This window comes from Mycobacterium arosiense ATCC BAA-1401 = DSM 45069, assembly GCF_002086125.1.
GTDB lineage: Bacteria > Actinomycetota > Actinomycetes > Mycobacteriales > Mycobacteriaceae > Mycobacterium > Mycobacterium arosiense.
Window position 1 is genome coordinate 57,672 of record NZ_MVHG01000014.1, and the last position, 42,865, is coordinate 100,536.

At 68.0% G+C, this 42,865-nt stretch carries 41 protein-coding genes, 3 pseudogenes and 1 riboswitch (1 of these 45 running past the window's edge); of the genes and pseudogenes, 20 read left to right on the top strand and 24 right to left on the bottom strand.

Features of this window, described 5'->3' with window-relative positions; all coding sequences use genetic code 11:
- On the bottom strand, nucleotides 1-373 hold the 5' portion of the coding sequence (locus BST14_RS08840; protein ID WP_083064139.1) for a glycoside hydrolase family 183 protein. The gene continues 1,154 nt to the left of window position 1, outside the view; only the first 373 of its 1,527 coding nucleotides appear in the window; its start codon is at nucleotides 371-373; its stop codon lies beyond the left edge, outside the window.
- Nucleotides 374-1,120: 747 nt separating this feature from the next.
- Here BST14_RS08840 and BST14_RS08845 point away from each other — a divergent pair.
- Together BST14_RS08845 and BST14_RS08850 are read left to right on the top strand one after the other, a co-directional pair.
- Nucleotides 1,121-2,634 (top strand): annotated as a pseudogene (locus BST14_RS08845) (carotenoid oxygenase family protein).
- A gap of 2 nt (nucleotides 2,635-2,636) precedes the next feature.
- On the top strand, nucleotides 2,637-3,113 hold the full coding sequence (locus tag BST14_RS08850) for a VOC family protein (protein ID WP_083064176.1): 477 nt from the start codon (nucleotides 2,637-2,639) through the stop codon (nucleotides 3,111-3,113).
- A gap of 4 nt (nucleotides 3,114-3,117) precedes the next feature.
- Here BST14_RS08850 and BST14_RS08855 read toward each other — a convergent pair whose 3' ends face one another.
- From BST14_RS08855 to BST14_RS08885, 7 genes are all read right to left on the bottom strand, one after another.
- Nucleotides 3,118-3,546, bottom strand: a complete 429-nt coding sequence (locus BST14_RS08855) for a hypothetical protein (protein WP_083064140.1) — start codon at nucleotides 3,544-3,546, stop codon at nucleotides 3,118-3,120.
- A gap of 58 nt (nucleotides 3,547-3,604) precedes the next feature.
- On the bottom strand, nucleotides 3,605-4,078 hold the full coding sequence (locus tag BST14_RS08860; RefSeq protein ID WP_083064141.1) for a type II toxin-antitoxin system Rv0910 family toxin: 474 nt from the start codon (nucleotides 4,076-4,078) through the stop codon (nucleotides 3,605-3,607).
- Between the two features lie 3 nt (nucleotides 4,079-4,081).
- Nucleotides 4,082-4,270, bottom strand: a complete 189-nt coding sequence (locus tag BST14_RS08865) for an antitoxin (RefSeq protein WP_083064142.1) — start codon at nucleotides 4,268-4,270, stop codon at nucleotides 4,082-4,084.
- A gap of 66 nt (nucleotides 4,271-4,336) precedes the next feature.
- Nucleotides 4,337-6,727: an HAD-IC family P-type ATPase gene (locus tag BST14_RS08870; RefSeq protein ID WP_083064143.1), complete on the bottom strand. Its 2,391-nt coding sequence runs from the start codon at nucleotides 6,725-6,727 to the stop codon at nucleotides 4,337-4,339.
- Nucleotides 6,724-8,307, bottom strand: a complete 1,584-nt coding sequence (locus BST14_RS08875) for a serine hydrolase (RefSeq protein ID WP_083064144.1) — start codon at nucleotides 8,305-8,307, stop codon at nucleotides 6,724-6,726. Before BST14_RS08875 ends, BST14_RS08870 begins: the two co-directional genes overlap by 4 nt.
- Before the next feature lie 40 nt (nucleotides 8,308-8,347).
- On the bottom strand, nucleotides 8,348-9,457 hold the full coding sequence (locus tag BST14_RS08880) for an MBL fold metallo-hydrolase (protein WP_083064145.1): 1,110 nt from the start codon (nucleotides 9,455-9,457) through the stop codon (nucleotides 8,348-8,350).
- Nucleotides 9,458-9,462: 5 nt separating this feature from the next.
- Nucleotides 9,463-10,194 (bottom strand): enoyl-CoA hydratase, encoded by a 732-nt coding sequence (locus BST14_RS08885; protein ID WP_083064146.1) that lies wholly within the window; start codon nucleotides 10,192-10,194, stop codon nucleotides 9,463-9,465.
- Nucleotides 10,195-10,221: 27 nt separating this feature from the next.
- On the opposite strand from BST14_RS08885, the gene BST14_RS08890 reads away from it, so the two are divergent.
- Complete coding sequence (locus tag BST14_RS08890) at nucleotides 10,222-11,703, top strand: acetyl-coenzyme A carboxylase carboxyl transferase subunits beta/alpha (protein ID WP_083064147.1); 1,482 nt, start codon at nucleotides 10,222-10,224, stop codon at nucleotides 11,701-11,703.
- A gap of 18 nt (nucleotides 11,704-11,721) precedes the next feature.
- Here BST14_RS08890 and BST14_RS08895 read toward each other — a convergent pair whose 3' ends face one another.
- Both BST14_RS08895 and BST14_RS08900 read right to left on the bottom strand, forming a co-directional pair.
- A complete protein-coding gene (locus tag BST14_RS08895) occupies nucleotides 11,722-13,842 on the bottom strand; it encodes an amylo-alpha-1,6-glucosidase (protein WP_083064148.1) in 2,121 nt (706 codons plus the stop codon).
- Nucleotides 13,839-15,029 (bottom strand): glycosyltransferase family 4 protein, encoded by a 1,191-nt coding sequence (locus tag BST14_RS08900; RefSeq protein WP_083064149.1) that lies wholly within the window; start codon nucleotides 15,027-15,029, stop codon nucleotides 13,839-13,841. The genes BST14_RS08895 and BST14_RS08900 overlap by 4 nt, the downstream gene beginning before the upstream one ends.
- A 169-nt stretch (nucleotides 15,030-15,198) precedes the next feature.
- Between BST14_RS08900 and BST14_RS08905 the strand changes: the two genes are divergently transcribed.
- The 3 genes from BST14_RS08905 to BST14_RS08915 are packed head-to-tail and all read left to right on the top strand — an operon-like array spanning nucleotide 15,199 to nucleotide 18,581.
- Nucleotides 15,199-16,521 (top strand): MFS transporter, encoded by a 1,323-nt coding sequence (locus BST14_RS08905; RefSeq protein WP_083064177.1) that lies wholly within the window; start codon nucleotides 15,199-15,201, stop codon nucleotides 16,519-16,521.
- Complete coding sequence (gene prrA / locus BST14_RS08910; RefSeq protein ID WP_116645677.1) at nucleotides 16,518-17,228, top strand: two-component system response regulator PrrA; 711 nt, start codon at nucleotides 16,518-16,520, stop codon at nucleotides 17,226-17,228. Before BST14_RS08905 ends, prrA begins: the two co-directional genes overlap by 4 nt.
- Nucleotides 17,229-17,243: 15 nt before the next feature.
- Nucleotides 17,244-18,581 (top strand): sensor histidine kinase, encoded by a 1,338-nt coding sequence (locus BST14_RS08915; protein WP_083064150.1) that lies wholly within the window; start codon nucleotides 17,244-17,246, stop codon nucleotides 18,579-18,581.
- Between the two features lie 4 nt (nucleotides 18,582-18,585).
- Here the strand turns inward: BST14_RS08915 and arfC are convergent, their stop codons facing one another.
- From arfC to arfA, 3 genes and pseudogenes are all read right to left on the bottom strand, one after another.
- Nucleotides 18,586-18,735, bottom strand: coding sequence for a channel accessory protein ArfC (gene arfC, locus BST14_RS32615; RefSeq protein WP_438502142.1), 150 nt, complete (start codon nucleotides 18,733-18,735; stop codon nucleotides 18,586-18,588).
- 17 nt (nucleotides 18,736-18,752) lie between these two features.
- Nucleotides 18,753-18,833: pseudogene (gene arfB, locus BST14_RS31560) on the bottom strand (channel accessory protein ArfB); the annotation flags it as partial.
- A 49-nt stretch (nucleotides 18,834-18,882) separates the two neighbouring features.
- A pseudogene (gene arfA, locus BST14_RS08920) lies at nucleotides 18,883-19,743 on the bottom strand (channel-forming protein ArfA/OmpATb); the annotation flags it as partial.
- Nucleotides 19,744-19,841: 98 nt separating this feature from the next.
- Between arfA and BST14_RS08925 the strand changes: the two are divergent.
- Both BST14_RS08925 and BST14_RS08930 read left to right on the top strand, forming a co-directional pair.
- Nucleotides 19,842-20,105, top strand: coding sequence for a DUF2630 family protein (locus BST14_RS08925; protein ID WP_083064152.1), 264 nt, complete (start codon nucleotides 19,842-19,844; stop codon nucleotides 20,103-20,105).
- Nucleotides 20,102-21,670, top strand: a complete 1,569-nt coding sequence (locus tag BST14_RS08930) for a phytoene desaturase family protein (protein WP_083064178.1) — start codon at nucleotides 20,102-20,104, stop codon at nucleotides 21,668-21,670. The genes BST14_RS08925 and BST14_RS08930 overlap by 4 nt, the downstream gene beginning before the upstream one ends.
- 97 nt (nucleotides 21,671-21,767) lie before the next feature.
- Here BST14_RS08930 and BST14_RS08935 read toward each other — a convergent pair whose 3' ends face one another.
- Complete coding sequence (locus tag BST14_RS08935) at nucleotides 21,768-23,063, bottom strand: citrate synthase (protein WP_083064153.1); 1,296 nt, start codon at nucleotides 23,061-23,063, stop codon at nucleotides 21,768-21,770.
- 158 nt (nucleotides 23,064-23,221) lie between these two features.
- The gene (gene pdxH / locus BST14_RS08940) at nucleotides 23,222-23,884 is read right to left on the bottom strand and encodes a pyridoxamine 5'-phosphate oxidase (protein WP_083064179.1); all 663 of its coding nucleotides are present in this window, start codon (nucleotides 23,882-23,884) and stop codon (nucleotides 23,222-23,224) included.
- A gap of 72 nt (nucleotides 23,885-23,956) precedes the next feature.
- Here pdxH and BST14_RS08945 point away from each other — a divergent pair, with 72 nt between their 5' ends.
- Together BST14_RS08945 and BST14_RS08950 are read left to right on the top strand one after the other, a co-directional pair.
- Nucleotides 23,957-25,078: a citrate synthase 2 gene (locus BST14_RS08945; RefSeq protein ID WP_083064154.1), complete on the top strand. Its 1,122-nt coding sequence runs from the start codon at nucleotides 23,957-23,959 to the stop codon at nucleotides 25,076-25,078.
- Nucleotides 25,079-25,208: 130 nt separating this feature from the next.
- Nucleotides 25,209-25,667, top strand: coding sequence for a VOC family protein (locus BST14_RS08950; RefSeq protein WP_083064155.1), 459 nt, complete (start codon nucleotides 25,209-25,211; stop codon nucleotides 25,665-25,667).
- 34 nt (nucleotides 25,668-25,701) lie between these two features.
- Here BST14_RS08950 and BST14_RS08955 read toward each other — a convergent pair whose 3' ends face one another.
- Complete coding sequence (locus tag BST14_RS08955; protein ID WP_083064156.1) at nucleotides 25,702-27,390, bottom strand: 4Fe-4S binding protein; 1,689 nt, start codon at nucleotides 27,388-27,390, stop codon at nucleotides 25,702-25,704.
- A 17-nt stretch (nucleotides 27,391-27,407) separates the two neighbouring features.
- On the bottom strand, nucleotides 27,408-28,433 hold the full coding sequence (locus tag BST14_RS08960) for an AurF N-oxygenase family protein (protein WP_083064157.1): 1,026 nt from the start codon (nucleotides 28,431-28,433) through the stop codon (nucleotides 27,408-27,410).
- A 244-nt stretch (nucleotides 28,434-28,677) separates the two neighbouring features.
- Here BST14_RS08960 and serC point away from each other — a divergent pair, with 244 nt between their 5' ends.
- A complete protein-coding gene (gene serC, locus BST14_RS08965; RefSeq protein WP_142279323.1) occupies nucleotides 28,678-29,796 on the top strand; it encodes a phosphoserine transaminase in 1,119 nt (372 codons plus the stop codon).
- A 234-nt stretch (nucleotides 29,797-30,030) separates the two neighbouring features.
- Entirely contained in the window at nucleotides 30,031-30,804 is a 774-nt protein-coding gene (gene sepH / locus BST14_RS08970; protein ID WP_083064159.1) for a septation protein SepH, read from the top strand.
- On the opposite strand, the gene BST14_RS08975 is transcribed toward sepH, so the two are convergent.
- From BST14_RS08975 to BST14_RS08985, 3 genes are read right to left on the bottom strand one after another with little or no spacing between them, the layout of a single operon-like run.
- Nucleotides 30,801-31,070 (bottom strand): DUF2537 domain-containing protein, encoded by a 270-nt coding sequence (locus BST14_RS08975; RefSeq protein ID WP_083064160.1) that lies wholly within the window; start codon nucleotides 31,068-31,070, stop codon nucleotides 30,801-30,803. The genes sepH and BST14_RS08975 overlap by 4 nt on opposite strands.
- A gap of 10 nt (nucleotides 31,071-31,080) precedes the next feature.
- Nucleotides 31,081-31,914: a TrmH family RNA methyltransferase gene (locus tag BST14_RS08980; RefSeq protein ID WP_083064161.1), complete on the bottom strand. Its 834-nt coding sequence runs from the start codon at nucleotides 31,912-31,914 to the stop codon at nucleotides 31,081-31,083.
- 22 nt (nucleotides 31,915-31,936) lie between these two features.
- Complete coding sequence (locus tag BST14_RS08985; RefSeq protein WP_083064162.1) at nucleotides 31,937-32,368, bottom strand: Rv0880 family HTH-type transcriptional regulator; 432 nt, start codon at nucleotides 32,366-32,368, stop codon at nucleotides 31,937-31,939.
- A gap of 204 nt (nucleotides 32,369-32,572) precedes the next feature.
- Here BST14_RS08985 and BST14_RS08990 point away from each other — a divergent pair, with 204 nt between their 5' ends.
- The gene (locus tag BST14_RS08990) at nucleotides 32,573-32,842 is read left to right on the top strand and encodes a DUF2530 domain-containing protein (RefSeq protein ID WP_083064180.1); all 270 of its coding nucleotides are present in this window, start codon (nucleotides 32,573-32,575) and stop codon (nucleotides 32,840-32,842) included.
- 20 nt (nucleotides 32,843-32,862) lie between these two features.
- Nucleotides 32,863-33,318 carry an SRPBCC family protein gene (locus BST14_RS08995; protein WP_083064163.1) on the top strand — a complete coding sequence of 152 codons (456 nt, stop codon included), beginning with the start codon at nucleotides 32,863-32,865 and terminating at the stop codon, nucleotides 33,316-33,318.
- Here BST14_RS08995 and BST14_RS09000 read toward each other — a convergent pair.
- Nucleotides 33,315-34,256: a DUF3027 domain-containing protein gene (locus BST14_RS09000; protein ID WP_142279324.1), complete on the bottom strand. Its 942-nt coding sequence runs from the start codon at nucleotides 34,254-34,256 to the stop codon at nucleotides 33,315-33,317. The genes BST14_RS08995 and BST14_RS09000 overlap by 4 nt on opposite strands.
- 129 nt (nucleotides 34,257-34,385) lie before the next feature.
- Here BST14_RS09000 and BST14_RS09005 point away from each other — a divergent pair, with 129 nt between their 5' ends.
- A complete protein-coding gene (locus BST14_RS09005; protein ID WP_142279329.1) occupies nucleotides 34,386-36,035 on the top strand; it encodes an MFS transporter in 1,650 nt (549 codons plus the stop codon).
- Nucleotides 36,032-36,532, top strand: a complete 501-nt coding sequence (locus tag BST14_RS09010) for a DUF2771 domain-containing protein (RefSeq protein ID WP_083064166.1) — start codon at nucleotides 36,032-36,034, stop codon at nucleotides 36,530-36,532. The genes BST14_RS09005 and BST14_RS09010 overlap by 4 nt, the downstream gene beginning before the upstream one ends.
- A gap of 26 nt (nucleotides 36,533-36,558) precedes the next feature.
- Here BST14_RS09010 and BST14_RS09015 read toward each other — a convergent pair whose 3' ends face one another.
- From BST14_RS09015 to BST14_RS09025, 3 genes are all read right to left on the bottom strand, one after another.
- Entirely contained in the window at nucleotides 36,559-37,563 is a 1,005-nt protein-coding gene (locus tag BST14_RS09015) for a glutathione S-transferase family protein (RefSeq protein ID WP_083064167.1), read from the bottom strand.
- Nucleotides 37,564-37,649: 86 nt separating this feature from the next.
- Entirely contained in the window at nucleotides 37,650-39,578 is a 1,929-nt protein-coding gene (locus BST14_RS09020) for an acyl-CoA dehydrogenase family protein (RefSeq protein WP_083064168.1), read from the bottom strand.
- Between the two features lie 93 nt (nucleotides 39,579-39,671).
- Nucleotides 39,672-40,079: a cold-shock protein gene (locus tag BST14_RS09025; protein WP_083064169.1), complete on the bottom strand. Its 408-nt coding sequence runs from the start codon at nucleotides 40,077-40,079 to the stop codon at nucleotides 39,672-39,674.
- Nucleotides 40,080-40,242: 163 nt separating this feature from the next.
- Between BST14_RS09025 and BST14_RS09030 the strand changes: the two genes are divergently transcribed.
- From BST14_RS09030 to BST14_RS09045, 4 genes are all read left to right on the top strand, one after another.
- Nucleotides 40,243-40,650 carry a YccF domain-containing protein gene (locus tag BST14_RS09030; RefSeq protein ID WP_083064170.1) on the top strand — a complete coding sequence of 136 codons (408 nt, stop codon included), beginning with the start codon at nucleotides 40,243-40,245 and terminating at the stop codon, nucleotides 40,648-40,650.
- The gene (moaA, locus tag BST14_RS09035) at nucleotides 40,647-41,729 is read left to right on the top strand and encodes a GTP 3',8-cyclase MoaA (protein WP_083064171.1); all 1,083 of its coding nucleotides are present in this window, start codon (nucleotides 40,647-40,649) and stop codon (nucleotides 41,727-41,729) included. The genes BST14_RS09030 and moaA overlap by 4 nt, the downstream gene beginning before the upstream one ends.
- A 4-nt stretch (nucleotides 41,730-41,733) precedes the next feature.
- Nucleotides 41,734-42,012 carry a MoaD/ThiS family protein gene (locus BST14_RS09040; RefSeq protein ID WP_083064172.1) on the top strand — a complete coding sequence of 93 codons (279 nt, stop codon included), beginning with the start codon at nucleotides 41,734-41,736 and terminating at the stop codon, nucleotides 42,010-42,012.
- A 235-nt stretch (nucleotides 42,013-42,247) separates the two neighbouring features.
- A riboswitch (cyclic di-AMP (ydaO/yuaA leader) is annotated at nucleotides 42,248-42,433 on the top strand.
- A gap of 13 nt (nucleotides 42,434-42,446) precedes the next feature.
- Nucleotides 42,447-42,865, top strand: a 419-nt coding sequence (locus BST14_RS09045) for a transglycosylase family protein (RefSeq protein WP_142279325.1), incomplete at its 3' end; no start/stop codon positions are given.

Genomic DNA, 42,865 nt, shown 5'->3' on the forward strand with positions numbered 1-42,865 from the left:
GCCCGGGCGGCAGCACCTCGGCTTGCGGGTACATCGGCGCGGCCGGATCGGCTCCCGGCCCTTCGGCTCGCGGGTGCACCGGCGCGGAGTACTGCCGGCCCGGAGCGGTCGGCTTGAGCAGCGACGAGATCAGCGGACCCAGCCGCGGGAGCGGCGCCTGATCATTCGTGTGCCTGGGCCGGCGCCCAGTCGGCGGCTGGACGACCGGCTGTGGCGCGGGCATGGCCACCGGCGGGGCGGGGGGATCCACATTCGCCTCGGGCGCCCCACACGGTGTGGCGTTTGCAGATGGCGCGGGCCCGACCACGAGGACGAATCCGACAGCGGCCGCCGACGCCATCGTGAGCGACACACTTCGCAGAAACGCCGACATGGAACACCTTTCGAGGGGTAGGACACCGGCCCTTGTTGGCTCATGTGACGATAGTGATCTGCGGGGCATATGTGACCAGTGATGAGCTGATAGGTATCCATCCGTGACCGTGTCGCAACGCAGCGATTCGGCCCGCGCCGCGACCAGTCGACAGTTAGCTCGCGGCCGATCCGCACAGCTGGTAAGCGTTCACGGCTTTGCCGCGAACGCCGGCGAACTCGATTACGCGACGCCGGGGCGCCGCCAGGACGGGGCACAGACCGGTGGGGCCCAGCCGGGACGCCCGTCCGCCGCGGGCACTCCTGTCGCTACGAGGCGGGCCGTTCCGGTACAAGCGCACCACATTGCTGCAGCTGCACTCCGTGCCGATGGACCGCCACGGACACTGTTGCACATACGAAAAACAACCTTCGCCATTCGCCTGGCACGGCGCGAACGGCGTGCCACACTGAAACAGATTGGGTCAGCATGTTTGTCGACCGTCATGGGCGGCAATGATCCAACAGAGGCGAGCACGTCGGCCGGCCTTCGTGCCCGCCTAGGTCCCGTCGGTTCAGCCCGAGAGCCGACGGGGCCGCCCTCTCGTTGGACCTTCAACCCCCACCCGGCCGACAATCGGCTCGCCCATAGATCTCAACAACGCCCCCCTGCGGGAGTACCGTCGGCCTATGGATGGCTCGCCCGGTGAATGGATTCTCGGTGGCTACCAAAGCGGTTTCGTCGTCAGCGGCACCGAAGGCCCTGACCATGGATGTTGAAATCGTCGGCAAGTTTTTGTCCACCCTGCCCGACGACGACGATCACCCCTACCGAACCGGCCCATGGCGCCCCCAGACGACCGAGTGGGACGCCGACGACCTGGTCGCCGTCGAGGGCGAGGTCCCGCGCGACCTTGACGGTGTCTACCTGCGCAACACCGAGAACCCGCTACACCCGGCCTTGAAGACCTATCACCCGTTCGACGGGGACGGCATGGTGCACGTGGTCGGCTTCCGAGACGGAAAGGCCTTCTACCGCAACCGATTCGTCCGGACCGACGGTTTCCTGGCCGAGAATGAGGCCGGCGAGCCGCTGTGGCCGGGTCTGGCCGAGCCCGTCCAACTGGCCCGGCGCGAGCACGGGTGGGGCGCGCGCACCCGGATGAAGGACGCGTCGAGCACGGACGTCATCGTTTACCGCGGGGTGGCGCTGACCAGTTTCTACCAGTGCGGCGACCTGTACCGGATCGACCCCTATACGGCCGACACCCTCGGCAAGGAGTTGTGGAACGGCGGCTTCCCGGCCGGTTGGGGGGCGTCCGCACATCCCAAGGTTGACAACTTGACCGGCGAGTTCCTGTTCTTCAACTACGGCAAGCAAGAGCCGTACATGCATTACGGCGTGGTCGATGAGCGCGACGAGCTGGCTCACTACGTCGATGTCCCGTTGCCCGGGGCACGGCTCCCCCACGACATGGCGTTCACCGAAAACTACGCCGTCCTCAACGATTTCCCACTGTTCTGGGATCCCAGCTGCTCGAGCACGACGTGCACCTCCCCCGTTTCTATCCCGACATGCCATCGCGATTCGCGGTGATCCCGCGCCGCGGCAACACCGGGGACATCCGCTGGTTCGAGGCCGATCCCACCTTCGTGCTGCACTTCACCAACGCCTACGAGGACGGCGACGAGATCGTGCTCGACGGATTCTTCGAAGGTGAACCGTCGCCCTTGGATGCCGGAGGCACCAAGTGGGAGAGGCTGTTTCGCTTCCTCGCCCTGGACCGCCTGCAGGCCCGCCTGCATCGGTGGCGCTTCAACCTGATCACCGGCGCGGTGCGAGAAGAGCAGCTCTCGGAGTCCATCACCGAATTCGGCACCATCAATCCCGACCACGCCGCGCGCGACTACCGCTACGCCTACGCCGCCACCGGCAAGCCCGGCTGGTTCTTGTTCGACGGTCTGGTCAAACACGACCTGCGCACCGGGCGCGAGGAGGGGTTCGCGTTCGGTGACGGCGTCTACGGCAGCGAGACCGCGATGGCGCCGCGCGTGGGCGCCACCGGTGAAGACGACGGCTACCTGGTCACCCTCACCACCGACATGAACACCGACGCCTGCTATTGCCTGGTGTTCGACGCCGCCCGGGTCGGCGACGGCCCGGTGTGCAAACTTCAACTCCCCGAGCGCATTTCGAGCGGAACGCATTCGACGTGGGCGCCCGGGGAGCAGCTGCGACGGTGGCGTACCGCCGAGTCGGCGGCCGGCGCGATTGGGCTGTGACGATGCCGCATCGCCGCCGGATGACCCACTGGCCGCCGCAGCTGGCGCCGATCGGCGGCCTGCGCTTCGCGCGCCGGTCCTCGAACTTCGACCAAACAGTGCGTTTCTACCGCGAACTGGTAGGCCTTCCACTCTTCGAGACGTTCGGCGGCAGCTTCGGCAGCAACGGCGCCATCTTCGGTCTGCCCAGCTGGAATTTGACCCTGGAGATCGTGGAGTCCGTCGATCCCGTCGCGGTGGACCCGCACGAGCAGCTGTGTCTGTACTTCCCCGACCGACGGGTGCAGCACGCCGCGTTCGAACGCCTGCGCGCGGCGGGCGTCGAACCCGTGGAACAGCATCCGTATTGGGAGGCGACGGGCGCGGTCACCTTCCGCGATCCGGACGGCCGCGAAATCGTGTTCGCGCCCTTCGTGTTCGGCGTCAACGAGCCCCGTGAGAGCGCAGGGTCGGGCACACACGAATTTCCGTCGAACTGACGGGTCACCGCCGACCCGCGGCCAGCGCGGCGATGACGGCCACCAGAGAGCACGCCACCGCGCACACGGCGGCACCCGCTCCGACGTAGAGGCCGTATTCGGCCGACACCGGTGGGTGGACGTTGAGCTTGTAATACCACGCCGTCAGCGCCACCAGCAGCGACGAAATCATCAGGGCGGCAACCGAAGCCACCCTCACCGACAGACCACGACCGATCATCGCGCCGACCACCAGCAGCGTCGATGCCAACAGCACGATGAGCTGACCCGCGCCGAACCCCGGTGGCAGTTCGAGGTTGCCGTGGGCGCCCCCGATGGCGTTGGCCCAGCCCCCGCCGTTCACGGTCGTCCTCAGCCACGGCAGCCATGCGCTCGCCGACACCACCACGGCAAAAAACGCCACCAGCCAACCGGGCCGCAGTCGGCGCGTCATGGTAGCGAGATTATCGGACTGCGACACCGGCCCACGTGAGCGGGCAAACTATCGGCGGTCAGCGGCGAGCCCTGCCGTCGCCGTTCGTGCTCGGGTCGGATCGGGTGAAAACCGTGACGAAATTCTCCAGCGATCGGTCGATGTCGCCGCGCAGGGCTGCGGCGACGATCATGCCGATGGGCCCGAACAGCGCGGGACCGCCCAAATGCACGTCGAAGCTGACCACCGAGCCGTCGTCCCTGGGCGCGATCTTGGCCATCAGCTTGACCTTGACCCCGCCGACGCCGTCGCCGTTGAGCGTCATGCCCTCGGGCGGCTTGTAGCGCACCACCGTCCATTTGATCCGGTTGTACATGCCCTTGACCTCGACGATCGACTCGACGACCGTGCCCTTGTCGATCTCGTCGGGCAAGGTGCTGCGCCACACCCGGTGAATGGTCAGCCAGTCCTTGTACCGGGACAGGTCAGAGGCGTGCTGCCAGGCGACCTCGGGCGGCAGCGGGACATCGATGGATCCGGAAAGCTTGGCCATAGCTCAGTTCTGCTGGTCGCCGGTGTCCGCGGCGCCGGTGGCCTTCTTGGCCTGCTCCTGCACCTGGTGGATGGTGTCGGTGTATTTGCCCTGCGTCTTGTCGTCGACGAACTCGCCGGCCTTGTCGATCGCGTTTTCGACCTTGTCGGCGTTCTGCGACAACAGGTCCTTCGCCTTGTCCAGGAACCCCATGCGCCCTCCCTTTCCCCCGGCATCGTACTTGGCCGGTGACGACGCCCCGCGGTGAGTTCGGCGCGCTCAGCGCCACAACCGCGGCTGCACACCCAGCGCTCTGGCCCGGACCCACCAGGCGGCCTCGATCGCGGCCGCGCCCAGCACGCCGACGCCCAGCGCCATGGAGGTCACCGCGACATTGGAGGGGTCGAGCAGGAACGCCTTGCGCGCCAGCGGAAGGCTGAAAATCACCACATAGGCCAGGCCCGAAGCGATTATCAGCGCCACCCGCCACCACTGGTAGGGGCGGGCCACCACCGCCAGCACCCACAGCGCCGTCATCAGCAACGTGATCAGCGCCGCGGTCGACGCCTGATCCTGTTGGGCGAAGGTGGCGTGACGGCCGTGATAGGCCAGCAGGTAGGAGGCGAACGTCGCGGCTCCGACGATCAGTCCGCAGGGCAGCGCCGAGGTGAGCACCCGGCGCACCAAGCCCGAGTGGGCGCGTTCGTTGTTGGGCGCCAGCGACAGGATGAACGACGGTATGCCGATGGTGAACCAGGCGGCGATGGTGACGTGGATGGGTTGGAACGGATACAGCAGCGGGTCGGCCTTCAAGGGTTTGGCGAGCAGGCATTCGATGCCCACCAGCAAGGCCAGCAGGACCGAGTAGACCGTCTTGGTCAAGAACAGGTTGGCGACGCGCTCGATATTGCCGATCACCCGGCGTCCCTCGCCGACGACGTAGGGCAACGTGGCAAATCTGTTGTCCAGCAGGACGATTTGAGCAACGGCGCGAGACGCCGGGCTGCCGGCGCCCATCGCGACGCCGATGTCGGCGTCCTTGAGGGCCAGCACGTCGTTGACGCCGTCGCCGGTCATCGCCACCGCGTGGCCGTGCGATTGCAGGGCGTGCACGATGGCGCGCTTCTGGTCGGGCCGGACCCGGCCGAACGTGGTGTGGGTGTCTAGCGCGTCGGCCAATAGTGCCGGCTCCGCGGGCAATTGGCGCGCGTCCATCGTCTCGCCGCGCAGTCCGAGCTTGCCGGCGACGGCACCGACCGACACGGCGTTGTCGCCGGACAGAACCTTGACCGAAACGCCTTGACCGGCAAAGTAATCCAACGTCGCGCGGGCATCCGGTCGCACCTTTTGTTCCAGGATCACCAGCGCGACGGGGGTGACGCGGCCAGGCGCGTTCGGGTGGTCGACGGCGACGCCGCCGGTCGCGACCAGCAGGACCCGCAGCCCCTGCGCGCCGATCCGTTCGGCCTGTTCGGCGGCCGCCGATCCCGGCTCGAGCAGCACGTCGGGCGCTCCCATCACCCAATGGCCGTGGCCGGCGAAGGACACCCCGCTCCACTTGGTGGCCGACTTGAAAGGCGCTGTCGCCGTGGCGGTCCAGCCCGGCGGCTCGCTGTAGGTCTCGGCGATCGCTCGCATGCTCGCGTTGGGTCGCGGGTCCTGGGCGGCCAACGCGGCCAGCACGTCGGCGATGGGCTCGCGCTCCCCCGGTTGGTCGAGTTCGTCGACGCGCGCGACCCGCATGCCGCTTTCGGTCAGGGTGCCGGTCTTGTCCGCGCAGACCACGTCGACCCGAGCGAGTCCCTCGATGGCCGGCAGTTCCTGCACCAGGCAGCGGCGCTGACCGAGCCGGACGACCCCAACCGCGAACGCGACCGACGTCAGCAACACCAGCCCTTCGGGGACCATGGGGACCAGCGCGCCGACGGTGCGCAGCACGGCCTGCCGCCAGCCCGGGTGCGTGGTGGCGAACAGCTGGGTGTAGATGGTGAGCAGACCGGCCGGCACCAAGAGGTAGGTGATGAATTGCAGGATGCGGTTGATGCCGTTGCGCAGTTCGGATTTCACCAGGGTGAACTTGCTGGCCTCCTCGGCGAGCCTGGTCGCATACGCGTCCGGTCCGACCTTGGTGGCGCGATAGGCGCCGCTGCCGGCGACGACGAAACTGCCCGATAGCACCGCGTCACCGGCGGCCTTGGCGATCGGGTCGGCCTCACCGGTCAGCAGCGACTCGTCGACTTCCAGATTCGCCTCTTCGACGACCTCGCCGTCGACGACGACCTGATCCCCGGGGCCCAGCTCGATGATGTCGTCCAGCACCACCTCGCCGGGCGGCACCGCCCGTGTTCCGGATTGCCTGCGCACCAAGGGTTTCGCCTGCCCCACGATCGCCAGCTTGTCCAGGGTTTGCTTGGCCCGGATCTCCTGAACCATGCCGACGACGCTGTTGGCGATGATCAGCAGCCCGAACATGCCGTTGATCAGCGAGCCGGTGGCCAGCACGATCAGCAGCAGCACCCCCAGGATCGCGTTGATCCGGGTAAAGACGTTGGCGCGCACGATGTCGGTGATGCTGCGCGTGGCACGTTGCCGCACCGCGTTGGTCTTGCCGTCGGCCACCCGCTGCGCCACATCGGCGTCGGTCAGACCAGACGTAGCAGCGAGAGTCATCGCGTGAAGGTCCCCAGCTTGTCGGAGTCGTAGTACTCCAGGTTCAGCGTGGCGCCCATGAAGACAGCCTTTGAAATCGTTCCGGGTGGGGCGTTTTCGTCGGTCAGCGGGAAGGTGAAGGTGTCACCGTCCCAGTGGGTGAGGGTGACCGTCCGGCTTTTCGGACCCATCGCCAGTTGCAGCGCGCCGTCGTGTTCGGTGACGACGGCCGGCCCCCAGTAGTCGCTGGCGTAGACGCCGGCGTAGTCGCTGAGCGGTCTGGCCGGCGCGGGGTTGGCCGGGGGCTGCTTGCCCACCAGTGAGCCCAGCGGGTTGTTCAGCCAGCCGATCGCCTTGTTGTACAGGGGCCCCCAGTCCTCGCGGACGTGGCCGTACTGGACGAGGTCCATGAACTCGGCGGTAAGCGTTTCCGGGATGCCGTAGGGTGCGGCGTTGGTCAGCGCGACGATGCCCAAATCCTCGGCGGGCAGCACGACGAAGTTGGTCGCCGCGCCCAGATCGAAAGCGCCCGAATGGCTGTACTCGGTGCGTCCCGAGGAGTCCACCGAGCAGTTGAAGCCGTATCCGTAGAACCCGGTGCGCGCCTGCGGAGTTTTCGCGGGCGCCGACACCATCTGCGGGCTGGTGGCGGGCAGCAACGCTTCCGGCGAGGCGATCCGCCGGCCGTTGTAGGTTCCGTTGCCCAGCAACATCATCAGCCAGCGGGCCATGTCGTTCACCGATGAGCTCACGCCGCCCGCGGGCGACTGGGGATCGGGGTCACGCTGGAACCGGGCCTGCCACTTGCCGTCGATCTTGATGTGGTTGACCGCGTGGTTGGGCCGGGCGAGGAAGTCGGCGAACCGCGAGCTGGTCGACGCCATTCCCAGCGGGCGGTAGAGCACCTCGTCGGATAGGTCCTCCCATGGCTTGCCCGCAGCGGCCGCGACCGCTTCTGCCCCGGCGGTGATCCCATAGTTGGTGTAGGCGTAGCTGATTCGGAACGGATCCAGCGGCAGGTACTTCAGCCGCTCGAGCGTTTGCCGACGGTCGTAGCCCAGGTCTTCGAGCTTGTCGCCGGCGTGGTCGGGCAGCCCGGAGCGATGCGAATACAGGTCGCCGACGGTCACGTGGCTGGTGACGTACGGATCGCTCAGCGTGAACCACGGCAGCTTGGACGCGACGGGCGTGTCCCATGCGACGACGTTGTCGCTGACTTCGTGTGCGATCACCGTCGCGCCGACCGACTTGGACACCGACGCCAGCTGGAAGACGGTGTCGGCGTCCACCTTGTTGTCTTGAGCCTGCCCCTTGCCGACGTCTTTGATGCCAAAGCCTTTGGCGTACAACACCTTCCCGTCGTGCACAATGGCCACGGCCATTCCCGGGATGCCGCTGCTTTTCATCAGGTCGCCCACCAGCCCGTCGACCTTGGCGACGGCCTGGTCGATGCGGCCGGCCGGTATCGCCACGCCGGAGACCTGGTTGGGCGGGACGTCAGACGGCGTGGACGGCGGCCCGGCGGTCGGCTGGGCGGAGCCGCAACCCGTCAGCCCGAGCAGCGCCGCGGCGATGGCGGCCATGGCCGCGCGTGTGGTCATCCGCGAACCCTAACGCGGTGACGGTGCGCGCCGCCCGAAACTACAGCCGCCACCAGGGATCGGATTCTTCCGGCGCCACGGGGTCGATGCGTTGACCGGGCAGCGGCACGGCCACGTTCACCCCCTCGGGCGCGGCGGCCGCGAGCAGGCGCTCGACCGGCTCCGCCCACGGGTGGGGGGCCAGCCGGAAAGTGCCCCAATGGATCGGCACCAGCAGCCCACCGTCGGTGACGTCCAGGTGCGCGCGCACCGCCTCCTCGGGGTTCATGTGCACGTCGGGCCACGCCGTGTTGTACGCCCCGATGGGCAGCAGGGTCACGTCAAACGGGCCGTGATCGGCGCCGATCTGCGCGAAGCTCTTGGTGTAGCCCGTGTCGCCGCCGAAGTACGCGCGCTGGGTGGGGCCGACGAACGCCCACGACGCCCACAGCGTCGTGTTGCGGTCCAGAAAGCGTCCCGAGAAGTGCCGCGCGGGTACGCAAACCAGCGTGAGCTCGTCGACCTTGGCGCTCTGGTGCCAGTCGAGTTCGACGATGCGGTGCTCGGCTATCCCCCACCTGCGCAGGTGGGCCCCGATGCCGAGCGGCACGAAGAACGGGGCCCGCTGAGTGCGGGCCAGCGCCCGGACCGTGTCGATGTCGAGGTGGTCGTAGTGGTCATGGCTGATCACCACCGCGTCGACCGCGGGCAGCGCCTCGAGTTGGATCGGCGGCGGGTGCAGCCGCTGCGGGCCGACGACGTCGGACGGCGAACACCGGTCGCTCCACACCGGATCGGTGAGCACCCGGTAGCCGTCGATCTCCAGCAGCGCCGTGGAATGGCCGAACCAACTGACGGCCAGGCGGCTCGGGTCGGCGTCCAGGATCCCCGGCGGCGCCAGCGGGATCGGCCCCTTCGGCCGGCTCCCGCTCCGGTTCCCGATCAGCTCCCACGCGACCAGCCGCAGTTGCTCGCGGTCCATCCTGGCTTCCGAGGGGGGCTCGAGGTTGACGAACACACCGTCGCGGTAGTTCGGCGAACCCGCGGTCACCTCCGCGATCGAGGCGGGGTGGGCGCCGAGGGCGTCCGGCGCGCCGTGCAGCGCCCGCACCAGCCAACTTCCGGCGGCCAGCGACGCCGTACCGGCGATTAGCCGCAGCGTCCCCCGCATTGTGGTCAGGCCCCCTGGAACTTCGGCGGCCGCTTCTCAATCCGGGCGACCTGGGCTTCGATGACGTCTTGGCTGCTCCAGGCCTTATCGAAGAGTTCCTTGTGCACCGGCCCGGCCTCTTCGATCGCGCCGTCGTCGTTGAGCACCCGCTTGGCGTGCTGGAGCGCCAGCGGGGCCAGCCCGGCGATCTCGGCCGCCCACGCCTGCGCGTCGGCGAGAGTGCCGATGCGGTTGGCCATCCCGGTTTGCAGCGCGACGTCGGCGGGCAGCTTCTCCGCCGTCAGCAGCATCGCCCGGGCGCGGCCGTGGCCGACGAGGGAGGACAACCGCCGGATGCTCCAGTTGTCCAGTGCCAGGCCGTATTTCGAGGTTGGGAACTGAAAGAACGCGTCGGCCGCCACCACCCGCAGGTCGCATTGCATGGCCAGTTGCAGTCCGGCGCCGATCGCCGGACCGTTGATGGCCCCGATGACCGGGATCGGCGTGGCGTCGAGCACCTTGTGCAGCTCGACGAGCCGGTCGGGGTAGTCGGCGGCGAAGGCGTCCCCGGACATGTCCGCACCGGCGCAGAACACCGTGCCCTGACCGGTCAGGACGATCGCGCGGGTGGAGCCGTCGCCCGCCTTCAGCACCGCCTCGCGCAGCTCCTCGACCAGCTGTGAGTTCAAGGCGTTGCGGCGCTCGGGACGCTGCAGCTCGATGGTCATCACGGCCTCGGCCCGGGTAACACCGATCATGGCAGCCACCCTATATAGCCTCGTCTGGTGAGTCGTATCACGGCTGGTCAATTACGCGATGCGGTGCTTGACCAAAATTCCTTCCTCCGCTGGGACACCGAGCAACCGGCGGTACCGGTCAGCGCGTCCTACGCCCAAGAGCTGGCCGACGCCCGCGCCGCGACGGGCCTGGACGAGTCGGTGCTGACCGGCGAGGGGCGCATCTTCGGGCGCCGGGTCGCGGTGGTGGTGTGCGAGTTCGGCTTCCTGGGCGGCTCGATCGGGGTGGTTGCGGCCGAACGGATCACCGCCGCGGTGCAGCGGGCCACGGCCGAGGGGCTGCCGCTGCTGGCCTCGCCGAGCTCCGGCGGCACCCGCATGCAAGAGGGCACCGTCGCGTTTCTGCAGATGGTGAAGATCGCGGCGGCCGTGCGGCTGCACAAGCAGGCACACCTGCCCTACCTGGTATACCTGCGCAACCCGACGACCGGCGGGGTGTTTGCGTCGTGGGGCTCGCTGGGCCATGTCACGGTCGCCGAGCCGGGCGCGTTGATCGGCTTCCTCGGCCCGCGCGTGTACCAGCTCCTCTACGGCGAACCGTTCCCCGAGGGCGTGCAGACCGCGGAGAATCTGCAGCGGCACGGCGTGATCGACGGCGTCATCCCGCTCGATGAGCTGCGCCGCACCCTGCACCGCGCGATGACGGTCATCGCCGGCGCTCCCGAACCACTGCCCGCCCCGGCGCCCCCCGAACCGACACCCGACGTCCCCGCGTGGGATTCGGTGGTGGCGTCGCGGCGGCCGGACCGGCCCGGGGTGGGGCTGTTGCTGCGGCACGGCGCCAACGACCGGGTGCTGCTGTCGGGGACCGGTCAGGGAGAGGCGGCGACGACGCTGTTGGCGCTGGCCCGCTTCGCCGGCCAGCCGGTGGTGGTGCTGGGCCAACAGCGGCTGACGGGCGGTTTGGTGGGGCCGGCCTCGCTGCGCGAAGCCCGGCGCGGCATGGCGCTGGCCGCCGAGCTGCGGCTGCCGCTGGTGTTGGTGATCGACACCGCGGGCCCAGCCCTGTCGGCCGAGGCCGAACAGGGCGGGCTGGCCGGCCAGATCGCCCAGTGCCTGGCCGAGCTGGTGACGCTGGATACCCCGACGGTGTCGGTGCTGCTGGGCCAGGGCAGCGGCGGGCCGGCGCTGGCGATGGTGCCCGCCGACCGGGTGCTGGCGGCACTGCACGGCTGGCTGGCGCCGCTGCCGCCGGAGGGCGCCAGCGCGATCGTCTTCCGCGACACCGATCACGCCCCCGAACTCGCTGCCGCACAAGGCATCCGATCGGTGGACCTGCTGCGATCAGGCATTGTCGACGCCGTCGTGCCCGAGCATCCCGACGCCGCCGACGAGCCGGTCGAGTTCGCGCAGCGTCTGGCGCGGGCCATCGCCGTCGAGGTGCAGGCGCTGCGCGAGCTTCCCGCCGCTGAGCGGCTGGCCACTCGGTTGCGGCGTTACCGCAACATCGGTTTGCCCGGTCCCGGGTAAGCCCGTTACGGGCCGGGGCTAGGGCCTCACCAGCTGCCAATCATCGCTCAATCCCTGCACCTTGACCGCTTCCCCATCGGCCTCGAGGTGAACTGTCGCATCGCCCAGCCGCAGATTGGTCAATGCGACCCTGCCCCATTCGGCCGGGAGGTGCGGTGACACCGCCAGGGCACGGTTCGGCACGTGCGGGTCCAGCCCCAGGAATGACCGCAGCAACAGTAGGGGTGCCGCACTGGCCCAGGCTTGCGGCGAGCAGGACGTGGGATAGGGCACCGGGAAGAGGAATTGCGAACGGGGGAACCCGCAGAACAGCTCGGGAAGGCGGCCGCCAAAGGCGGCGGCCGCATCGAGCAGCCCCGTCGCCAGACGCTCGGCCAGCGCCACCGCGCCAGGGACATGGCCGTACCGCAATAACCCGGCCACCGTGATCGCGGTGTCGTGCGGCCAGACGGAGCCGTTGTGGTAGCTCATGGGGTTATAAGCACCCATGCTGGTGGCCAGCGTGCGCAGGCCGAAACCCGAGTCCATCTCCTCGCCGGCCAGCCGCTCCACGATCGCCGCCGCGTGCTCGTCGGTCGCAATGCCCGTCCACAGGCAGTGGCCGACATTGCTCGTCAACGCGTCGACTTGGTCCTTGCGTCCGTCGAGCGCGACCGCATACCAGCCGCGGTCGGGCAGCCAGAACGCCTCGGCGAACCTGGCTCGTAACCGTTGCGCGCGCTCCCGAAGCTGGGCCGCTTGGACAGACTCGCCGAAACCTTCGGCGAGTTCGGCGCGGGACATCAGCGCCGCGTATACATACCCTTGCACCTCACATAGCGCGATCGGCGGTTCGGCGACCCGGCCCGCAGCGTCGTTGATGCCGTTGAAGCTGTCCTTCCAGCCCTGGTTGATCAGACCCCGGTCGGTGGCCCGCCGATACTCGACAAAACCGTCGCCGTCCCGGTCGCCGTACCGTTCCACCCAGGCGAGTGCGGCGTCGGCCGCGGGCAGCAACGACCGGATGACGGCCTGGTCGGCGCCCCACCGCCAGCTTTCGGCGAGCAGCATCACGAATAGCGGAGTGGCATCCGCCGTGCCGTAATAGACACTGCCGCCCAGCACGTCGGTGCTGGCCGGGCCGCGTCGGATTTCGTGCATGATGCGACCGGGTTCTTCTTCGGTGAGGGCATCGACGCGCCGCCCCTGCACGGCGGCGAGCCGCTGCAGCGTCCCGATCGAGAGTCCGACCTCCAACGGAAGGGCCATCCATGCGGTCAGCAAGCTGTCTCGGCCGAACAACGTCATGAACCACGGGGCGCCGGCCGCCACATACGGTCGGCCGCGGCCGTCGGCGTCGTGGATCAGCAAGGCGCCCAGATCGCTTTCCGTCTGCCGCAACACCTGAGTCAATCCGGCGTGGTCGGTCTCGACCGTTGTGGCGGTGTCCCGCCACGCCTCGATCTTGCGGGCCGGTGCGCTGGACTCGACGTCCTTCCCGCGCGGAAACCGGGTGCGGATCTTCCGGTTCGACCACGTCGGCTGCACCATGATCTCGGTTTGCCAGCGTCCCCCGGGGGGCACCACCACCCGCCAGTTCAGCGACCCCGGCACGACAACGGGGTCACCGCTGGCGGACACCGTGAGGCCGCGCACCTGGTCGAAGCGGCCCCGCAACACGAGCTCCCCATCGGCGACGTTCATATCGGCACCCGTCGTCGCTGCCCGCCCTTCCTTGACCGCGAACAGGTCCGCGAAGTCCGCGTCGGCATGCAGCCCGAGGGAGACCACCGTGCTTTCCTTGTCGAGGTTGTGCAGTGAAATGGTTTCCCGCAGGCCGTCGGCGACCAGCCGCTCGCGCACGATCAGCAGCGTGCTGTCGGCAAGCCCCGAACGGGGGGCCCGTCGCAGAATGAACTGGGCGGCGAACGCTTCCGCCGATTCCACCGACAACGTTTCGGGCAGCTGGCCGTCCACCCGCAGCTCCCAGCGGGAGAGGACCCGGGCATCGCGGAAAAACAACCCGTATGAGGTCCCAACCGGCACGTCACCGTGCCGGTTGGACAGACAAAACGTCCCGCCCTCCACCAGCGCCACGGCGTCGCCGCCGGACCCGAGCTGGACCGGCGCGCCACTGTTGAACGCCGTCGCGACAGTCATGCCATCGCCTTCTGCCTGAAGTCGCACGGTCGCCTCCCACACTCCAGCGATTCGACCAAACCCGAACTCCGCATACGTCGCGGCGCACCCGTCGCCCGCTGCACGACGTCGCGATATATCACCTCGTACGCGGAACCGAACTGTGCCACATTGAAATTCGTGGCAACATGCCGTCGGCACGCGTACGGATCCAGCGTCCGAACCCCAGCGATCGCGTCGGGCAGCTGATCCTCGCGGTCGCAAACCAGACCCGTTATCCGGTCGACGACCACCTCCGGCACGGCGCCGCCGCGCAACGCGACGACGGGCGTGCCGCAGACCATCGCCTCGATCATCACGATGCCGAACGGCTCCTCCCACTGAATGGGGAACAGTAGGCAACGCGCGCGCGACAACAGCCTTCGCTTGCTGACGGCGTCGGCCTCACCGAAGACATGATCGTTTTCGGTGAGCAGCGGCCGGACGCAATCCTCGAAGTACTCTTTTTCCGCGGGTTCGCTGCACTTGCCGGCAAGCACGAGCGGGATCCCGGCCTCGTGAGCGGCCTGCAACGCCAGGTGCGCACCCTTATACGGCGCGTAGCGCCCCAGGAAAAGCGCATAGTCGTGCTTTTCCGTTTCGAACGGCCAGTCCTCGATCCGCAGCGCATTGTGTACGCGGCCAACCCAATTCAGGTCGGGGGCCAGTTCGCGCTGACGATCGCTGATCGCCACCAGACCGACATCGGCACCGAGCTCGCGGTAATACGGCTGCAGGTCGTCGTCGATCGGGCCGTGCACGGTGATCAGGGTGGGCACGCCGAGCGCCTGATAGATCGGTGCATTCATCGGCCCGGCGAAGGTGTGATCGTGCACGATATCCACCCCGTCCTCTGCCGCAATCCGTTTGATGGCGCTCCGTACCTTCAGCGCATGCATGACTTCCGGATAGGGCTCGCCGAGACGCTCCGGCAGCGGCCTGTCCCACAGCGGAACGAACTCGGCCGCCGTGCCCGATTCGCCGGCGCCGAGCAGGGTGACCCGGTGGCCCCTGCTTACCAGGCTGTCGGCGAGATCCGCCACGACGGCCTCCACGCCGCCGTACCCGGCCGGCGGGATGTCGAAGTACGGCGGGGCGACAAGCACGATCCGCAGCGATCGGCTGGAATCCGAGATATCGGCGGGTACCACGAAATCAGTGCCGCGCATTGACATTCCTCCTTACAACTCCATCACACGCATTAGCACTCCTAGCCGTCGAGTGCTAATTATTATCGTTAAAGCGTGTCCGGCCAAGGAGGTTGGCGTGTGGCGCCGCTATCACCGGCTGAACGCCGCCGTCGGAGTTCGCCACAATCAAGGAATGCGTGACCAACGGATGGCGGCTGCGCGGTCTCCCAGACGGGATCGGGTTGCACTACAGGCCGTGCACTTCTTCATGGCCGACATGGAGGCCGGCATGGGGCCCTTCCTGGGTGTGCTGCTGCAAAGCCGTGGCTGGGCGACCGGCACCATCGGCGCGGCGATGACACTCGGCGCGATCGTCGGCATGGGGACGGTCGCACCTGCGGGCGCGCTCGTGGACGCCACCAGGTACAAACGGGCCTGCGTCATCGTCGTCGGCCAGGCCGCCGTCGCGGCCTCGGCCGTGATCCTGACGTCCCGGCACTTCTGGACGGTCGCCATCGCGCAGGCCGTCATGTGTATTTCTGGGGCGACCATCGCCCCGGCGATGATCGGGATCACGCTCGGGGTGGTCGGTCAGGTCGCGTTCACCCGGCAGAACGGACGAAATCAGGCCTACAATCACGCGGGCAACATGGCCGGGGCCGCCATCGGCGGGATATGCGGCTGGCTATTCGGATACACCGGAATCTTCTGTCTCGCTGCGGTTTTCGCTGTGGTCACCATCGCGTCGGTGCTGGCGATCCCCGCGCGCGACATCGATCATCACGTCGCTCGCGGCGAGGCACGGGCCACAGGCGAGGCCCCGATCAGCAAAATGCGAGTCCTCGTGCAGTCTCGTCCGTTGCTGGTGCTCGCCGCGACGATGGCGCTCTTTCACCTCGGTAATGCCGCGATGTTGCCGCTGTACGGCATGGCCGTGGTGGCCACGCACGCCAACCCGTTCACCACCGTGGCGAGCACCGTCGTCGTCGCTCAGGCCGTGATGATTCCGGCGTCGCTGGTTGCGATGAGAATCGCGGCGACTCGCGGGTACTGGCCGGCGATTCTCATCGCACTGACCGCGCTGCCGATACGCGGTGTGCTCGCTGCCGGCGTCATCACCGGTTGGGGGGTCGTCCCGGTACAGGTGCTCGACGGCATCGGCGCCGGGATGCTTTCGGTAGCGGTACCCGGCCTGGTGGCCCGCATCCTGGACGGCACCGGCCACGTCAACGTCGGCCAAGGCGTGATCATGGCGGCCCAGGGCCTGGGCGGCGCCCTCAGCCCGATACTGGGCGGAGGTGTCGCCCAGCATCTCGGATTCCGTGTCGCGTTTTTACTGCTCGCCGCGCTTTCGCTGGGATCGCTGACCATCTGGGTCGGGTTCGCGCCCATGCTGCGTCGGGCGGCCCGGTTGCCCGCCCCGCCTACCCTCGTCGATGTCTCCGGTCGCCGCGCGGCGGGCCCAGACCGCTGTCCGCGCGACCCGAGGGGTGTTCCTCCCACAGCCATAGCCGACAATCAGGCAAAATAGGCGGCATGGACACAGGAGTTAACTCGCCGCGAGTCTTGGTCGTCGACGACGATTCGGATGTGCTCGCGTCGCTGGAACGCGGCCTGCGTCTGTCCGGATTCGAGGTATCGACGGCGGTCGACGGCGCCGAGGCGTTGCGCAGCGCCACCGAGACGCGCCCGGACGCGATCGTGCTGGACATCAACATGCCGGTACTGGACGGCGTCAGCGTCGTCACGGCGCTGCGCGCCATGGACAACGACGTTCCCGTCTGCGTGCTGTCCGCCCGCAGCTCCGTCGACGATCGGGTGGCGGGCTTGGAGGCCGGCGCCGACGATTACCTGGTCAAGCCCTTCGTACTGGCCGAGCTCGTGGCGCGGGTCAAGGCGCTGCTGCGCCGCCGCGGCGCCACCGCCACATCGTCCTCCGAAACCATCACGGTCGGTCCGCTGGAGGTCGACATCCCGGGCCGGCGTGCCCGGGTCAATGGCGTCGACGTCGATTTGACCAAGCGGGAATTCGACCTGCTGGCGGTGCTGGCCGAACACAAGACCGCGGTGCTGTCCCGCGCGCAGCTGCTCGAGCTGGTGTGGGGTTATGACTTCGCCGCCGACACCAACGTCGTCGATGTGTTCATCGGATACCTGCGCCGCAAGCTGGAGGCGAACGGCGGCCCCCGGCTGCTGCACACCGTGCGCGGAGTGGGATTCGTGCTGCGCATGCAGTAATCAGCTCGGCCGGCCATGAAGTTCCTGTCGCGGATCCTGACCCGCACGCCCTCGCTACGGGCCCGGGTCGCGGTCGCGACGGCCATCGGCACCGCGATCGTGGTGGTCATCGCGGGAGCGGTGGTGTGGTTCGGCATCACCAGCGCCTGGAAGGAACGCCTGGATCGCCGCCTCGACGAAGCGGCCGGTTTCGCCATTCCCTTCCTGCCCCACGGACTCGACGAAATTCCGCGCACCCCCAATGATCAGGACACGGTGATCACCGTGCGGCGCGACGGCCAGGTCAAGTCGAACTCGGACGTCACGCTGCCGCCATTGGACGTGGGCTATGCCGACACCTACATCAACGGGGTGCGCTATCGGGTGCGAACCTTGGAGGTCCCCACCCCGCAGCCGGCGGTGGTGGCAGTGGGTGCGACCTACGACGACACGATCGTCCAGACCAACAATCTGCATCGCCGGGTGATTTTGATTTGCGCGCTCTCTATCGGCGCTGCGGCGGTATTCGCTTGGCTCCTGGCCGCTTTCGCGGTGCGGCCATTCAAACGTCTGGCTCAGCAAGCCCGTTCGATCGACGCCGACGAACGCCCGCAGGTGGCGGTGCGCGGGGCCAGCGAGGCCGTCGAGATCGCCGAAGCCATGCGCGGGATGCTGCAGCGCATCTGGACCGAACAGGACCGGACCAAGGATGCGCTCGCGTCGGCGCGCGACTTCGCCGCCGTGTCCTCGCACGAACTGCGCACCCCGCTGACCGCGATGCGCACCAACCTCGAAGTGCTGTCCACCCTGGATATGCCCGACGACCAGCGCAAGGAGGTGCTGAGCGACGTCATCCGCACCCAGTCGCGAATCGAGGCCACGTTGACCGCCCTCGAGCGGCTGGCTCAGGGCGAACTGTCGACGGTCGACGACCACGTGCCCGTCGACATCACCGAGCTGCTGGACCGCGCCGCGCACGACGCCGCCCGGATCTACCCGGGGGTCGACGTTTCGCTGGTGCCGTCACCCACCTGCATCATCGTCGGGTTACCGGCCGGGTTGCGCCTAACAGTCGATAACGCGATCGCCAACGCCGTCAAGCACGGCGGCGCCACCAAGGTGCAGCTGTCCGCGGTCAGCTCGCGCGCCGGTGTGGAGATCGCCATCGACGACAACGGCAGCGGCGTCCCCGAAGATGAGCGACAGGTGGTCTTCGATCGGTTTTCTCGCGGATCGACGGCCTCCCATTCCGGCTCGGGACTGGGGTTGGCGCTGGTGGCGCAACAGGCCCAGCTGCACGGCGGGACCGCCACACTGGAAAACAGCCCGCTGGGCGGCGCGCGCCTGGTGCTGCGGATCCCGGGCCCCAGCTAGCGCTCTACAAGTGCTCCGAGCCGTCGTGCCGCGGCTCATCGCGCGAATTTGCCGCCCGTGCTTGGCTTTTGGCCGGGGTCATCATCAGCGCGAGCGTCAACACCAACCCCAGCGCAAAGGACAGGCCGAACAGCCACCAGTTCACGTGGCTCATCGCCGCACACGGTTGAGCAGCGTGGCGCTCATCCAGGCGACGGCCGAGCCCGCCAGGAAAGCGAGCAGGCACCACAACCACTGGATGATGAAGTCCATGTTCGAATGCTCCTCGGCTCACCACGATTTCGACCCGGCGATTCTGGGCGCGACCGTCGTCCGTGCCATTGGGGGCGATCGGGTCGGCCGAGCCGAATCCCGTGGTGGTCAAACGGTCGCCGGGCACGCCGTGGGCTTGCAGAAACCCCGCGACGGTTTGGGCGCGCTGTTCGCTCAACGGAACATTCAGGCTTGTATTGCCGGTGCTGTCGGCGTAGCCGTTGATCGCCACATGAACGTTCGGGCATGCCCTGAGCTTTTCGGCGACACGGGTCAGAACCTGCTCGTCGGACGCGGTCAAACTACCGAGATTCGATTCGAAGGTGAGCGCGCCGTCGGTCAGGGTGTTGATGGCCGACTGCAGGTTGGTGCACGACGCGGCGGCACCGGGCGACGCAGGCGGTGAGTTAATAGCAAGATTGTCAACGACATTCAGATTTGACCAGATGCGCTTGGCGTCGGTGTCGATGGTGTCCTTCTGGTCGGGCGACGCCGCGGTGCCGGCCAATGTGATGGTGTCTCCACCGACCGTGAGCGTGAAATCGGCGATCGCCGCACCGTCGGCGAAGACGGGCTTGGCCTTGGCGAAATCGAGGGCATCGACGGCGGGGTCGATGCGGATCCGGTCGACGATGCCCACTGGCGCGGGCAGCGCGCTGTTGAGCACCTTCAGCAACGCGGCTTTGGCGGACTCGTCGGGGAACTCCCCGGTCAGAGTGACGCTGCTGCCGTTGCGGACGATGGAGAACGCGGCCAACGAAATCGTCGGCGCGCCAGCGCCGGTCGAGGGCGCCGGCGAGCCGCGACCGGACGGGGATCGTGTCGAGACGGCGTGGCCGATCGCGGCCAGCAGCAGCGGGAGGATCACCAGGGCGATCAGCCACGGCAGGCCCAGCCGTTTGACGCTCACGACAGCCCTCCCTCATGTCACGCGCCCGCGCCGACCCGGGTGCCAGGCGATATGCAGCCTACCGACTCACCACCCCTCGAGTCGGGCACACTGGAGCGATGGCCAACGGCAGTAAACCGACCGACAACGACACGCTCGCCGTCATTCGCGACCTGGTCGCCGAGGAGAAAGCGCTGCGGGCTCAACTGCAGCGCGGGGATATCGACACGTCCGAAGAACATGACCGCCTCCAACGGGTGGAGGTCGAACTCGACCAGTGCTGGGACCTGCTGCGGCAGCGCCGGGCGCTGCGCGAGAGCGGCGGGGATCCCCGAGAGGCGGACGTGCGGTCACCCGACGAGGTCGAGGGTTACCTCAGCTGAGCGACCATGCCACCGACGTCGACGCCGTAATCGTCGGGGGCGGCCACAACGGTCTCGTCGCGGCCGCGTATCTGGCCCGCGCCGGCCTGCGGGTGCGTCTGCTGGAACGGCTCGAGCACGTCGGCGGTGCCGCCGTCTCCGCCCAGGCCTTCGACGGCGTCGACGTTCGGGTATCGCGCTACTCCTACCTGGTCAGCCTGCTGCCGCCCTCCATCGTCCGAGATCTGGGCGCCGCGGTGCGGCTGGCGCGACGGCCGTTTTCGTCTTACACACCCGACCCGGCGACCGGCGGGCGCAGCGGGCTGCTGATCGGATCGCAAGCTGACACCTTCGCCGCCATCGGGGCCGCCGGGGACGCGCAGGGCTTCGCCGATTTCTACCGACGCTGCCGGTTGGTGACCGAACGCCTGTGGCCAACTCTGCTCGAACCGCTGCCCACCCGCGAGGCCGCCCGCCGGCGCGTGACAGGCGGCGAACGCCCGGCCGCGGCCGCATGGCAGGCCGTGATCGAGGAGCCGATCGGGCATGCCATCGCCGACGCCGTGGGCAACGACGTGGTTCGCGGAGTGATCGCGACCGACGCCCTGATCGGCACGTTCGCCCGCCTCGATGAACCCTCGCTTACGCAGAATGTGTGCTTCCTGTATCACGTACTCGGCGGGGGCACCGGAGACTGGGACGTCCCGATCGGCGGCATGGGCGCGGTGAGCACGGCCCTGGCCGCGGCGGCGGTCCGTCACGGCGCCGAAATAGCCACTGGCGCAGAGGTTTATGCCGTCGACCCGACCGGCGAAGTGCGTTTCCGCGCCGGCGGGGAAGACCACCGCATCACAACACGGTTCGTCCTGGCCGGCGTCACACCCACCGTCCTGGCCGAACTACTCGGCGAGGTACCGGCCCCCGCGGCGGGCGGCGCGCAGGTCAAGGTGAACATGGTGCTCGCACGGCTGCCCCGGCTACGCGACCGCGGCGTCACACCCGAACAAGCATTCGCCGGGACGTTTCACGTCAACGAGACCTGGACACAGCTGGATACCGCCTACGCACAGGCCGCCGCGGGTCAACCGCCGAATCCCTTGCCGTGCGAGGCCTACTGCCACTCGCTGACCGACACCAGCATCCTGTCGGCAGACCTGCGTGATGCGGGAGTGCACACGATGACGGTGTTCGGGCTGCACACTCCGAGTTCGCTTTTCGACGGCGTCGACCCCGACGCGCTGCGCCACCAACTGACCGACGACGTGCTGGCATCACTGAATTCCGTTCTGGCCGAACCAATTCAAGACCTGCTGCTGACCGACGCGCGGGGCCGGGCATGCCTGGAGACCACGACCACGCTGGATCTCGAGCGGACGCTGCACATGAGCGGCGGCAACATCTTTCACGGCGGCCTGTCCTGGCCGTTCGCCGAGGATGACGACCCGCTGGACACGCCGGCGCGGCGATGGGGCGTGGCCACCGCGCACGACCGGATCATGTTGTGCGGTTCGGGAACTCGTCGCGGCGGCGCGGTATCGGGGATCGGCGGCCACAACGGCGCGATGGCGGTGCTGGCGGCGCTGTAGTTCCTCCCGGCCGCGTTACTTCTGGCCGCGAGGGTGCATGGTTGTACGCCATTTCCGGCGTGTCGTCGTACAAACACGCACGCTCGCGGGCAAAGGGTTACCGCGCGTCGATGGTGACGTAATCGCGTTCGGTGTAACCGGTGTAGATCTGGCGCGGGCGGCCGATCTTGCTGTCGCCCTCGTCGTGCATCTCGCGCCAGTGCGCGATCCACCCGGGTAGCCGGCCCAGCGCGAACAGGACGGTGAACATCCGGGTCGGGAAGCCCAGCGCCCGGTAGATCAGGCCGGTGTAGAAGTCGACGTTCGGGTACAGCTTGCGCTCGATGAAGTAGTCGTCGGTGAGCGCGGCCTCCTCGAGCTGCTTGGCGATGTCCAGCAGGTCGTCGTCGCCGCCGAGCTTGGCCAGGATCTTGTCGGCCTGCTCCTTGACGATGCGGGCGCGCGGGTCGTAATTCTTGTAGACGCGGTGACCGAACCCCATCAACTTCACGCCGGCTTCGCGGTTCTTCACCTTGCGCACGAATTCGCTGACGTCGTCATCGCTTTGGCGGATCTTCTCGAGCATCTCGAGCACCGCCTGGTTGGCACCACCGTGCAGCGGCCCCCACAGCGCGTTGATCCCACCGGAGATCGAGGTGAACAAGTTGGCCTGCGAGGACCCCACCAGCCGGACCGTCGACGTCGAGCAGTTCTGCTCGTGGTCGGCGTGCAGGATGAGCAGCATGTCCAGCGCCCGAACGATCTCGGGATCCGCCTCGTAGGGTTCGGCGGGCAGCCCGAACGTCATCCGCAGGAAGTTCTCCACCAGCGTCAGCGAGTTGTCCGGGTAGAGGAACGGCTGCCCGACCGACTTCTTGTAGGCATAGGCCGCGATGGTCGGTAGCTTGGCCAGCAACCTGATCGTCGAGAGCTCGACGTCCTCGTTGTCCATCGGGTCGAGGGAGTCGGGGTAGTAGGCGGACAGCGCGTTGACAGCACTGGACAGCACCGGCATCGGGTGGGCGTTGCGCGGGAAGCCGTCGAAGAATCGCTTGAGGTCCTCGTGCAGCATGGTGTGCAGTTGGATCCGATTGGTGAAGGCAGCCAGCTGCTCCTTGTTGGGCAGTTCGCCATAGATCAAGAGGTAGCTCACCTCGATGAAGGTCGACTTCTCGGCGAGCTGCTCGATCGGGATGCCGCGGTAGCGCAGGATGCCCGCGTCCCCGTCGATGTAGGTGATGGAGCTCTTGCATGAAGCGGTGTTGACGAAGCCGTTGTCGAACGTGGTGTAGCCGGTCTTGGACAACAGCGAGCCCAGCGCGATGCCGTCAGCGCCGTCGGTGGCCTTGACGATCTCCAGGTCGGTCTCACCGCCCGGGTACTTCAAAGTGGCGGTGTCGTCGGTGTCTGCCACGAGAACCCCTTTGCGCTCTGGCTGATATGGCTGCTGACTAGGTGCTTACTGCAAAAGGTAGTCGTTATGACGATGGGGCGCCTGCGCGGGGTCGAGTCCGCTGGTCACGCCAGCAATCGATCCCGTCTCGCCGCGGCGCAACGTGCATCATCAGCGGGTTAGGGCTGCAGCCGTTCCACTTGATTCCCGGTGATGCGGATGCGGTTGTGCAGTCGGTTTTCCCGGCCTTGCCAGAACTCCACCAGCTCCGCGGCAATGAGGTATCCACCCCAGCCCGGTGGGACCGGGACCCGCTCGCGGTCGGCGAAGCGGGCGGTCACCTCCGCCAGCTGGTCGAGCAGGGCCGCACGTGAGGCGATCGGTTGCGACTGGTGCGACGCCCACGCCCCCAGTTGTGACCCGCGCGGCCGCTTCGACCAGTAGTCCTCGGTGACCTCCGCGGCGACCTTGCGCACCGGGCCGCGGACGTGGACCTGACGGCCGAGCTCATACCAGGGAAACGTCGCCGAGGCGTACGGCGTCGCGGCCAGATCGTCGCCCTTGGCCGAGTCATAGTTGGTGAAGAAAGTGATCCCCGTCTCGTCGACGCTCTTGCACAGCACCGACCGGCTGGCCGGCCTGCCGTCGGCGGTCACGGTGGCCAGCACGAACGCGTTGGGCTCAGCGACCCCCGCCCGCTCGGCATCGCCGATCCAGTTGCGCAACAACGAAACCCAGCCGTCGCGCAGCCAATCCGCGTCGAGATCTGGGCTGCCGTCTTTTTCCACTGATCCGTAGTCCACACGCATTTTTTGCAGGTGCTCGTCGTCTGGTCCTGCCATCGCGTCCACGCTACCGGCGGTTGCTACCAGCCGGTAGCGTCGGCCCGATCACGGAGTGCGAGAATTTTCGGTATGACTGTGGTCCCCGATGACTTTGTCCCCGGCTTGGAAGGCGTGGTCGCCTTCACCACCGAAATTGCCGAGCCGGATAAAGACGGCGGTGCGCTGCGTTATCGCGGTGTCGACATCGAAGACCTGGTGGCGCGGCAGGTCACGTTCGGCGACGTGTGGGCGCTGCTGGTGGACGGCAAGTTCGGCCGCGGGTTGCCGCCCGCCGAACCGTTTCCGCTGCCGATCCACACCGGCGACGTGCGCGTCGACGTGCAGGCGGGCCTGGCGATGCTGGCCCCGATCTGGGGCTACAAGCCGCTGCTGGACACCGACGACGACACCGCCCGCGACCAGCTGGCCCGGGCATCGGTGATGGCGCTGTCCTACGTCGCGCAGTCGGCGCGCGGCATCTACCAGCCCGCCGTCCCGCAACGGGTCATCGACGAATGCGACACGGTCACCGCCCGATTCATGACGCGCTGGCAGGGCGAGCCGGACCCGCGCCACGTCGAAGCGATTGACGCTTACTGGGTCTCGGCCGCCGAGCACGGCATGAACGCCTCGACGTTCACCGCGCGGGTGATCGCCTCGACCGGCGCCGACGTGGCCGCGGCGTTGTCCGGGGCGATCGGGGCGATGAGCGGCCCCCTGCACGGCGGGGCGCCGGCGCGGGTGCTGCCGATGATCGAGGAGGTAGAGCGCACCGGTGACGCGCGCGGCCTGGTGAAGAAGATCCTGGACAGCGGTGACAAGCTGATGGGCTTCGGGCACCGCGTCTACCGCGCGGAGGACCCGAGGGCACGGGTGCTGCGCGCTAGCGCCGAACGGCTGGGCGCGCCGCGCCACGAGGTCGCCGTCGCGCTGGAGCAGGCGGCCCTGGCCGAGCTGCGCGAGCGCCGTCCGGACCGCGCTATCGAGACCAACGTCGAGTTCTGGGCTGCGGTGATGCTGGACTTCGCCCGAGTACCGGCCAACATGATGCCGGCGATGTTCACCTGCGGCCGCACCGCGGGCTGGTGCGCACACATCCTCGAGCAGAAGCGGCTCGGCAAGCTGGTCCGGCCGTCGGCCATCTACGTGGGCCCTGGTCCGCGCAGTCCGGAATCCGTCGAGGGCTGGGACCGCAGTCTCACCAACGCCTGAGCCGTTCCGGTTGTCGGTACCCGGCGATTCGATGGTTACCGTCGCGATGAGTTTTCGTCGCCGGCGCAGTCATAAGTCGTGAACCTGCCGTGACGGGCAGGAGAGGGAACCGACAGCAAGGAGAACCAGCATGGCGATCAACATCGAACCCGCATTGTCCCCGCACCTGGTGGTCGACGATGCCGCCGCGGCAATCGACTTCTACGTCAAGGCTTTTGGGGCCCAGGAGATCGGGCGGGTGCCGCGTCCCGACGGCAAACTGGTGCACGCCGCGGTGCGCATCAACGGCTTCACGGTGATGCTCAACGACGACTTCCCGGAGGTGTGTGGCGGCAGGTCGATGACGCCGACCTCGCTGGGCGGCACCCCGGTGACGATCCACCTGACGGTCACCGACGTCGACGCCAGCTTCCAGCGGGCGCTGGATGCGGGTGCCACCATGGTGACTCCGCTGGACGACCAGTTCTGGGGCGACCGCTACGGCATGGTCGCCGACCCGTTCGGCCACCACTGGTCGCTGGGGCAGCCGGTACGCGAGGTCAGCATGGAAGAGATCTCGGCGGCAATGTCCGGCCAGGGCGCCGGTTAGCGGCGGCCGCGCGAAGGCGTCGCCACCACCGGAACTAGCCGAGCAGCCGATCCAGTAGCCGGCGTCGTTGCGGCGGCGCCGGCTCGGCGGCGGCCGCGGCCGCGAGCATCGCGGAGACGTCGGTGAACTTGTTGCGGGGCCGGCCGCGCTCGCTGCCGCGTGCGATTTCGGCGGCGTCGATGGCGCGCCATCCCGCGGCGTCGATCGCGTCGGGCTGGCGGGCGTGCACCAGCTCGGCCAGCGCGTCGGGCGTGGCGATCGGATCGGTCAGCTTACCGGCGTTGAAATCGGCGACCAGCGACTGCACGGTCTCAAAGGAGCAGGACTTGTTGGTCCCGATGAACCCGCTGGGCCCCCGCTTGATCCAGCCCGCGACGTATGCGCCGGGCACCGGGACACCGGAAAGGGGGTCGACGACGCGGCCCGCGTCGTTCGGCACGACAGCCGACGATTCGTCATAGGGCAGATCGCGAATCGGCTTGCCGCGGTAGCCAATCGACGTCAGCACCAGACCGGTCTGCACGGTTCGGGTCACGTCGGTGCCGGTGATCGAGAACTTCATACCGGTGGCCCGGTGGTCGCCCAGCACCCGGTTCGGGGTGAGCCGATACGCCAGCCGGATTCTCGGACGGGACGGCGGGGCCGAATCGTCGCCGAGCGTGCTCAAGATTTCCAGCTTGTGTCTGGTCAACCCGTCCGACGCGGTCGCGAGATCGGCCGCCACCAGCTCGTGATCGGCCGCGCTGAGCACCACCTCGGAGCTGGCGGTGAGCCCGATCAGCTCGGGCAACGTGAATGCCGACTGGGCGGGGCCACGCCGGGCGGCGATCACCACCTCGCGCACCGCCGAGGAGCGGAAGGCCGCCAACGCGTGATCGGCAATGTCGGTGCGGGCCAGCTGGTCGGGATTCGACGTGAGCAACCGAGCGACATCGAGGGCGACGTTGCCGTTGCCGACGATCACCACCCTCTCGTGGCTGAGATCCACTGGCAGATCGGCGAAGTCGGGATGGCCGTTGATCCACGCGACCAATTCGGTTGCCGTCCCGGTCCCGGGCAGGCCCATGCCCTCAATGTCGAGCCGGCGGTCGTCGGGCGCGCCGACCGCATACAGCACGGCGTGGTGGTGAGCCAGCAGGTCCGCGTGACTCAGCTGCTTGCCGACCTCGACGTTGAGGTAGAACCGGAAGCGGGGATCACCGGCGACCCTGTCGAACAGCCGGGTGACCCTCTTGGTGTTCTGGTGATCGGGCGCCACCCCGGCCCGCACCAAACCGTATGGGGTGGGCAGCTTTTCGAAGACGTTGACGCACACGCCCTGCTGGGTCAGCAGTTCGTCGGCGGCGTACATCGCCGCGGGCCCCGATCCGACGATGGCCACCGTCAGCGGCATGCGGCGGGCGCGCACCTCGGCCGCCGGGATCACCGGTGCAAGCTTCGAGGTCGGTGGTAGCTTCACGTCCTTCGGCCGGTCTGGGTAGAAGGACGCATTGATCTCGATGAACGGCAGCTGCTTGGAGTCCAGCCGGGTGTCGGGCGCGATCGCACCGACGGGGCATGCGCTTACACAGGCACCGCAGTCCACGCACGCCACCGGATCGATGTAGAGCATCTCGGAGGTGACGAAGCCGGGCTCGTCCGGTGTCGGGTGGATGCAATTCACCGGGCATGCGAAAACACAGGACCCGTCGTTACAGCACGACTGGGTAATAACATGCGGCATAAACGAACTCGCGGTGGTTACGCAGCCGGGACCGCGGTCAGGTGCTGCCGCTGCGGCTCGCTGCGGTAACGCGACGGCTTGCCGTTGATCCTGCACAACCGCCACATCAACCGCGCCGAGCGCGTCTGGATCAGGCCGGTGTCGTGGGCCAACATCCGCACGTCACCGAACATGTCGGACAGCCATTTACGCGATTCCGGCGACCGGAAGAACAGTTCTTTCTTGACGTCCCGCGGGATGTCGAACTCGCGCCAGAAAGCCTTGGGGGGCACCACGATTGCGCGACAAAGCGCCTTCATGACCAGCGGCAGGTACAGCGCGGTCCAGAATCGCTGCCTGTTGGTCAATTGCGGCACCCGCTTGCGCAGGAACTCGTGGGCGAACGAGATGTGGCGGGCTTCCTCGGCCACGTGGATCGCCATCACCTTCTCCATGATGGGATGCAGCGACTTGCCTTCGCGCAGAACGTTTTTCTGCGTGTGGTCAATGGGCTCCTCGCCGGCGAGCACGCCGATGAAGAACGCCACCGGCAGCGGGCCGGCCACCAGCGGAACCAACGGCGAGAGCCACTTGAGCATCCGCGGCATGCCCGGCACGTCGGCGCCGATGCGGTTGACCATCTCCTGGAACATCATGGTGTGGTTGCACTCTTCGACCGATTCGTGCAGGCAGTACCGGTACTCCGGCGATCCGTTGGGCACCCAGAACGTGTAGTTCATCAGGCCACGAATGAGGATGGATTCGAAGTGCAGGCCCACCTTGGCCACGTTGGCCTGGCGCCACATCCCGATCTTGATCTTGCGCTCGTCGGACTGCGCCAGATACCAGGGGTGGCGGCCCAGCGGGTCGGTGTTCGGCAGGATCCATCTCGGATCGTTTTCCGTCACCGCGAATTCGGGCGAATCCCAATCGATATCGGTGTACGGGTTGAAGTTGCGCCGCACCGACCCCTCGGACAGTGTGGCAAGCATGTTGACGTATTCGGCGTCGTCGCGCACTTCCATGTTGTTTCGCCAACGCCGGACTAATCGCGTCCTAGCCATATCCAGGCCTCCCCAACGAGGTTTACATTTGGACGTGCTATGTCCAGACAGTACCGCAGGTACCGGATAATTCCTAGACCCCTTCCGGGCACTGTGATCTGACCAGTGGTCATGAAATTTTTATGCCTCAGATCACAGGCGATCAAACTCGGGGCGCGGCCGATCAGGCCCTTTGCCCAAGCAGTTGGGTCCTGCGGTCGGCCTCCGCACCGACCAGTCAGCGCGGCTCACTACCCTGATGAGCATGGCTGACCAGCTCGAGATCCCCGCTGACATCAAACCCCGCGACGGCCGCTTCGGGTGTGGCCCGTCGAAGGTCCGGCCCGAGCAACTGCACGCGCTGACCACGACCGCCGCCCCGTTGTTCGGCACCTCGCACCGGCAGGCGCCGGTCAAGAATCTGGTGGGCCGGCTGCGGTCCGGGCTCGCGGATCTGTTTTCGCTGCCCGAGGGCTACGAGGTGATCGTGGGCAACGGCGGCGCGACGGCGTTCTGGGACGCCGCGGCCTTCGGCCTGATCGACAAGCGGTCGTTGCATCTCTCCTTCGGCGAATTCAGCTCCAAATTCGCGTCGGCGGTCGCCAAGAACCCCTTCGTCGGCGAGCCCGTCGTCATCAAGGCGGACGCCGGCAGCGCCCCCGAGCCGCAGGGCGACCCGTCGGTAGACGTGATCGCCTGGGCGCACAACGAGACGTCGACCGGGGTCGCGGTGCCCATTCGCCGGCCCGCCGATTCGGGCGACGCGCTGATCGTCATCGACGCAACCTCGGGAGCCGGCGGGCTGCCGGTCGACATCGCCGAGACCGACGCCTACTACTTCTCGCCGCAGAAGAACTTCGCCAGCGACGGTGGCCTCTGGCTGGCCATCATGAGCCCTGCGGCGCTGGCCCGGGTCGAGTCCATCGCCGCCTCCGGCCGCTGGGTGCCCGACTTCCTGTCGCTACCCATCGCGGTGGAGAACAGCCTGAAGGACCAGACCTACAACACCCCGGCGGTCGGCACCCTGGCGCTGATGGCGGAGCAGGTCGACTGGTTGCTGGGCAACGGCGGGCTGGACTGGGCCGTCAAACGCACGGCGGACTCGTCGGGTCGGCTGTACTCCTGGGCCGAGGAGCGCCCCTACACCACACCCTTCGTCAGCGACCCCACGCTGCGCTCGCAGGTGGTGGGCACCATCGACTTCGCCGACGAGGTCGATGCCGCGGCCGTGGCCAAGGTCTTGCGGGCGAACGGCGTCGTCGACACCGAGCCGTACCGCAAACTCGGCCGCAACCAACTGCGGGTGGGGATGTTCCCGGCGGTGGACCCCGACGACGTCAGCGCACTCACCCAGTGCGTCGACTGGGTCGTCGAGCGGCTGTAGTCCGGCGACGATGCTGCCCGGCGCGGGCAGCGGAGGAGCCGGACTATCGGACACCGTCCGGCGACGATGTTGCCCGGCGCGGGCAGCGGAGGAGCCGGACAATCGAACACCGTCCGGCCGGCAATCGGGGCGCAACCGCACAGCGTGTCAGCAAGGTGATGGGCGGTTGCTGGACTAAAGTGCGCACGTGACGGGTCCGTCGCTGACCTGCACGGAGCCTGCGAGGAGAAAACCATGCGGGAACTCAAAGTGGTTGGGCTGGATGCCGACAGCAAACATGTCATCTGCGAGGGTGACGACCCCGCGGAGCAGTTCAAGCTGGCGGCCGATGACCGCCTGCGGGACCTGCTGCGCGACGCGGCCCAGCCCTCTGAGCAACCGCAGCTCGAGATTGAAGTCACCGACATGCTGAGCCCCAAAGAAATTCAGGCCAAGATCCGGGCGGGTGCCTCCGTCGAACAGGTCGCCGCGGCGTCGGGCTCGGAGGTGTCGCGTATCCGTCGCTTTGCTCACCCCGTGTTGCTGGAGCGGTTCCGCGCCGCGGAGCTGGCAACCGCCGCTCACCCGATGCTCGACGATGGCCCCGCGGTGCTGACCCTGCTGGAGACGGTCAGCGCCGCGCTGCTGGCCCGCGGCCTCAGCCACGACAAACTCAGCTGGGACGCGTGGCGCAACGAAGACAACCGCTGGACGGTGCAGCTGGCGTGGAAGGTCGGCCGTTCCGACAACCTCGCACACTTCTGCTTCTCGCCCGGTGCGCACGGTGGAACGGTGACCGCCATCGACGATGCGGCCAGCGCGCTGATCGACCCCAACTTCGAACGTCCGCTGCGGCCGGTGGCCCGCGTCGCTCACGTCGACTTCGAAGAGCTCGCCAAGCCGCCCGTCGCGAACGAAACTCCGGCCGCGGAACCGGACGAAAAGCCGGTGCACACCCGCCGGGGCAAGCCCGTCATCCCGGCGTGGGAGGACGTGCTGCTGGGCGTGCGCTCGAGCGGGCAGCGCTAGGCGGCCGCCAGGGCCAACAGCGCAACCCACGCCACCGCCACGCCCACCGCGGCGCCGAGAACGAACCAGCGCAGGACGGGCGTACGCCGCCACCCCCACAGCGTCGGCGCCAATCCCCCTGCCGCCACGACGTTGAGCCCGACGGCCAGCAGCGCGTGCACGCGAAGCAGCCCCAGACTGAGCACTACGATCGCGGCGGCGGTGACCGCCGCGACGAAGGCGGTGACCGTCAAACCCGTTGCCCAGGGCACGGATTCGTCTCTCATCAGCCGGAGCCTAGTCTGGCTGTCCATCGCCGCCTCTCGCCGTCGAGCGGACCCGCTCGTAGAAGGCCAACGCCGCCGCCGTCGCAACGTTGAGCGAATCGGTGCCGCGCGACATCGGGATCCGCACCCGCACGTCACTCAACCGCAAGACGGCCGGCGTCAGCCCCGGCCCCTCGGCGCCGACCAACACCGCGACGCGTTCGTCCCGCGTGGCCGTCATCGCCTCCGGCAACGCGCACGCGCTGGCGTGCGGAGTCATCGCCAGAAGCCGAAAACCTTTCTGTCGCAACGTCGCAAGCTCGGCGGGCCAACAGCTCGCCCGCGCATAGGGCACCAGCAGCGCGTGGCCCATGGACACCCGCACCGCGCGTCGGTACAGCGGGTCGGCGCAGCCGCTGCCGAATATCACCGCGTCGACGCCCAGCCCCGCCGCGTTGCGAAAGATCGAACCCAGGTTCTCGTGATCGTTGACCCCTTCGAGGATCGCGACGGTGCGCGCCCCGGCGATCACCTCGGCGACGCCGGGTTCGGGCACCCGCCGGGCGGCCGCCAGCACCCCCCGGTTGAGGTGAAAGCCGACCACCCGGGCCATCACGTCGGCGGACGTGCGGTAGCACGGCACGAGCGTGCCGGCCAGGTCGTCTTCGAGCTCGGCAAATCGGCGGCCGGTACCCAGCAGGGCATGCGGGTGAAAGCGCGAGGCGAGCATGCGCTGCACCACCAGCACGCCCTCGGCGATCACCAGCCCCTTGCCCGACGGCAGATCGGGACGACGATCGACGCTGTTCAGGTCGCGGAAATCGTCGAGCCTCGGATCGCCGGGATCGTCAACGTCGATGAACATTCGCCGGTTTCGGTCCCGTGGCTCACGGGCCTTCGTCGACGACGGCCAACATCAGGTCGGCCGCGTTGCGCAGAATGTCTCGTTGTTCGGTGTCCAGCGTCGCCAACCGCTTGGCCAGCCACTCCTGGCGGGCGCGGCGGTTGGCTTTGACCAGCTCGGCGCCGGACTCCGAAACCGAGACGAGCACCTGCCGGCCGTCGACCGGGTGCGGCGCGCGGTCCACCAGCCCCATCTCGGCCAACGAGGCGATCACCCGCGTCATCGACGGCGGCCGGACCCGCTCGCGAATTGCCAGGGCGCCGGGGGTCATCGGGCCTTCGTTGGTGAGCGTGGCCAGCGCCGACAGCTGGGACAGCGACACCGGCGACGACGGGTTACGAAACCGCAGTTGGCGGGCCAGCCGCATCACTGCCAGTGACAGGTCGCTGGCCAGCCGCGCATCGCTGTCAGGCATGGCGCGAGGTTACACGGAAGCCCGAGAAACCGGGACACGAACCGGTGAACGACGGGTGCTGACCCTCCTCGCTAAGCTGCGGGGTTTTCCATCGAAACGCTTATCGGCCCGCGTATCCCACTTTGCTCGGCGGTTTGAAATCATCCGTCTCGTCAGGTGGGTGCACCGTCGGCCGCCACCGGCCGGCGGGCTATGTTGATCCCGATGTCTGCCGAACCCAACCGCACCGCACCGCCACTGCCGGCCGCCCTGCTGCACGTGTGGCCGTTCATCGCGCTCGGCGCGCTGGGTTGGCTCACCGCGGTGGCCGCCGCTTTCCTGGTGCCGGCCCTGCAGGGCTGGCGTCCGGTCGCCCTGGCCGGCCTGGGCGTGGGTGTGCTCGGCACAAGCATCTTCCTACTGCAGCTCGCCGCGGCCCGTCGCGGTGCCCGCGGCGCGCAGGCCGGGCTCGAAAACTATCTCGACCACAACTGATTCGCCACCCTGGAGGAGCGATGGTAGCCCCGCTGTTGCAAGCGCACATCGACATCGACGCGCCGGTGGCCAAAGTGTGGCAATTGATTTCCGATCTGCGCCGAATGCCGCAGTGGAGTCCGCTGTGTCGCTGGATGAAGCCCTTCGGCCCCGTGCGTCAGGGCACGCGCACGCTCAACCTCAACCGCCGCAAGCGCCTGTTCTGGCCGACCACAGCCACGGTGGTCGAGATCGTCCCCGACCGCAAACTTGCGTTCCGCGTCGACACCAACAACACCATCTGGTGCTATGAGCTCGAGCCGAGCGGCAAGGGCACCCGCCTGATCGAGAGCCGTCACGCCGAGAACGGCGTCACCGCGTTTTCGAACCTGTCGGTGAATGCGCTGTTCGGCGGTACCAGCAATTTCGAGCGCGAATTGCTCGACGGCATGAACGCCTCGCTGGAGCGCATCAAGGCGGCCGCCGAAACCAGCTAGTCCGGCGTCTCGGTCTGCGGTTGCCGCTCGGGCTCCGGCGCCTCGGTCAGCGGCTCGGCTTCGGCTTCCACCATCTCGGCCGGCGTCGCGGGCTCAGGCTCTTGAGTCTCGGGTGCCCCCGGCGCTTCCGCGGACTCCGAGGGCACCGCGGACGGTTCGATCGGCGCCTGGGTGATGTCCAGCAGGCCGTCGTCGTACGGCTCGTATGCGGGCGACCCGGTGCCCGCCGGGGCGGGGGTGTCCGAGTGGGCACCGCAGCCGTACAGCTTGTCGACGATGTGGCCGTCGGCCGACAATTCGTTGCCGCACACGCCGAACAGCGCGCCCAGGGACCCCGACAGCGGCAGGAAGAAGCCGCAATCGCGGCACACCCGCTTGGTGGACCGCGCCATCGGCGAGTCCGGGCCGTAATCGCCGGTGCGCCAGCGTTCGGCCGTCTCCGCGCGGCCCTCGGCGCTCATCACCCAGCGCCGCCCCAGCCCGATCTCGGCGGCGGTCTCGTCGACCTGGGGGTCACCGCTGGCGGTGTAACCGGGAACCAGCCGAGGATCGTCGACGGCGGGCGCCAGGAGGTCGCCGGGGCTCAGGTCGCCGGGCCGCACGCGTTGTTCCCACGGCACCCATTCAGGTGCCAGCAACGCGGTGGGCCCGGGCACCAGCACGACCTCGCTGATGGTCGCGTGGTCGGCGCCGGGATAGGCGGCGACGACGACCGCCCATTGCCACCCCTGGTAGCCGGGCAGGTGCGCCAAGAAGCGGTGGGTTGCGCTGTTCGGGTCTTCGTAACCGACGCCCAGGTAGTCGCCGACCATCTCCGGTGCGCTGAACTCCACGACGGCGGCCCTGGCCGCCTCCGCCGCACCCGTGAGCACCGCCGCCAACCCCTCGGGCCAGTCGGCCACGGTCGCCACGGCGGATTCCTCGCTAGGTCTAGTCACGCTGTCTTCGTTCTGCATTGCGTTTCCAATACTAGGTTGGCGAGCCACGCCCCGTACCTGCAGACGCATCCAGGCGGCATAGGGGAGAATTGGAACGTGTCTGGACGGCGGCAACACGACCCGGGCGGAGTGGCCTCTCAGCCGGGCCGCCGACCCCGCAAGAGCGCCGCAGCCCAGCATCCGGGCGCGGCCAATTATCCCGCCGGCGACGGTCCTGATCGGCGCATCCGTCGCCCATCGCCGATGCCGAGCGCCAACCGCTACTTGCCCCCGCTGGGTCACCAGCCGGAGCCGGAACGCAGCAGCGACGCGCCGCCTCGTGGTCCGGCTTCCGGTGAGCGGATCACCGTTACCCGCGCCGCGGCTCTGCGCAGCCGCGAAATGGGTTCGCGGATGTACTGGATGGTGCAGCGCGCCGCAACGGCCGACGGCGCCGACAAGTCCGGCCTGACGGCGCTGACGTGGCCCGTAGTGGCCAATTTCGCGGTGGACGCGACGATGGCCGTCGCGCTGGCCAACACGTTGTTTTTCGCCGCGGCCACCGGCGAGAGCAAGGGTCGGGTCGCTTTGTATCTGCTGATCACCATCGCGCCGTTCGCGGTGATCGCACCGCTGATCGGTCCCGCGTTGGACCGGCTGCAGCACGGCCGCCGCGTCGCGCTGGCGGCGTCGTTCGCCCTGCGCACCGCGTTGGCGGTGTTGCTGGTCATGAACTACGACGGCGCCACCGGCAGCTTCCCGTCGTGGGTGCTCTATCCGTGCGCGCTCGCCATGATGGTGTTCTCCAAGTCGTTCAGCGTGCTGCGCAGCGCGGTGACACCCAGGGTGATGCCGCCGACCATCGACCTGGTGCGGGTCAACGCCCGGCTGACCATGTTCGGTCTGCTGGGCGGCACCATCGTCGGCGGCGCGATCGCCGGTGGTGTCGAGTTCGTCTGCACTCACCTGTTCCAGCTGCCCGGGGCGTTGTTCGTGGTGATCGCGGTGACGATCGCCGGGGCCATGTTGTCCATGCGGATACCGCGCTGGGTCGAGGTGACCGCCGGCGAGGTTCCCGCCACCCTGAGTTACCGCCAGGACAGCGAACCGCTGCGGCGCAGCTGGCACCAGGAGGTCAGCGGGGCGCTTCGGCAACCGTTGGGCCGCAACATCATCACCTCGCTGTGGGGCAACTGCACCATCAAGGTCATGGTCGGCTTCCTGTTCCTCTACCCCGCGTTTGTCGCCAAGGCGCATCAGGCTAACGGCTGGGCCCAGGTCGCCATGCTCGGGGTGATCGGCGCCGCGGCCGGGATCGGCAATTTCGTCGGCAACTTCACCAGCGCGCGCCTGAAGCTGGGCAGGCCCGCCGCGCTGGTGGTGCGCTGCACGGTGGCGGTGAGCGCGGTCGCGCTGGCCGCCTCGGTGGCCGGCAACCTGGTGGTGGCCGTGATCGCCACCCTGGTCACGTCCGGCGCCAGCGCCATCGCCAAGGCGTCGCTGGACGCGTCGCTGCAGAACGACCTGCCGGAGGAATCCCGCGCCTCGGGCTTCGGGCGCTCGGAGTCGACCCTGCAACTGGCGTGGGTGCTCGGCGGCGCGGTGGGGGTGTTGGTGTACACCGAACTGTGGGTCGGCTTCACCGCGGTCACTGCGCTGCTCATCCTGGGCCTGGCGCAGACGCTTGTCAGCTTCCGCGGCAACTCACTGATTCCCGGCCTGGGAGGAAATAGGCCAATCATGGTCGAGCAGGAGGGCAAGCGCCGCGGTGTCGGCGCCGCAGCGGTGGTTGCCGAGTGAAACCGCAACGCAAGTGGGGTGTGGCCGTGCTGCTCGCCTGCCTGGTGGCGGTGCTCTGCGTGGGCGCGGGGGTCGGCACCTGGTTGCTGGTGAAAAGCTCCGGCCCGCAGCACCCCGAGATCAGCGCATTTTCGCATGGACATCTGACGCGGGTGGGGCCCTACCTGTACTGCAACGTGCTGAACCTCGAAGACTGCGAGACACCGCAGAACCAGGGCGAGCTCCGGGTCAGCGAGCGCTACCCGATCCAGCTCTCGGTGCCCGACGCCATTTACCGGGCACCGTGGCGGCTGCTGCAGGTATACGACGACCCCACCAACACCACCAGCACCATCTTTCGGCCGGGCACCCGCTTCGCCGTGACGATACCGCCGGTCGACCCGCATCGCGGGCGCCTGGCCGGGATCGTCGTGCAGCTGCTGACCTTGGCGGTGGATCCCGCGGGGGAACTGCACGACGTTCCCCACGCGGAATGGTCGGTGCGGCTGGTGTACTAAACCCTTCGCTGCGCCCACCGCCAAAGCTAGGCGCCGTGGCCGGCGGGCACGCGTTCGCCTTCGACCGGCGGACCGGGAGCTGTTCCCGTCCCGAAAGGCTTGCCGCCCAAGCTTTCTCGTCCGTGCGGGGATAACCAATCGGTCAGGTCCGGCCCCTTGGGCACGATCCGGGTGGGGTTGATGTCGGCGTGCACGATGTAGTAGTGCTGCTTGATCTGGACGAAGTCGACGGTGTCTCCGAATCCCGGTGTCTGGAACAGGTCGCGCGCGTAGGCCCACAGCACCGGCATCTCGCTCAATTTGCTGCGGTTGCACTTGAAATGCCCGTGATACACCGGGTCGAAGCGGGCCAGGGTGGTGAACAGCCGCACGTCGGCCTCGGTGATGGTGTCGCCCACCAGAAATCGCTGATTGCGCAGCCGATCGCTCACCCAATCGAGCGCGGCGAACAACCGGTCGTACGCCGCGTCGTAGGCTTGCTGGGAGCCGGCGAAGCCGCAGCGGTACACGCCGTTGTTGATCTCGGTGTAGACCCTCTTGGATACCTCGTCGATCTCCGCGCGCAGCGGCTCCGGATACAGCTCGGGTGCGCCCTCGCGGTGGTATGCGGACCACTCCGTCGACAGGTCCAGGGTCATCTGCGCAAAGTCGTTGGTGACCACCTCGCCGGTCGCGACCTCGACGATCGCCGGGACCGTGATGCCCTTGGGGTAATCGGGGAATCGCTTGAAATAGGCATCTTGTAGCCGCGGGATCTTCAGCACCGGGTCGACGCCACCCGGATCGAGATCGAACGTCCAACTGCGCTCGTCGTGGGTGGGGCCGCAAAAGCCAATGGAGAGAACGCTTTCCAGTCCCAATAAGCGACGCACGATTATCGCACGGTTCGCCCACGGACACGCGCGGGCGACGACGAGCCGATACCGCCCGGGCTCGACCGGATAACCGTCACGCCCGTCGGCGGTGATCCGGGTGGTGATGTAGTCGGTGTCGCGGGTGAACTCACCTGCCGGAGCAACATAGGAAGCCATATCTCCCATAGTTGCTCAACAATCGACTCGCTGCCGAGCGATCGTCGGGATTCCGCCGTGAGCCAGTCGGGGTTTTTGAGGCCCGCTCAGGTCGGGAGAAACCGCCGGGCCACATTGGCCTCCGTCGAGGCACCCTTTTCCCAGTGCGCGATCCACGGCCCGGTGCCCTCGGACTGGTCGATGATCCCGTCCTCCAGCCAGCTGTATCGCCCCTGCAGCAAGTTGCGGGTGAGCACGACGTCGCTGCCGTCGGTGTTGTCCCATAAGGCGTTGAATAGCGCCTCCACCCGCAACGCCGCCTGCCGGCAGAACGTTTCGGCCAGCTCGTACGCCTGCTGGCCGACCACCGGGTCGGCACAGCGTTGAGCCTCCGCCCGCACGCAGGCCGCCGACATCGCGAACAGTTCGGCGCCGAGATCGACGACGCGCCCGAGGAAACCCTGCCGCTGCTCCAACTTGGCCTGCCAGCGTGCCATCCCGTAGAAGGTGTTGCGGGCCAGCTTGCGGCTGGAGCGTTCGATGAACCGTAGGTGTGACGCCAGCGCACCGAACTCGTGGTAGGCCCGCGGTCGTTGACCTTGCCCGAAAGCCAGCTGCGGCAACCACTTTGCGTAGAATCCGCTCGCGCCGACCGCCGCGGCGGCCTTCTGCCGCAACCCGGCGTCGGGCTTGGCCAGGTCACCGGCCGCGGCGAGGTGCGCATCGACCGCCTCGCGAGCGATGAGCAGCCTCATGATCTCGCTGGAACCTTCGAAGATGCGGTTGATCCGTAGGTCGCGCAGCGTCTGCTCCACGGGCACCGCGCGTTCGCCGCGCGCGGCCAGCGACTCGGCCGTCTCATAACCCCGCCCGCCCCGAATCTGCATCACCTCATCGGCCATCAGGCAGGCCATCTCGCTGGACCACAGCTTGGCCAGCGCCGCCTCGATCCGGATGTCGTTGCGGCCTTCGTCGGCCATCTGGGCGAACAGCTCGAGCACCGCGTCAAGCGCGTACACCGTCGCGGCGATGAACGAGAGCTTGCCGGCCACGGCTTCGTGCTCGGCCAGCGGTTTGCCCCACTGCACGCGTTCGCCGGACCATTCCCGCGCAATCTTCAACGCCCACTTGGACGAGCCGGTGGCGCTCGCGGGTATCGACAGCCGCCCGGCGTTGAGTGTGGTCAGCGCGATCTTCAGCCCGTCGCCTTCGGCGCCGATCAGGTTTTCGCGCGGGACGCGAACCTTGTGCAGCCTGGTCACGCCGTTCTCGATGCCGCGCAGTCCCATGAATTTGTTGCGTCGCTCCACGGTGATTCCGGGTGCATCCGCCTCAACGACAAAGGCGCTGATTCCGCCGCGGTGCCCTTGGCATTTCGGCACCCGGGCCATGATCACCAGCAGTTCGGCGACCACGCCGTTGGTGGTCCACAACTTCACGCCGTCGAGTTCGTAAGCCTGTCCGTCGTCAACCGGGGTGGCCGTCGAGGCCAGCCGGGCGGGATCGGATCCCACATCGGGTTCGGTGAGCAAGAACGCCGAGATGGCACCGGCGGCGCAGCGGGGCAGAAACTTCCGCTTCTGCTCCGGGGTCCCGGCGAGTTTGAGGGGCTCGGGGACCCCGATCGACTGATGCGCCGACAGCAGTGCGCCAAGACTGGGGTGGACGCTCGAGACCATCATCAGCGCGCGGTTGTACGCGACTTGCGACATGCCCAGGCCGCCGTATTCGGACGGGATCTTCATGCCGAAGCAACCCAGGTCGGCAAGGCCTTTCACATATTCATCGGGGATTTGCGCGTCGCGTTCGATGACGCTGCCATCGACGGTGTCGAGGAACTGCCGCAGCCGGTCGAGGAAGGTCCGGGTGCGGATCTCATCGGCATCCGACGGCGCCGGGAACGGGTGGATCAACTCCAGCGGGAATCGACCGAGGAATAACTCTTTGGCGAAGGACGGCTTATCCCAACCGCTTTCGCGAGACTCCTCGGCGAGAGCTCTCGCCTGCTCTTCGGTGACCTGCGCCTGCTGCGCCATCGCAGCCTCCTTGCTAGACGGCCGTATTGGGGTGTGAGTACCCCCACGCGCGGCTCGCCACCACCGAATCGCCTAGCAGAAGTGAGCCGGACGTCAGGCGTCGAGCTCCCGGGCGACGGCCTTGACCACCTCGGAAACCCGGCGGGCGGTCTTGCGGTCCGGGTAGCGCCCCTTGCGCAGTTCGGGCTGCACGGTGCTTTCGAGCAGGGTGATCATGTCCTCGACCATGCCGTGCAGCTCGTCGGGGTTGTGCTTGTGCTCGGCGGGCGCCTCGCGACGGGCCTTGGTGAGGCTGGGTGGCGGTTCAATCAGCTTGAGGCTCAACGCTTGCGGGCCGCGCCGCCCGGAGGCGATGCCGAACTCCACACGCTGGCCCGCCTTGAGGCCCTCGACCCCGGCGGGCAGCGCCGACGAACGGACGTAAACGTCTTCGCCGTCCTCTTGGGACAGGAAGCCGAAACCCTTCTCAGCGTCGTACCACTTAACCTTGCCCGTCGGCACTGGTCTCACCTGCTTGTCTAACGGATCAATAGAAATAGGCAACACAAAGCGTCCCGCCTGCGCAGGACGCCGTATTAGGAGTCTGATCCTACTCGGATGCCCGCGTAACGAGCACCCCCGTTATTCGTCACTCGGTACGCTTGGTAATACCCGCGGAGGAGATATGCGCCTGATCCTTAACGTCATCTGGTTGATCTTCGGCGGCCTGTGGATGGCCGTCGGATACCTGGCTGCGGCGCTGATCAGCTTCCTGCTCATCATCACCATCCCGTTCGGCTTCGCGTCGCTGCGCATCGCCTCGTACGCACTGTGGCCGTTCGGCCGCACGATTGTGGACAAGCCGACCGCGGGTTCCGGCGCGCTGATCGGCAACGTGATCTGGGTGGTGTTGTTCGGCGTGTGGCTGGCGATCGGCCATCTGGTCAGCGCGGCGGCGATGGCGCTCACGATCGTGGGCATCCCGCTGGCGCTGGCCAACCTCAAGCTGATCCCGGTGTCGTTGATGCCGCTGGGCAAGCAGATCGTTCCGGTCAGTTCGGCCGTTCACCACGCCCCGCCGGTGGCCGCATGACGCTGACGACGCTGGGCCTGCCGTCGGTACCGAGCCGCGAGGACGGCCCGGCCGTTCCGGCCGACACTCCTGCCGCCGGGCCGCTGGTGGACACGTACGGCCGGGTCGCCACCGACCTGCGGGTCTCGCTGACCGACCGCTGCAACCTGCGGTGCAGCTATTGCATGCCGGCCGACGGCCTGAACTGGCTCCCGGGCGAGCAACTGCTGAGCGCTGACGAGCTGGCCAGGCTGATGCACATCGCGGTCACCCGACTGGGCGTGACCAGCGTGCGCTTCACCGGCGGCGAACCCCTGCTGGCGCGCCACCTCGAAGAGGTGGTCGCCGCGGCCGCCGCCCTCCGGCCCCGCCCGGAGATCTCGCTGACCACCAACGGTGTCGGGCTGGCGCGGCGCGCCGCCGCGCTCGCCGCGGCCGGCCTGAACCGCGTCAACGTCTCGCTGGACAGCGTGGACCGGCGGCATTTCGCGGCCATCACCCGCCGCGACCGGCTCACGGACGTGCTGGCCGGCCTGGCCGCCGCCAATGACGCCGGCCTGACGCCGGTGAAGGTGAACGCGGTGCTCGACCCCACCACCGGACGCGAGGACGTGGTGGGGCTGTTGCGGTTCTGCCTCGAGCGCGGCTACCAATTGCGCGTCATCGAGCAGATGCCGCTGGATGCCGGGCACCAGTGGCGGCGAGACGCCGCGCTGACCGCCGACGACGTGCTGGCGGCGCTGCGCCCGCACTTCCGGCTGCGCCCGGATCCGGCGCCGCGCGGATCGGCCCCCGCCGAGCTCTGGCTGGTCGACACCGGCCCCGGCAGCCCGAGCGGAGAATTCGGCGTTATCGCCTCGGTTTCGCACGCTTTCTGCGCGGCGTGTGACCGCACCCGGTTGACGGCCGACGGTCAGATCCGCAGCTGCCTGTTCGCCGAACAGGAGACCGACCTGCGTGTGCTGCTGCGCGGCGGCGCGTCCGACGACGCGATCGAGGCGGCGTGGCGTACCGCGATGTGGGGCAAGCCCGCCGGACACGGCATCAACGACCCCAACTTCATCCAGCCCGACCGCCCGATGAGCGCGATCGGTGGCTAGCCCGATGGGACAGACCCCTGTCCAAGCAAACGGAATCCAGGTGACGGTTCGCTACTTCGGGGCCGCCCGCGCGGCCGCGGATGTCGAGTCGGAGACGGTGGTGCTGCGCCCGAGCACGACGGTCGGCGAGTTGGTCGAGCGGCTCGCCGCGCGAGGATCCCGCCTCGCGGCGGTGTTGACCCGGTGCTCGTACCTGCGCGACGGGATCGCCGTGCGTGACGAGACCGTGGCGCTGCAATCCGGTGACACGCTCGATGTCCTGCCGCCCTTTTCTGGCGGCTGAAACTGTGACTTATCTCACGTAACGGATTCATAACGGCGCAGTCACGCTGCGATATCGCCCCTCATGACCTGCGCAAATACCTTGCGTTCCTGCGGTTTTCGTAGATGGCCGGAAGAGAAACGCCGAGTGTCGCAAGACGTGACGAGACCAACAGAAACCGTTACCGTCTCCGGAGGCTCGCCAGCCATCCCGATTGGCGGACCTCCCCTCCCTATCGCGCCGAGCTCCATCCAATAGGCGGGGGCCACCGAACCACATGGATGGAGACGGGGGACCCACCGGTCCACCGTGATCGGACTGGAGCCGCTCGCGGCTCCTAGGGGTGAAGCCGGCGTCGTCGCGCTCGAGGACAACGTCGGCCGGGTGGCCTCTCCAACCCGAACCCGACAGCTGACCTCGCAGGCGCGTGACGAGAGAGGAATACCCCGGCGCGTATGAGCGGACGTCACCGCAAGCCCAGCAATTCAAACATCAGCGTCGCCAAGATCGCCTTCACCGGTGCGGTTCTAGGTGGCGGCAGCATCGCCCTTGCCGGCCAGGCGGCCGCGGCCACCGATGGTGAATGGGATCAGGTCGCCCGGTGCGAATCCGGCGGCAACTGGGCCATCAACACCGGCAACGGCTACCACGGCGGCGTGCAGTTCAGCGCGAGCACCTGGGCCTCGCATGGCGGCGGCCAGTACGCCCCGTCGGCCGAACTCGCCACCAGGGAACAGCAGATCGCCGTCGCCGAACGGGTTCTCGCCACCCAGGGCCGTGGCGCCTGGCCCGTGTGCGGAGGGCCCCTGTCAGGTCCCACGCAGCGCGACGTGCCCGCGCCGGCCGGCCTGGATGCGCCCGGCCTCAACGGGGC

Coding starts and splice junctions, on each gene's coding strand:
- BST14_RS08850 (WP_083064176.1), top strand. CDS start 2,637: ATGCCGCATCGCCGCCGGATGACCCACTGGCCGCCGCAGCTGGCGCCG.
- BST14_RS08855 (WP_083064140.1), bottom strand. CDS start 3,546: ATGACGCGCCGACTGCGGCCCGGTTGGCTGGTGGCGTTTTTTGCCGTG.
- BST14_RS08860 (WP_083064141.1), bottom strand. CDS start 4,078: ATGGCCAAGCTTTCCGGATCCATCGATGTCCCGCTGCCGCCCGAGGTC.
- BST14_RS08865 (WP_083064142.1), bottom strand. CDS start 4,270: ATGGGGTTCCTGGACAAGGCGAAGGACCTGTTGTCGCAGAACGCCGAC.
- BST14_RS08870 (WP_083064143.1), bottom strand. CDS start 6,727: ATGACTCTCGCTGCTACGTCTGGTCTGACCGACGCCGATGTGGCGCAG.
- BST14_RS08875 (WP_083064144.1), bottom strand. CDS start 8,307: ATGACCACACGCGCGGCCATGGCCGCCATCGCCGCGGCGCTGCTCGGG.
- BST14_RS08880 (WP_083064145.1), bottom strand. CDS start 9,457: ATGCGGGGGACGCTGCGGCTAATCGCCGGTACGGCGTCGCTGGCCGCC.
- BST14_RS08885 (WP_083064146.1), bottom strand. CDS start 10,194: ATGATCGGTGTTACCCGGGCCGAGGCCGTGATGACCATCGAGCTGCAG.
- BST14_RS08895 (WP_083064148.1), bottom strand. CDS start 13,842: ATGACTGTCGCGACGGCGTTCAACAGTGGCGCGCCGGTCCAGCTCGGG.
- BST14_RS08900 (WP_083064149.1), bottom strand. CDS start 15,029: ATGCGCGGCACTGATTTCGTGGTACCCGCCGATATCTCGGATTCCAGC.
- BST14_RS08905 (WP_083064177.1), top strand. CDS start 15,199: ATGGCGGCTGCGCGGTCTCCCAGACGGGATCGGGTTGCACTACAGGCC.
- BST14_RS08915 (WP_083064150.1), top strand. CDS start 17,244: ATGAAGTTCCTGTCGCGGATCCTGACCCGCACGCCCTCGCTACGGGCC.
- arfC (WP_438502142.1), bottom strand. CDS start 18,735: ATGAGCCACGTGAACTGGTGGCTGTTCGGCCTGTCCTTTGCGCTGGGG.
- BST14_RS08925 (WP_083064152.1), top strand. CDS start 19,842: ATGGCCAACGGCAGTAAACCGACCGACAACGACACGCTCGCCGTCATT.
- pdxH (WP_083064179.1), bottom strand. CDS start 23,884: ATGGCAGGACCAGACGACGAGCACCTGCAAAAAATGCGTGTGGACTAC.
- BST14_RS08945 (WP_083064154.1), top strand. CDS start 23,957: ATGACTGTGGTCCCCGATGACTTTGTCCCCGGCTTGGAAGGCGTGGTC.
- BST14_RS08950 (WP_083064155.1), top strand. CDS start 25,209: ATGGCGATCAACATCGAACCCGCATTGTCCCCGCACCTGGTGGTCGAC.
- BST14_RS08955 (WP_083064156.1), bottom strand. CDS start 27,390: ATGCCGCATGTTATTACCCAGTCGTGCTGTAACGACGGGTCCTGTGTT.
- BST14_RS08960 (WP_083064157.1), bottom strand. CDS start 28,433: ATGGCTAGGACGCGATTAGTCCGGCGTTGGCGAAACAACATGGAAGTG.
- serC (WP_142279323.1), top strand. CDS start 28,678: ATGGCTGACCAGCTCGAGATCCCCGCTGACATCAAACCCCGCGACGGC.
- sepH (WP_083064159.1), top strand. CDS start 30,031: ATGCGGGAACTCAAAGTGGTTGGGCTGGATGCCGACAGCAAACATGTC.
- BST14_RS08975 (WP_083064160.1), bottom strand. CDS start 31,070: ATGAGAGACGAATCCGTGCCCTGGGCAACGGGTTTGACGGTCACCGCC.
- BST14_RS08980 (WP_083064161.1), bottom strand. CDS start 31,914: ATGTTCATCGACGTTGACGATCCCGGCGATCCGAGGCTCGACGATTTC.
- BST14_RS08985 (WP_083064162.1), bottom strand. CDS start 32,368: ATGCCTGACAGCGATGCGCGGCTGGCCAGCGACCTGTCACTGGCAGTG.
- BST14_RS08990 (WP_083064180.1), top strand. CDS start 32,573: ATGTCTGCCGAACCCAACCGCACCGCACCGCCACTGCCGGCCGCCCTG.
- BST14_RS08995 (WP_083064163.1), top strand. CDS start 32,863: ATGGTAGCCCCGCTGTTGCAAGCGCACATCGACATCGACGCGCCGGTG.
- BST14_RS09015 (WP_083064167.1), bottom strand. CDS start 37,563: ATGGCTTCCTATGTTGCTCCGGCAGGTGAGTTCACCCGCGACACCGAC.
- BST14_RS09020 (WP_083064168.1), bottom strand. CDS start 39,578: ATGGCGCAGCAGGCGCAGGTCACCGAAGAGCAGGCGAGAGCTCTCGCC.
- BST14_RS09030 (WP_083064170.1), top strand. CDS start 40,243: ATGCGCCTGATCCTTAACGTCATCTGGTTGATCTTCGGCGGCCTGTGG.
- moaA (WP_083064171.1), top strand. CDS start 40,647: ATGACGCTGACGACGCTGGGCCTGCCGTCGGTACCGAGCCGCGAGGAC.
- BST14_RS09040 (WP_083064172.1), top strand. CDS start 41,734: ATGGGACAGACCCCTGTCCAAGCAAACGGAATCCAGGTGACGGTTCGC.